The sequence below is a fragment of the Streptomyces sp. NPDC034086 genome, from assembly GCF_055575515.1.
Genome location: NZ_JBVISM010000007.1, coordinates 210879 through 267033, shown reverse-complemented (window position 1 = coordinate 267033; position 56155 = coordinate 210879). Strand labels below are relative to the sequence as shown.

Sequence of the window (56155 nt, the reverse complement as noted above, 5' to 3'; positions counted from 1 at the left end):
CGGGCCGCCCGGGGCGGTCCGGGCGGCGGGCGGCGCACGGGCGCCGCACCGCCCCCGGGCGGCGGGGCCGGCCCGGTAGCATGCCCCGACCGATCAACGTCACGGGAGGCGCAGCAATGGCCGGGGAACCGCAGGCGGACTGCCTGTTCTGCAAGATCGTCGCGGGGTCCGTCCCGGCGACGCTGGTCCGCGAGAGCGAAACGACCGTCGCCTTCCGGGACATCAACCCGCAGGCGCCTACCCACGTGCTCGTGATCCCCAAGGCGCACTACCCCGACGCGGCCTCCCTCGCCGCCGCCGAGCCGGGCGTGATCGCCGACATACTGCGTGAGGCCGGGGAGATCGCCGCCGAGGAGGAGATCGCCGACAGCGGCTACCGGGTGGTGTTCAACACCGGCGCCGGCGCGGGCCAGACCGTCTTCCACGCGCACCTGCACGTCCTCGGGGGCCGCGGCCTCCAGTGGCCGCCCGGATAAGCCGTGTCCGTACGCGAGTTCGTGGTCCTGGGCACCGCCAGCCAGGTCCCCACCCGGCACCGCAACCACAACGGCTACCTGCTGCGCTGGGACGGCGAGGGCATCCTCTTCGACCCGGGCGAGGGCACGCAGCGCCAGATGCTGCGGGCCGGGGTCGCGGCGCACGACATCGACCGGATCTGCGTCACGCACTTCCACGGCGACCACAGCCTCGGCCTGGCCGGGGTGATCCAGCGGATCAACCTCGACCAGGTCCCGCACCCAGTGACGGCGCACTACCCGGCCTCGGGGCAGAAGTTCTTCGACCGGCTGCGGTACGCCACCGCCTACCGGGAGACCGTACGGCTCCTGGAGGAGCCGGTCGCCTCGGACGGGGTGCTCGCGCGCGGGCCCTCGTACGTCCTGGAGGCGCGGCGGCTCTCGCACCCGGTGGAGTCCTTCGGCTACCGGGTGACCGAGCCGGACGGACGCCGGATGGTCCCCGCGCTGCTCGCGCGGCACGGGATCAAGGGCCCCGACGTCGGCCGGATCCAGCGCGAGGGGCGGCTGGAGGGCCCCGAGGGCGAGGTCACGCTGGAGGCCGTCAGCGAGCACCGGGCGGGGCAGCGGTTCGCCTTCGTCATGGACACCCGGCTCTGCGAGGGCGTGGACGCGCTGGCGGAGGGCTGCGACATGCTGGTCATCGAGTCGACCTTCCTCGACGCGGACGTCCGGCTGGCCACCGACCACGGCCACCTCACCGCCGGACAGGCGGCGCGGGTGGCGCGGGACGCGGGCGTACGGCACCTGGTGCTGACGCACTTCTCGCAGCGGTACGCGGATCCGGTGGATTTCGAACGCGAGGCCCGCGCGGCGGGGTTCGAGGGGGAGCTGACGATCGCGGCGGACCTGGGACGGGTGGCCCTGCCCAAGCGGTAGGAGGAACGCCGGGTGGGGGTGTTCCTCCAGTGACGCTGGGGGCGGAGGAGAGCAGGGCTCCGGTGACGTGCGTCACACTGGGTTTCGGTCCTGCCCGGCCCGGGCAGGACCTGCAGTTTTCCAGCCCGCTCGCAGAAACGACACTTCACCGGGGAGCACACCGTGACCAGTCGGGACAGCCGCATCACCCTCGACCCGCTCGGACCGGTGCGCGATCCGCAGGAGCCCGGCTGTGACGTCTTCCTGACCGGCACGGTCTTCCTCGACATCATCTTCACCGGCCTCGACTCGGCGCCCGTGCGCGGTACCGAGTCCTGGGCGCGCGGCATGGGCTCCAGCCCCGGCGGCGTCGCCAACATGGCCACCGCCCTCGCCCGGCTGGGCCTGCGCACCTCGCTGGCCGCCGCCTTCGGCGACGACCACTACGGCGAGTACTGCTGGGACGCCCTCGAGCAGGGCGAGGGCATCGACCTTTCCATGTCGCGCACCATCCCCGGCTGGCACAGCCCCGTCACGGTCTCCATGGCGTACGAGGGCGAGCGCACCATGGTCTCCCACGGCCACGAGGCACCGCCCCCGGCGGGGCCCGGCCCCTTCCCCTGGTGCCCGCCGAAGGCGCGCGCGGCGGTGGCCTCCCTCGGCGCCGGGCGGACGGAGGACTGGATCTCGGAGGCGGCCCGCCGGGGCTCGAGGATCTTCGCGGACGTCGGCTGGGACGAGACCGGGCGGTGGGACCTGGGCGCGCTAGCCGACCTCCGGCACTGCGAGGCGTTCCTGCCGAACGCGGGAGAGGCGATGCGCTACACCCGGACCGAGTGTCCGCGCAGGGCGGCCCGGGCCCTCGCGGAGAAGGTCCCGGTCGCGGTGGTGACCATGGGCTCGGAGGGCTCGTACGCGGTCGACAGCCGCACCGGGGAGACGGCGGAGGCCCCCGCGATCCCGGTGGACGCCCTGGACCCGACCGGCGCGGGCGACGTGTACGTGGCCGGCTTCGTCACGGGCAGCCTGGCGGGGTGGCCGCTCGCCGACCGGCTGGCCTTCGCCGGGCTGACCGCCGCCCTCTCGGTGCAGGAGTTCGGCGGTTCCCTCTCCGCCCCCGGCTGGCCCGAGGTGGCCCACTGGTGGCGCACCGCCCCCGACGCCCTGCGGGACCGCTACGCCTTCCTGGACGCCCTCGTCCCCCCGGGCGCCGCCCCGTGCTCCCGCCGCCGGGCGGTCCCGACCATCGGCTTCCGGCACCCCGTCCAGGGGTGAACGACCCCGCGGGGTCGATACACCCGGGCAGATGTCCCGGCCCGCCCGGAAAACCCCTCGGGCTTGCCCGGGGGTGGACGTACCCTTGGTATTCCGGAGGTCGACGATCGGCGCGGCCCCTCAGCGGGAGGTATGCGCAGGCCACAGTGCCGGCCCATGACTCAGACACCGACAGCCCACACCCCGGCGCAGGGCCAGGCGCGCGCCCACTTCACGGTCCCGGCGACGCACCCGATGGTGACCGTGCTCGGCTCGGGCGACGCCCTGCTGCGCGTGATCGAGAAGGCTTTCCCGAAGGCCGACATCCATGTTCGGGGCAATCAGGTCAGCGCGGTCGGGGCGGCGGCGGAAGTCGCCCTGATCCAGCGCCTGTTCGACGAGATGATGCTGGTGCTCCGCACCGGGCCACCGATGACGGAGGACGCAGTGGAACGCTCGATCGCCATGCTCAAGGCGAACGGCAGCGAGGGCGGTGACCCGGAGACCCCCGCCGAGGTGCTCACGCAGAACATCCTCTCCAACCGCGGCCGGACCATCCGCCCCAAGACCCTCAACCAGAAGCGGTACGTCGACGCGATCGACAAGCACACGATCGTCTTCGGCATCGGGCCCGCCGGTACCGGCAAGACCTACCTCGCGATGGCGAAGGCCGTCCAGGCGCTGCTGTCCAAGCAGGTCAGCCGGATCATCCTGACCCGCCCCGCCGTCGAGGCGGGCGAGCGGCTCGGCTTCCTCCCGGGCACGCTGTTCGACAAGATCGACCCGTACCTGCGCCCGCTCTACGACGCCCTGCACGACATGATCGACCCGGATTCGATCCCCCGGCTGATGGCCGCCGGCACCATCGAGGTCGCGCCCCTGGCCTACATGAGGGGCAGGACCCTCAACGACGCCTTCGTCGTCCTCGACGAGGCGCAGAACACCACCGTCGAGCAGATGAAGATGTTCCTGACCCGCCTCGGCTTCGATTCGAAGATCGTCGTCACCGGTGACATCACCCAGATCGACCTGCCGGGCGGGGCCAGGAGCGGTCTGCGGCAGGTCCAGGACATCCTCGAAGGGGTGCCGGACATCCACTTCTCGCGGCTCACGTCCGAGGATGTCGTCCGGCACAAGCTGGTCGGCCGTATCGTCGACGCGTACGAGAAGTACGACGACAGCCAGGCGGCCCGGGAGACCGGTCCGGCCCGGAACGGCAACCAGCGGAAGTAGAACCCAGCGCACCATGTCGATCGACGTCAACAACGAGTCCGGAACCGAGGTCGACGAGCAGGCGATCCTCGACATCGCCCGCTACGCGCTCACCCGGATGAGGATCCACCCGCTGTCCGAGCTCTCCGTCATCGTCATCGACGAGGACGCCATGGAGCAGCTCCACATCCAGTGGATGGACCTCCCCGGACCGACCGACGTCATGTCCTTCCCGATGGACGAGCTGCGTCCGCCGGCGAAGGACGACGAGGAGCCCCCGCAGGGGCTCCTCGGCGACATCGTGCTCTGCCCCGAGGTGGCCAGGAAGCAGGGCGACGAGGCGCCCACGCGGCACTCCATGGACGAGGAACTCCAGCTCCTGACCGTCCACGGGGTGCTGCACCTGCTCGGGTACGACCACGAGGAGCCGGACGAGAAGGCCGAGATGTTCGGCCTCCAGGCGGCCATCGTCGACGGCTGGCGCGCCGAGCGCGGCCTGACCGGTCCCTCGCCGGCCCCCACCGTCTCGTGACCGGCGCCGCCCAGCTGATCACCGGGGCGGTGCTGCTGACCGTGGTGGCCTGGTTCGCGGCGTGCGCCGAGTCCGGGATCGCCCGCGTCTCCAGCTTCCGCGCCGAGCAGGCCGTACGGGAGGGCCGGCGCGGCAGCGCGAAGCTCGCCCAGGTCGCCGGCGACCCCACCCGGTACGTCAACGTGGCCCTGCTGGTGCGGGTGACCTGCGAGATGGCGGCGGGCGTGCTCGTCACGTACGTCTGCCTCGACGAGTTCGGCGAGAACTGGACGGCGCTGCTCGTCGCCATCGCCGTGATGGTGCTGGTGTCCTTCGTGGCGGTGGGCGTCTCCCCCCGCACCATCGGCCGCCAGCACCCGCTGAACACCGCGACGGCGGCCGCGTACGTCCTCGTGCCGCTGGCGCGGGTCATGGGCCCGGTCCCGCAGCTCCTGATCCTGATCGGCAACGCGCTCACCCCCGGCAAGGGCTTCCGCAAGGGGCCCTTCGCCTCCGAGGCCGAACTGCGCGCCATGGTGGACCTCGCGGAGAAGGAGTCGCTGATCGAGGACGACGAGCGCCGGATGGTGCACCAGGTCTTCGAGCTGGGCGACACCCTCGTGCGCGAGGTGATGGTGCCCCGCACCGACCTGGTGTGCATCGAGCGCTACAAGACGATCCGGCAGGCGACGACGCTCGCGCTGCGCTCCGGCTTCTCGCGGATCCCCGTCACCGGGGAGAACGAGGACGACATCGTCGGCATCGTGTACCTGAAGGACCTCGTCCGCAGGACGCACATCAACCGGGACGCCGAGTCCGACCTGGTCTCCACGGTGATGCGGCCGGCAGTCTTCGTACCCGACACGAAGAACGCGGGGGACCTGCTGCGCGAGATGCAGTCGGTGCGCAACCACGTGGCCGTCGTCATCGACGAGTACGGCGGCACCGCCGGCATCGTCACCATCGAGGACATCCTCGAGGAGATCGTCGGCGAGATCACCGACGAGTACGACCGGGAGATCCCGCCCGTGGAGGAGCTGGGCGAGGACCGCTACCGGGTCACGGCGCGGCTCGACATCACCGACCTCGGAGAGCTGTTCGGGGCCCTGGCCTTCGACGACGAGGACGTGGAGACGGTCGGCGGGCTGCTGGCGAAGGCGCTGGGCCGGGTCCCGATCGCGGGCGCCTCGGCGGTGGTGGACCTGCCGGACGGGCGTCCGCTGAAGCTGACGGCGGAGTCCCCGGCGGGACGCCGGAACAAGATCGTCACGGTGCTGGTGGAGCCGGTGGCCGCGGCGGAGGCCGAAGAGGTGGAGGCGGAGTGACCCCCGCGGAGCTGCGCGCGTTCTGCCTGGGCTTCAACGCGGCCGTGGAGGAGTTCCCCTTCACCCCGGAGACCTCGGTGTTCAAGGTGCTGGGCAAGGTGTTCGCGCTGACCGCGCTGGACGCCGAACCGCTGAAGGTCAACCTCAAGTGCGAGCCGGAGGCGGCCGTGCGGCTCCGGGCCGAGCACGCGGCGATCGTCCCGGGCTGGCACATGAACAAGCGGCACTGGAACACCGTGACGGTGGACGGTCTGCCGGACGCGCTGGTGCGGGAGCTGGTCGAGGACTCGTACGACCTGGTCGTGGCCGGGCTGCCGAAGGCGGAGCGGCTGCGGCTCGACCGGCCGTGACGCGAACCCGCACGGAGGGGCCGCCCCGGCGGGGCCGTCGCGGGGCTCCGCCGGGACGCTCCCTATGCTGTCGCCCATGAGCGAGAGCACCGTGGGCAACGGCATCGACCCCGAGGACAGCAAGATCATCACCCTGGCGCGCAGCGCCCGGGCCCGCAACGGAGTCCCGGAAGGGGCGGCCGTACGGGACGAGACCGGCCGTACGTACGTCGCTGGCACCGTGGAGCTCGACTCCCTCAGGCTGAGCGCCCTCCAGACGGCCGTCGCCATGGCCGTGGCCAGCGGTGCGCGCTCCCTGGAGGCCGCGGCCGTGGTCAGCGCGGCCGACGCCCCCGCCGAAGCCGACCGCGCGGCGGTCCGCGACCTGGGCGGCCCCGCCACCCCGGTCCTGCTGGCCGGCCCGGACGGCACCCTGAAGTCCACCACCCCCGCCGGAGCCTGACCCCCTGCGCCCCCGGCCCGGCCCCCGCCGCCCGGCGGGGTCCGGGCGCGCGGACCGCTCACGCGGCCGCCGCGGCCGGCCCGTCCGCCCGGCGGCGGATGACCACCGCCATCAGCGCGGCCACCGCGCACAGGCCGCCCGCGGCGTACCAGACCAGGTCGTACGAGCCGAGGGCGTCGCGCGCCACCCCGCCGAGGAAGGCCACCAGGGCGGCGCCCACCTGGTGCGAGGCCAGGACCCAGCCGAAGACGACCGCGCCGTCCTGCCCGTAGTGCTCCCGGCACAGGGCGATGGTCGGCGGGACGGTGGCGACCCAGTCCAGGCCGTAGAAGACGATGAAGAACACCATCGGCGGGTGCACGGCCGGCGCCAGCAGCATCGGCAGGAACATCAGGGACACCCCGCGCAGGGCGTAGTAGACGGCGAGCAGCCGGCGCGCCTCGAAGCGGTCGGTGAACCAGCCGGAGGCGATGGTGCCGAGCACGTCGAACACGCCGATCACCGCGAGCAGTCCGGCGGCGGCCGTCACCGGCATGCCGTGGTCGTGGGCGGCCGGAGCGAAGTGCGTCCGCACCAGCCCGTTGGTGGATGCCCCGCAGATCGCGAAGGTGCCCGCCAGCAGCCAGAACGGGCCGGTGCGGGCCGCCCGCCCGAGCACGGCCACGGCCCGGCGGGCCGCCCCCGGCACGGGCGCGGGCCTGGGCTCGTACGTGCCCCCGTACGGGGCGAGTCCCACGTCGGCCGGGTGGTCGCGCAGCAGCAGCCAGACGAAGGGGACGACGGCCAGGGCCGCGAGCGCCACCGTGACCGAGGCCGGGCGCCAGCCGTGGTTCTCCACCAGCCAGGACAGCAGGGGCAGGAAGACCAGCTGCCCCGAGGCGCCCGCCGCGGTCAGGATCCCGGTGACGAGCCCGCGCCGGGCGGTGAACCAGCGGTTGGTCACCGTCGCCGCGAAGGCCAGCGCCATCGAACCGCTGCCCAGGCCCACCAGCACGCCCCAGCACAGCACCAGCTGCCAGGCCGCCGTCATCCACACCGTGGCCAGGGAGCCGCCCGCGATGACGGTCAGGGCCACCGCGACGACCCTGCGGATGCCGAAACGGTCCATCAGCGCGGCGGCGAAGGGGGCCGTGAGCCCGTAGAGGGCCAGGTTGACCGAGACCGCGAAGCCGATCGTGCCGCGCGACCAGTCGAACTCCTCGTGCAAGGGCTCGATGAGCAGTCCGGGGAGGGAGGCGAAGGCGGCCGCGCCGGTGATCGTCACGAAGGCCACGGCCGCGGCGAACCAGGCCCGGTGGATGCGTCCCGGGCGGCGCGGCGCCGGCGCGGCGGCGGTGGAGGAGGAAGGGGCTGTCTGCGTCACGCCGACAGCTTCCGGCCGGGGGAGCGGCGTACGACAGTGGCCTGACTGTCACCCTTCGATACGATCGGGCCATGAACGCCGGGGAAGTCGCCGAGGTGCCGCAGGACCACGACGTACCGGGGGGTGCGGGTCCGTCGGCCGGGGGAGGATCCGGGCCGCACCGTGTCGTCGTGCTCGCGCTCGCCGGGCTGCTGCCCTTCGAGCTCGGCATCCCGCACCGGATCTTCGGGCGGAGCCGTGACGCGGCCGGGCGGCCCCTCTACGAGATCCTCACCTGCGGGCTCGCCCCGGGCCCGGTGGCCACCGACGCCGACTTCGCCGTGTACGTCGAGCACGGCCCGGAGCTGCTCGCCACCGCCGACACGGTGGTGGTGCCCGCCTCCCACGAGCTGGGCCCGGTGTACGACGAGGGCCGGCTGACCCCGGCGCTGTCCGCGGCCCTCGCGCACGTCCGGCCCGGCACCCGGATGGTGTCCATCTGCACGGGCGGCTACGTCCTGGCCGCCGCCGGGTACCTGGACGGCCGCCCGGCCACCACGCACTGGGCCCACGCGGAGCACTTCCAGCGGCTGTTCCCCGCCGTACGGGTCGACGCGGGCGTGCTCTACACCGACGACGGGGACGTGCTGACCTCCGCCGGCGTCGCCGCCGGCATCGACCTGTGCGTGCACATCGTGCGCCGCGACCACGGCGCGGCGATCGCCAACGACACGGCCCGGCGGACCGTCGTACCGCCCCACCGCGAGGGCGGGCAGGCGCAGTTCGTCCAGCGTCCCCTGCCCGGGCCGCAGCAGGCCGGCACCACGGCGGCGCGGGCCTGGGTGCTGGACCGGCTGCACGAGCCGCTGCGGCTGAGCGACCTCGCCCGGCAGGAGGCCGTGTCGGTACGGACCTTCACGCGCCGCTTCCGCGAGGAGTGCGGGATGAGCCCGGGGGAGTGGATCACCGGCCGGCGGGTGGAACGGGCCCGGCAGCTGCTGGAGCGGACCGAGCTGTCGGTCGAGGCGGTGGCGCGGGAGGCGGGCTTCGGGACGGCGCAGTCGCTGCGCAAGCACGTGCAGGCGGCGCTGGGCGTCAGCCCGACGGCCTACCGGCGCACGTTCCGGCAGGCGGGCGCCGCCGGGGCAGGGAGCGGCGGCACCCCCTCCTGACGGGCGCCGGCCGCGCGCGGGAGCCGGATGCGGACCGCGGCCGGGACGGCCCGCCGGACCGCCCCCAGGCCGTACGGACGCGGCCTCGGGCGGCCCGGCGGCCGGCGCCCGCGAGCCCCCCGCCGCCCCCGCGGCAGCGGCCTGGTCGGCGCGGGGGGCCGCATCGGGGAGAATGGCCCGTATGAGCGATCGTTCCCCCGAGCCCAACGCCCCGCACCGCGCGGGCTTCGCCTGCTTCGTCGGCCGTCCCAACGCGGGCAAGTCGACCCTGACCAACGCGCTCGTGGGCACCAAGGTCGCGATCACCTCCAACCGGCCGCAGACCACCCGCCACACCGTCCGCGGCATCGTGCACCGCCCGGACGCGCAGCTGGTGCTCGTCGACACGCCGGGCCTGCACAAGCCGCGCACGCTGCTCGGCGAGCGCCTCAACGACGTGGTGCGCACCACCTGGGCCGAGGTCGACGTGATCGGCTTCTGCCTGCCCGCCGACCAGAAGCTCGGGCCCGGCGACAAGTTCATCGCCAAGGAACTCGCGGGGATCAAGAAGACCCCCAAGATCGCCATCGTCACCAAGACGGACCTGGTCGAGTCCAAGCAGCTGGCCGAGCAGCTCCTCGCCATCCACCAGCTGGGCGCCGAGCTGGGCATCGAGTGGGCCGAGATCGTGCCCGTCTCGGCCGTCGGCGACAAGCAGGTGCAGCTGCTGGCCGATCTCATCGCGCCGCTGCTGCCCGAGAGCCCCCCGCTGTACCCGGAGGGCGACCTCACCGACGAGCCCGAGATGGTGATGGTCGCGGAGCTGATCCGCGAGGCCGCGCTGGAGGGCGTGCGCGACGAGCTGCCGCACTCCATCGCCGTCGTGGTCGAGGAGATGATCCCGCGCGAGAACCGGCCCGCGGACCGGCCGCTGCTGGACATCCACGCCAACGTCTACATCGAGCGCCCCAGCCAGAAGGGCATCATCATCGGCCCGAAGGGCTCGCGCCTGAAGGAGGTCGGCATGAAGTCGCGCAAGCACATCGAGGCGCTGCTCGGCACGCCGGTCTTCCTCGACCTGCACGTGAAGGTCGCCAAGGACTGGCAGCGCGACCCCAAGCAGCTCCGCAAGCTGGGCTTCTAGGACCTTCCAGGGCTTCCAGGACCACCCCGCACCGGACTCCGGCGACAGGCGCCTAGCGGAGCCTGCGCACCTTCAGCGCGTTGTCCTTGCGGCTCCCGGGGCGGCCGTCGGGGGCCGTCATGGCCTGCTCGTGCTCCGCCGCCAGCAGCACCTCCCAGGCGCCCTCCGGCAGCTCCAGCTGGGCGAGGACCTCGTCCGGGGTGGGGAAGTGGAGGTCCGCGTGCGCGTCCGGGTCCCAGGACGGCCCGCCCGCGTGGCCCGCGACCAGCAGGATCCCGCCGGGGGCCACGGCGGTCGCGGCGGTGCGCAGGATCCGCTCGCGCGGGAAGTCCCCGTACGAGTGCAGGAAGCACGCCGAGACCAGGTCGAACTCCCCGTCGGGGAAGGACTCCGCCAGGTCGTGCCGCTGCCAGTCGACGCGGTCGGCGAGCCCCGCCCCGGCGGCGTGCTCGGCCGCCCGCTCCAGCGCGACCCCCGAGATGTCGGTCCCGGTGACCCGCCAGCCCTGACGGGCGAGCCACACCGCGTCGGCGCCCTCGCCGCAGCCGAGGTCGAGGGCGCGCCCGGGGGCGAGGCCGGAGGTCTCGCGGACCAGGACCTCGTTGGGCCTGCCGCTCCAGATGCGGTCGCTCTCGCGGTAGCGGGCGTCCCACCATTCCGCGCCCGCGGGGTGGTCCTGGTGGTGGTGCTGCTGCTCGGACATGGGGCCTCTTCCTGTACGGGTCCGCCGGTGGGGCCGATGCTGCGCCGGGGCCGGGCCCCGGGCAACTTCCGTTGCCGAACCGGCAAACCCGCCGGGCCTCAGGCCGCCGCCGGCTCCGCGATCAGGGCCGTCCCCACCCGGCGGAACCCGGCGCGGGCGTAGATCCGGGCCACGTCCTCGTCCCCGGCCGACAGGAAGACCGTACGGGCGCCGCCGGCGCGGGCCGCGGCGACTAGCGCGGCCGTCACCCCGAGGGCCAGCCCCTGCCGCCGGGCGGCGGGCAGGGTGCCGACGCCGACGATCTCGGCGACGTCGCCGACCGGGTTGTACTGGCCCGAGCACAGCACCAGGCCGTCCCGTACGGCCGCCGCCATCGCGGTGCGCCCGTCCGCGAGCATCGCGGACACCCTGGCCCGGTGCTCCTCGGAGCCCGGGTCCTCCAGCGCCGCCGCGAGCTGGGCCGGTCCCGCCGCGCCCAGGGCCGTGCCCGGCTCGCGGAAGGCCAGCGCGGGGACGGTCACGGCGGCCCGCAGCAGCGGGTCCCCCGCGGCGAGCAGCCGTACCTCGGGATGCGGCGGGAGCGGCTCGGCGTCCTCGTCCAGCGCCATCAGCGGGTGGGCGTGCACGTGCAGCCCGGCCTCCTCCACCGCGGCCCGCAGCGAGGGGGTGGTTTCGGCCACCCACTCGAACGACTCCGGCACCTTCAGCTCCCGCTGCCTCTCCAGCACCGCGCGTACGTCCCCGGCGGTCGCGTCGGCGCCGCCGGGCGCGGGCCGCGCGTAGTACTGCCAGCCCTGCCCCTCCTGCACGAACAGGGTCAGCGGCCCGAAGTCCTCGGCGCGCGCACCGCCCCGGCGGGGAACGGTGTCGTAGTACCGCTCCAGGGCGGGCAAGATCGTTTCGCTCATGCCGCCATCCAAGCAAAACCGCCCCGGCCGGGCACCCGCTTATGCCCGGCCGGGAGTCCTGCCCCGGTTACGCGCCTTCCTTCAGCACCCGCGCGACCAGGTTCCGCTGGGCGTCCGACAGGTGAGGGTCCTGGCAGGACACCGTCCGGCCGTCCACCGTGATCCGGTACGAGAACCCGTCCCGCACGCCGCCCGGCCCCGGCTCGGCGCGGGGGTCCGGCCGCAGGGCCAGCAGGGCCAGTGCCCGCCACTCCTCCTCGTCGGGCCGGCCCGAGGTGTCCACCTCGGCCCGGCGCTCGATCCCCGCGAAACCGCCCGTCCGCACCACTTCGATCCGCATGGTGCCCCTTCTACCCGATGCGGGCCGCCGCGCCCAGCCTCCCTCAGGCCAGCCCCACGGACGACCAGGCCTTCTGGAGCGCCTGGTGCTCCGCGCCGCCCTCGCCGTACCGGGCGACCGCCGCCGCCACCGAGAGCCGGGCGAAGTCCTTGAAGGAGGCCTTCTCGGCCAGCTGCCCGCCGGTCAGCGTGTCGTACCAGATCCGTCCGGCCCGCTCCCAGGCCTTGCCGCCCAGTTCGGTGGCCGCGATGTAGAAGGCGTGGTTGGGGATCCCGGAATTGATGTGGACGCCCCCGTTGTCGCGCGAGGTGTTGACGTAGTCGTCCATGGTCGCGGGCTGCGGGTCCTTGCCGAGCTCGTCGTCGTCGTACGCGGTCCCGGGCGCCTTCATCGAGCGCAGCGCGACCCCGGTGACGTTCGGACCCAGCAGCCCGGCCCCGATCAGCCAGTCCGCCTGGTCGGCGGTCTGGCCGAGGGAGTACTGCTTGATCAGCGAGCCGAAGACGTCCGACATGGACTCGTTGAGCGCCCCGGACTGGCCGTGGTAGTCGAGGTTGGCCGTGTACTGGGTGACGCCGTGGGCCAGCTCGTGCCCGATGACGTCCACCGAGACCGTGAAGTCGAGGAACAGGTCCCCGTCCCCGTCGCCGAAGACCATCTGCCGGCCGTCCCAGAAGGCGTTGTTGTAGTCCTCGCCGTAGTGGACGGTCGCGTCCAGCGGCAGCCCGGAGTCGTCGATGGAGTGGCGCCCGAAGGCCTTCAGGAACAGCTCGTACGTCGCCCCGAGTCCCGCGTAGGCACGGTTGACGGTGGAGTCGCCGACCGGCTCGCTCCCCTCCCCCCGGACCTTCTTCCCGGGCAGCCGGGTGCGGTGCTGGGCGTCGTAGACCGTGCGCGAAGGCCCTTCGGCGGGGGTGTCGACGAGGGAGGGGGCGACGCCCCGGAGGGCGTTGACCTGCCGCCGCTCGCGCAGGCCGCTGTCGTGCTCGAGGGTCCGCAGGGCGGCGGCGGCCCGTGCCCCGTCCGGGGACTGGGCGGCCTTGCGGAGCAGGTGCGGGGGCACCACGGTGCAGAAGACGGGGCGGTGGGGGGTGTGACCAGGGGAAAGGAAGGCATCCATGCACGGCAATGTGGCAGTGGGTGATGCCGCTGTCACTAGCGGCGACCATGATTCATTCGGTTGTCTCAAACGGGGTGCGCCGCGTTGACGGATCGTCCCGACCTGGACGCCCGGAAAGAGTCGTAGCTCACAAAGGGTGCAAATCGGGCACCCGGGTCTTGCATACTGAAACAGGTCCTCGCGACACGGCGCGGCTCGGTTAGGCTCGGCCCATCATGCGTTTCGGGCTGCTTCTCCTTAGCTGCCGCGGCGAGGGTCTGTAGTCGTAGGCCGGCCCCCTCCCCGCGGAGTTTGGTGTTGCGGTTTTCACTACCGCCGTCGGCCGTCCCAGCGAACTACACGCGGACACGCGAGGAGCCCAACGCCATGAGCCAGCAGCCTTTTGTCGGTCGCCCCACGCCCATCACGAACGCGACCCACACCCAGAAGCCCTCCGGGATGCCGATCCACAAGTACGGCGCGTACGAGCAGGTGGACATCCCGGACCGCACCTGGCCCGACGCCCGCGTCACCAAGGCCCCCCGCTGGCTGTCCACCGACCTGCGGGACGGCAACCAGTCGCTGATCGACCCGATGACCCCCGCCCGCAAGCGCGAGATGTTCGACCTGCTGGTGCGCATGGGCTACAAGGAGATCGAGGTCGGCTTCCCCTCCTCCGGCGAGACCGACTTCGCCTTCGTGCGCTCCATCATCGAAGAGGGCGCGATCCCCGACGACGTCACCATCTCCGTACTGACCCAGGCCCGCGAGGACCTGATCGAGCGGACCGTCGAGTCCCTGGTCGGCGCCAAGCGCGCCACCGTGCACCTGTACAACGCGACCGCCCCGACCTTCCGCCGGGTCGTCTTCCGCGGCTCCAAGGAGCAGATCAAGCAGATCGCCGTCGACGGCACCCGCCTGGTCATGGAGTACGCCGAGAAGCTGCTGGGCCCCGAGACCGTCTTCGGCTACCAGTACAGCCCGGAGATCTTCACCGACACCGAGCTGGACTTCGCCCTGGAGGTCTGCGAGGCCGTCTGCGACGTCTGGCAGCCGGCCGAGGGCCGCGAGATCATCCTGAACCTGCCCGCCACCGTGGAGCGTTCGACCCCCTCCACCCACGCGGACCGCTTCGAGTGGATGGCCCGCAACCTGACCCGCCGCGAGCACATCTGCATCTCCGTCCACCCGCACAACGACCGCGGCACCGCCGTCGCCGCCGCCGAGCTGGCGCTGATGGCCGGAGCCGACCGCATCGAGGGCTGCCTGTTCGGGCAGGGCGAGCGCACCGGCAACGTGGACCTGATCACCCTGGGCATGAACCTGTTCTCGCAGGGCATCGACCCGCAGATCGACTTCTCGCAGATCGACGAGATCCGCCGCACCAGCGAGTACTGCAACCAGATGGAGGTCCACCCGCGCCACCCCTACGCGGGCGACCTGGTCTACACCGCCTTCTCCGGCTCCCACCAGGACGCCATCAAGAAGGGCTTCGACGCCATGGAGGCCGACGCGGCCGCCCAGGGCAAGACCGTCGACGACATCGAGTGGGCCGTCCCGTACCTGCCCATCGACCCCAAGGACGTCGGCCGCTCCTACGAGGCGGTCATCCGGGTCAACTCGCAGTCGGGCAAGGGCGGCATCGCGTACGTCCTGAAGAACGACCACAAGCTGGACCTGCCGCGCCGCATGCAGATCGAGTTCTCGCGGATCATCCAGGCCAAGACCGACGCCGAGGGCGGCGAGGTCACGCCGAAGGCGATCTGGGACGTCTTCTCGGACGAGTACCTGCCCAACCCCGAGAACCCGTGGGGCCGCATCCAGCTGCGCTCCGGCTCGACCGCCACCGACAAGGACGGCACCGACACGCTGACCGTCGAAGCGGTCGTGGACGGCGTGGAGACGGTCCTGACCGGCACCGGCAACGGTCCGATCTCGGCCTTCTTCGACGCGCTGGCCGGCATCGGCGTCGACGCCCGTCTGCTGGACTACACCGAGCACACCATGAGCGAGGGCGCCTCCGCCGTGGCCGCCTCGTACATCGAGTGCGCGATCGACGGCCGGGTCCTGTGGGGCATCGGCATCGACGCCAACACCACCCGCGCCTCCCTGAAGGCGGTCATCTCCGCCGTCAACCGCGCGGGCCGCTAGCAGCCCGGCCGGAGCCCCCGTCCCCCGCCGTGGGGGACGGGGGCTCCGGCGTCCCCGGGGCCGTCTCCGGGGCCGTCTCCGGGGCGTTCGCGAGCCGTTCCCGGGGCGCGCGGGCTTTCGTCCGGGGACCCGTGCGCGCTCCGTGCGGATGGTTCCGGGAACCACCGCGTTGACGCGGATCCCGTGTGCCGCCCGGCCCCCGGCCGGGGGCGCACTTCGGCCAACTCCCGTCCCCACGCGATGTTGTCCTGTCGCACGACTGACGCGGCCTCACCGATGTGGCTAACATCACGCCAACCCGGCGGTGCTGCCGGAGGGGTCCCGCCCGCGTCCTGAGCGCCGCGGGGGAGATACGGAGGTGCGACGTGCTGCCAGTTCGGGGTGGGGACGGCCGGAAGCTGACCGTCTGGGGCATCCGCACCACCTGGAGCACCGTGGGGGACGGGGAGTTCTTCTGCCCCGGCTGCGGCGGTGACCGCAATTTCCGCAGGCGCACCGGGCGCAGGCGCTTCACCGTGCTCGGCGTGCCGCTGCTGCCGCGCGGGGAGGCCGGGCCCGTCATCGAGTGCCAGGGCTGCCGGCGCCGCTTCGACACCGACGTGCTGGACCACCTGACCACCACCCGCTTCTCGGCGCTGCTGCGCGACGCCGCGCACACCGTGGCGCTGGCCGTGCTCGCGGCGGGCGGGACCACCTCGCGCAGCGCCCTGGACGCCGCCGTGGCGTCCGTACGGGCCGCCGGGTTCCAGGACTGCACCGCGGAGCAGCTGGAGTCCCTCGTGGACGCGCTGGCCACCGACGAGGGCCGGCTGGGGCTGTACGACGGACCCGAGTGCTGCGGGGCCGCGCTGTCCATCGAGCTCCACGAGGCGCTGGAGCCCCTCGCCCCGCACCTGGCCGCGCCGGGCCGGGAGTCGATCCTGCTCCAGGGGGCGCGGATCGCCCTGGCGGACGGTCCCTACATCCCCGCCGAGCGCGAGGTGCTGGCCACCGTGGGGGCGGCGCTGCGGATGGGCACGGACGAGGTGTCCGGCCTCCTCTCGGCGGTCCGCGCGCCGTAAGCGCTGCCCCGTCATCCGGACCCGGCGGGTTCTCCGCCGGGTCCGGATGCCTTTTTCGGCCACGATCCGGACGGCCGAACCGCCACAAACGGCCGCGAGCGAGGTAACGATCCGGCCTCACGGGGTGAACCGGAGCGCCGCGGGCTCCGTGCGAGAGGCTGCACCCGCCCTTTCCGTACAAGAATTCCGCATTTCGGACGGCCGCGATGGTGCCCTCGGATTTGCGTGGCCGAATCTTTGCTCACCCGGTGGGCCGGGTGTCCAGGTGCGGAACTTCGCAGCCGCGCACCCTGCCGGAGTGCTCTGCGGTCTCCTGCCCATACGCAGTGCGGCGGTGCTGCGCCATTGGAGGAACCGCCAGATCGGGCGTCCTGAAACGCCTTCGGTTCGTCGGAGTCTCCGATATCTGTGAGCGCTTCCACAGGCGTTCAATTCCGGTCACACGAGGAGACGCCGCCGGAAACATCCGGGCGCTTCGATCCGCGTGTTCGAGCTGACAGCCCTGGCGAACCAACGGGTTAGCGACCCACTTCGCCCAGGGACCACCAGATTCCTCTCGTTACCTACCTCATTGAAGGGCAAGGCAGAGATGGCACGTGTCGCCGCCCGGCTTTCCGCCAACGGAGAGCAGAGCACGCACCCGGTCGACGAGGTGCTCCCCCTCCCCAAGCTCGCGCTGTACGGCTTCCAGCACGTACTCGCGTTCTACGCCGGCGCGGTGATCGTCCCGATCATCGTGGGCAGCGCACTGAAGCTGAGCCCTGAACAGCTCGTCTACCTGATCAACGCGGACCTCCTCACCTGCGGTATCGCCTCGATCATCCAGGCCTTCGGCATCGGCAGGATCGGCGCGCGACTGCCCCTGATCCAGGGCGTCACCTTCACGGCCGTGTCCCCGATGATCGCCATAGGCCTCGGCGCAGGCGGCGGCACAGCCGCGCTGCTGGTCATCTACGGCGCGGTCATCACCGCCGGTATCGCCACCTTCGCCTTCGCCTGGCTGCCCGCCAACGCGTTCCGGGCGGTCATGCGGCTCTTCCCGCCGGTGGTCACCGGCACGGTCATCACGGTGCTCGGCATCGTCCTGATCCCCGTCGGCCTCAACGACGCGGCCGGCGGCCTCGGCAGCCCGGACTTCGGGGATCCGAAGAACTTCGCCTACGCCGGCGGCACGATGCTCTTCATCCTCGTCCTGATGAAGCTCGGCAGGCCGTTCCTGTCCAGCATCGCCATCCTGCTCGGCCTGGTCGCCGGCACCGCCGTCGCGTTCCTCCTCGGGGACGCCCGGTTCGGCGACGTCGGCGACGCGGGCTGGATCGGGGTCAGCACCCCCTTCCACTTCGGCGTCCCGAAGTTCGAATGGTTCCCGATCGTCCTGATGCTGATCGTCATGCTGATCACCATGGTCGAGACGACCGGTGACACCTACGCGGTGGGCGACATCGTCGGCAAGGAAGTCGACAGCGAGACCGTGGCCCGTGCCCTGCGTGCCGACGGCGCCGCCACCGCCCTCGGCGGCGTCCTGAACTCCTTCCCGTACGTCGCCTTCGCCGAGAACGTCGGCCTGGTGCGCATGACGAAGGTCAAGAGCCGCTTCGTGGTCGTCGCCGCGGGCGTGTTCATGATCATCCTGGGTCTGCTGCCCAAGGCCGCCGCGATCGTCGCCGCCGTCCCGCACGGGGTGCTGGGCGGCGCCGCGACCGTCATGTTCGCCATGGTCGCCCTGGCCGGCATCCAGACGCTGGCCAAGGTGGACCTCAGGGAGGAGAAGAACGCGCTGGTCGTCGGCGTCTCCCTCGCCTTCGCCCTGCTCCCGGCCACCGTCCCGGTGCTGTTCTCCAAGCACATGGACCCCGACCTGTCCTCGCTCCTCAACAGCGGCGTGACCCTCGGTGCCACGGCCGCCATCGTGCTCAACCTGATCTTCAACGGCCCGGCCGCGGACGACGCGCGGACCGCCGCCCTCGTGCCGGCCTCCGCCCTCGCCGAGACCGCGGCCCACGTCGAGCTGCCCGCCCAGCCGGCGGGCGCTCCGGCCGACGCGGAGAAGGCCGGAGCGGCGGAGAAGGACGCCGCCGAGAAGGCCGGGGCGGCGGAGACCGCCCCCGAGAAGGCCGAAGCGGCGGAGGACGCCCCCGATAAGGACGCCCCCGACAAGGACGCCCCCGAGAAGGACGCCGCCGGGGCCCCCGTGGCCGGCAAGGTCGCCGCCGGCCGGGCCGGAGCCGCAGCGGCCGGCTCCGACGAGGCCGTCGAGAAGGCCGGCGACGCGGACGCGCCCGCCTCCTGACCCTCCCAAGGGGTGCCGACCCCCGTCCGGACCCTCCCCGCCACCGCCGGGCGGGGCTCCGGCCCGGACGGGGGCCGGCGCCGTCCGCGCGCAGGGGACAATGGGGCCATGAGCCTGTTCCGCGACGACGGCATCGTGCTGCGCACCCAGAAGCTGGGTGAGGCGGACCGCATCATCACGCTCCTCACCCGCGGCCACGGCCGCGTCCGGGCGGTCGCCCGCGGGGTGCGGCGCACCAAGTCCAAGTTCGGCGCCCGGCTGGAACCTTTCTCCCACGCCGACGTGCAGTTCTTCGCACGCGGCAGCGACCTCGTCGGCCGCAGCCTGCCGCTGTGCACCCAGACCGAGATCATCGCCCCCTACGGCAACGGCATCGCGAGCGACTACGCCCGCTACACCGCCGGCACCGCCATGCTGGAGACCGCCGAGCGCTTCACCGAGAACGAGGGCGAGCCCGCCGTACAGCAGTACCTCCTGCTGGTCGGGGCCCTGCGCACCCTCGCGCGCGGCGAGCACGAACCGCACCTCATCCTCGACGCCTTCCTGCTGCGCTCCCTCGCCGTCAACGGCTACGCCCCCAGCTTCGAGGACTGCGCGAAGTGCGGGATCCACGGCCCCAACCGGCACTTCTCCGTCGCCGCGGGCGGGGTCATATGCGGGGACTGCCGGGTGCCGGGGTCCGTCGTACCCTCGTCGGAGGCCATCGCCCTGCTCAGCGCGCTGCTGACGGGCGACTGGAAGCACGCGGACGCCTGCGAGGCCCGCCACGCGCGGGAGGGCAGCGGGCTGGTCTCGGCCTATTTGCACTGGCATCTGGAGCGCGGGCTACGCTCCCTCCGATACGTCGAGAAATAGGAGCTGGGCACATGGCACGACGCGGGATTCTGGGACGTTCTCGCCGCGAGTACAAGGTTCCCGAGCCGCACCCGTCCGGTGCGCGCCCGCCGAAGATCCCCGGTGAGCTGGTCCCGAACCACGTCGCCGTCGTCATGGACGGCAACGGCCGCTGGGCCAAGGAGCGCGGCCTGCCGCGCACCGAGGGGCACAAGGTCGGCGAGGGCGTCGTCCTGGACGTGCTCAAGGGCTGCCTGGAGATGGGCGTCAAGAACCTCTCCCTCTACGCCTTCTCGACGGAGAACTGGAAGCGCTCGCCCGACGAGGTCCGCTTCCTGATGAACTTCAACCGCGACGTCATCCGCCGCCGCCGCGACGAGATGAACGAGCTGGGCATCCGGATCCGCTGGGTCGGCCGCATGCCGAAGATGTGGAAGTCCGTCGTCCAGGAGCTCCAGATCGCGCAGGAGCAGACCGTCGACAACGACGCCATGACCCTGTACTTCTGCGTCAACTACGGCGGCCGCGCGGAGATCGCGGACGCGGCGCAGGCGATCGCCCGGGACGTGGCGGCCGGCCGGCTGGACCCGTCGAAGGTGAACGAGAAGACCTTCGCCAAGTACATCTACTACCCGGACATGCCGGACGTGGACCTGTTCCTGCGTCCCAGCGGCGAGCAGCGCACCTCCAACTACCTGCTGTGGCAGAGCGCGTACGCCGAGATGGTCTTCCAGGACGTGCTGTGGCCGGACTTCGACCGCCGCAACCTCTGGGCGGCCTGCCTGGAGTACGCCCAGCGCGACCGCCGCTTCGGCGGCGCCGTCCCGAACCAGCCCGAGGGCTCCGGCAGCTGAGGCCTCCGCTAGGCTCCGCCGTCATGGACATGACCGACATGGCGGTGGAGCTGCACTACGGCGCGGCCCGCCGCGACGCGGGGGAGGTGCTGCGCTGGCGCGCCCTGAGGACCCCCGCGGGCCGCAAGGAGCTGCTGCTGTGGCTGGTGGTGCTCCCCGCGGTGCCGGTCGGGCTGATCGTGCTCCAGCGCGGCCGGGCCGCGGACCTGGCCGGCCTGGCCCTCGCGGGCGGGGTGGGACTGGCCCTGGGTGCCGTCTGGCACTGCCTGGACCTGCGGCGTCGGGCACGGCGGATGTACCGCTGGGCGGCGGAGCACCCCGAGTACGAGCTGGTCGTCACGGGGCTCGGTACGCGGAACCGCCGCCCCGACGGGACGGCGGTGGCCTACAGGTGGGACGCGTACCGGGGCTGGGCGGAGACCCGGGGCCTGTTCGTCCTCGTGTTCCTCAACGGGGACCTGGGCTGGGTGCCGAAGCGGGCGGCCCGGACCCCCGAGGACCTCGACCGGATCCGATCGCTCTTCGACCGGAATCTGACCAGGATCGGCTAGCCGGCGGCCGCGCAGTCCGCGCAGGTGCCGAAGATCTCGACGGTGTGGGCCACGTTCACGTAGCCGTGCTCGGCCGCGATCGACTCGGCCCACTTCTCCACCGCCGGGCCCTCCACCTCGACCGCCTTGCCGCACGTGCGGCACACCAGGTGGTGGTGGTGGTCCCCGGTGGAGCAGCGCCGGTACACGGACTCGCCGTCGCTGGTGCGCAGCACGTCGACCTCGCCGGCGTCCGCGAGGGACTGGAGGGTGCGGTACACGGTGGTCAGGCCCACGGAGTCACCGCGGTGCTTGAGCATGTCGTGCAGCTCCTGGGCGCTGCGGAACTCGTCCACCTCGTCCAGCGCCGCCGCCACGGCGGCCCGCTGCCGGGTGGATCGCCCTCGTACTGGCGCGGTACTCGTCTCGCCAGGCGCAGTCGCCACCGGTTCCTCCTCGTCTCGGCCTGCCGCCATTGTGCCAGGCGGCCGCCGCTGCTAGACCTTCACGTCGTCCTGGACGCAGACCTCCCCGGCGGCCCGGGAAGCCTTCGCGCGGCGCCTGGCCAGGGGTGCGGACAGGGCCGTCATCACCATGAAGACACCGATGGCGAGCAGCACGATCGTGGCGCCCGACGGCGCGTCGATGTAGTACGTGGCGGCCGTGCCGGTCAGCGACACGGTGAGGCTGATCGCGACCGCCAGGCCCAGCGTCGCCGCGAAACCCCTGGTGACCCGCTGGGCGGCCGCCACCGGGATCACCATCATGGCGCTGACCAGCAGCAGTCCGACGATGCGCATCGCGACGGTGACCGTGACGGCGGCGGTGACGGCGAGCAGCAGGTTCAGCGCGCGCACCGGCAGGCCGGTGACCCGGGCGAACTCCTCGTCCTGGCACACGGCGAAGAGCTGGCGGCGCATGCCGACGGTCACGACGAGGACGAAGGCGGCGAGGACCGCCATGGCGGTGACGTCCTCGGGGGCGACGGTGGTGATCGAGCCGAACATGGCGCTGAGCAGGCTGGTCGTGGAGCCGCCGCCGACGTTGATGATCATCACGCCGCCGGCCAGGCCGCCGTAGAAGAGCATGGACAGGGCCACGTCCCCGCTGGTCCTGCCGCGGGAGCGGATCAGCTCCATCCCGATGGCGCCGAGGACCGCGACGAGGGTGGCCATCCAGACGGGACTGGTCTGGAGGACGAAGCCGAGCGCGACCCCGGTCATGGCGACGTGACCGAGGCCGTCGCCCATGACCGCCTGGCGGCGCTGTACGAGGTACGTGCCGATCGCGGGCGCGGTGATGCCCACCAGCGCGGCGGCGATCAGGGCCCGCTGCATGAAGGCGTAGTTCAGGAGGTCCATCAGCTCAGCAGTCCCGTCCGCAGGGGCTCGGCGTCGTGCGCCGCGTGGGGGTGTACGTGGTCGTGGCCGGGCAGGGCGTGCTGGCCCACGGCCTCGGGGGGCGGGCCGTCGTGCGTGACGCAGCCGTCGCGCAGGACGACGGCCCGGTCGATCAGGGGCTCCAGCGGGCCCAGCTCGTGCAGGACGAGCAGCACGGTGGTGCCGAGGGCCACCTGCTGCCGTACGGCGCCCGCGAGGACCTCCTGGTTGCCCAGGTCGACGCCCGCCATCGGCTCGTCCATGATCAGCAGTTCGGGTTCGACGGCGAGCGCCCGGGCGATGAGCACGCGCTGGTGCTGGCCGCCGGAGAGCGCGTTGACCGAGGCGTCGGCGTGGTCCTCCATGCCGACCATGGCCAGGGCGGCCTCGACGGCGGTCCTGTCGGCCTTGCGCAGGACCCCGAAGCGGGTACGGGCCAGGCGGCCGGAGGAGACGACCTCCCGGACGGTGGCGGGGACGCCGCTGGCGGCGGTGGTGCGCTGGGGGACGTAGCCGATCCGCGACCACGCGCGGAAGCGCTTGAAGTCGGTGCCGAAGAGGGAGAGGGTGCCGCCGCTGAGCGGGACCTGTCCGACGACGGCGCGGACGGCCGTGGACTTGCCGGAGCCGTTGGCGCCGAGCAGCGCGACGACCTCACCGCGGCGGACGGTGAGGTCGACCCCGCGCAGCACGGGGCGCGCGCCGAGCGAGGCGGTGGCCCCGCGCAGGGATATGACGGGCTGGTCCTCGGCCCCTCGTGGCGTGGACTGCATGGCGCGCACCTCCGTAACTGCTGTCATCACTTGGCTCCGAGTGCCTTCTGGAGGTTCTTCAGGTTGGAGCGCATGACCTCGAAGTAGTCAGCGCCCTGGGACTTGTCCGTGATTCCCTCGAGGGGGTCGAGGACGTCGGTGGTCAGTCCCGTGTCCCGGGCGAGGCTCTTGGCGGTCTTGTCGCTGGCCAGGGTCTCGAAGAAGACGGTGGTGACATTGTCCTTCTTCGCGACGGCCTGGAGCTCCTTCATCCGGGCCGGGCTGGGTTCGGCCTCGGGGTCGACGCCGGAGATGCCCTCCTGGTCGAGGCCGTAGCGCTCCGCGAGGTAGCCGAAGGCGGAGTGGGTGGTGATGAAGGTCCGGGAGGCCGTGTTCTTCAGGCCGTCCTTGAACTCGGTGTCCAGGGCGCCCAGTTTGGCGGTGAGCTCGGCGGTGTTCTTCCGGTAGTCCGCCGCGTGGTCGGGGTCGGCCTTCTCCAGGGCGGCGCCGAAGCCCTTGGCGATCTCCGCGTACTTGGCCGGGTCGAGCCAGACGTGCGGGTCCTCGCCGGCCTCGCCGTGGGCGTGGTCGTGGCCGGCGCCCTCGCCCTCGGCGGTGTGGCCGGCGCCTTCGCCCTCGGCGGCGTGGTCGTGGCCTTCGTGCTCTTCGTGGCCCTCGGCGGAGTGGACCTCCAGCTTGGTGAGGGTCGCCGCGTCGACGACGTTCTTCACGCCGGACTGCTCAACGGCCTTGTCCACGGCGGGCTGGAGGGTCTTGAGATACAGGACCACGTCCGACTCGGCGAGCCGGCCGGTCTGCTTCGGCGTGATCTCCAGGTCGTGCGGCTCGACGCCCGGCTTGGTCAGGGTGTCGACCGTGACGTGGTCGCCGCCTATCTGCTCGGCGAGGTACTGCAGCGGGTAGAACGACGCCGTGACGTGCAGCTTCCCGCCCCCGGCACCCGCCGGGCCGGTGGCGGCGCCGCAGGCGGTGAGGGCCGTCGCGCCGAGGGCTGCGGCGGCGGTGAGGGCGGCGGTGGGTATCAGGCGTCGTACGTTCATGACATCCATTTTCATCAAAGATGGAAACCGTTGTCAAAAACCCAGGTGAGAGGCGTGCCGGGGGCCGTGGAAGGGCATACCCGATTTGAAAGGGGGGGTGCGGGCGCCGGTAACCTGAGGCATTCGCGTTCGTCCTCGTAATGAAGAGAGCACCGTGGCCGCCGACAAGATCGAAACCATCGTCAGCCTGAGCAAGCGCCGTGGCTTCGTTTTCCCGTGCAGTGACATCTACGGCGGCTCCAGGGCTGCCTGGGACTACGGTCCGCTGGGTGTCGAGCTCAAGGAGAACATCAAGCGCCAGTGGTGGAAGGCCATGGTCACCGGGCGTGAGGACATCGTCGGCCTCGACTCCTCCGTGATCCTCGCCCCCGAGGTGTGGGTCGCCTCCGGTCACGTCGCGACCTTCTCCGACCCGCTCACCGAGTGCACCGCCTGCCACAAGCGCCACCGCGCCGACCACCTGGAAGAGGCGTACGAGGCCAAGCACGGCCGCCTGCCCGCGAACGGCCTCGCCGACATCAACTGCCCGCACTGCGGTGTGAAGGGCCAGTTCACCGAGCCGAAGCAGTTCTCCGGCATGCTCGAGACCCACCTCGGCCCGACCCAGGACACCGGCTCGAAGGCGTACCTGCGCCCCGAGACCGCCCAGGGCATCTTCACCAACTTCGCCATGGTGCAGACGACTTCGCGCAAGAAGCCCCCGTTCGGCATCGCGCAGATGGGCAAGTCCTTCCGCAACGAGATCACGCCCGGCAACTTCATCTTCCGCACCCGCGAGTTCGAGCAGATGGAGATGGAGTTCTTCGTCAAGCCGGGCGAGGACGAGCAGTGGCAGGAGTACTGGATGCAGGAGCGGTGGAACTGGTACCGCGGCCTGGGCATGCGCGAGGAGAACATGCGCTGGTACGAGCACCCGGCGGAGAAGCTCTCCCACTACTCGAAGCGCACCGCCGACATCGAGTACCGCTTCAACTTCGGCGGCAGCGAGTTCTCCGAGCTCGAGGGCGTGGCCAACCGCACCGACTACGACCTGAAGGCGCACTCGGCGGCCTCGGGCCAGGACCTGGTCTACTTCGACCAGGAGGCCAAGGAGCGCTACACGCCGTACGTCATCGAGCCGGCGGCCGGCGTCAACCGCGCCATGCTCGCCTTCATGCTCGACGCGTACGTCGAGGACGAGGCCCCCAACGCCAAGGGCGCCATGGAGAAGCGCACGGTCATGCGCTTCGACCCGCGCCTGGCGCCCATCAAGGTCGCCGTCCTGCCGCTGTCCCGCAACGCGGACCTGTCGCCGAAGGCCAAGGGCCTGGCCGCCGACCTGCGCAAGAACTGGAACATCGAGTTCGACGACGCGGGCGCCATCGGCCGCCGCTACCGCCGCCAGGACGAGATCGGTACGCCGTTCTGCGTCACCGTCGACTTCGACACGCTCGAGGACAACGCGGTGACCGTGCGCGAGCGCGACACCATGAAGCAGGAGCGCGTGTCCCTGGACCAGATCCAGAGCTACCTCGGCAGCCGTCTGCTCGGCTGCTAGGTTCCCGCCCGTAAGACCGGTGGCCCGGTGCGCGATCCGCGCACCGGGCCACCGGTCTTACGGGCGTGTGGCGCCGTCGGCGGGGGCGGGCCGAGGGCGGTGGCCGCGCCGGATCAGGGGCGCAGGCCCCGGATGAGCAGCGCGGTGACCGCCTCGAACTCCGTGAGGATCGTGGGCGAGAGCCAGTCCGCCACGTACTGCGGATCATGGAAGCGCCCCGTGGCGTCGAAGACGGCGCGCGCGGCCGCCGCGACGTCGGGCGCGACCAGGGTGCCGGCCGAGACCCCCTCGGCGATGATCCGGGTCAACTGGTCGATCAGCTCGCCCAGGTGTGCGTCGACCACCCCGCTGTTCTCGCCGAGCAGCACCGTGTACGTCGCGAACAGCTCCGGGTCGTCGCCCGCCTTGTGGCGCTTGGCCTCGAAGAGGGCCTCCAGCCAGGCCTCCAGCTTGGAGGGCGCCGGCTCGTCCGGGGCCGAGGCGATCTTCTCCAGCATGACCACGCTCTTGGCGAGCCAGCGGTCCGTGACCGCCTCGCGCAGCGCCGCCTTCGAGGGGAAGTGCCGGTAGACGCTGCCGTGGCTCACCCCGAGGGCGCGTGCGACGTCCACCACGGTGGCCTTGGTGGGGCCGAAGCGGCGCAGCACCTCCTCGGTGGTCTCGAGGATGCGCTCGGGAGTCAGGGGTTCGGTCGCAGCGGAGGGCATGGGTACGACCGTACCGCCGTCTCAGTGCTCGCTGTCGAGGTGGGCCATCTGCGCCGCGGGGTAGCGCTCGCCGGCCGCCGCCCCCGCCGGGACCGCCTCCTCGATGGCGGCCAGGTCGGCCGGGGTGAGCTCCACCGATATGGCACCCAGTGCCTCGGCCAGCCGGTCCCGGCGGCGTGCGCCGACCAGCGGCACGATGTCCCCTCCCCGGGAGAGCACCCAGGCGATGGCGGCCTGGGCGACCGTGACCCCCTTCTCCGCGGCGACCTCGCGCAGGGCGTCGACCAGGTCGAGGTTCCGGTGCAGGTTGTCGCCCTGGAAGCGGGGGCTCATGCCGCGGAAGTCGCCGGGGTCCAGGGCCCGGTCGCGGGTGAAGTGACCGCTGATCAGGCCCCGGGACAGCACCCCGTACGCCGTGACGCCGATGCCGAGCTCACGGGCCGTCCCCAGGATCTCCTGCTCGATGCCGCGCGAGATAAGGGAGTACTCGATCTGGAGGTCCGATATCGGCGCGACGGCCGCGGCCCGGCGCAGGGTGTCCGCGCCGACCTCCGAGAGGCCGATGTGCCGTACGTGCCCCGCCTGGACGGCCTCGGCGATGGCGCCCACCGTCTCCTCGATCGGGACGGCCGGGTCCACGCGGGCGATCCGGTAGATGTCGACGTGGTCGCGGCCGAGCCGCTGGAGCGAGTAGGCGAGGAAGTTCCTCACGGCCTCGGGCCGGCCGTCGTATCCGGTGAACCCGCCCTCGACGGTGCGCAGCGCACCGAACTTGACGCTGGTCAGCGCCCGCTCGCGGGCCGCGGCCGGGGCCGTGCGCAGGGCTTCGTTGATCAGCAGTTCGTTGTGCCCCATGCCGTAGAAGTCACCGGTGTCGAGCAGTGCGCCCATGCCCTCCGGCACGGCTTCGAGATAGGCGTGGACGGTCGCGAGGGACTCGGTCCGGTCGGCCTCGCCGTAGAGCGCGGACATGCCCATGCAGCCCAGTCCCAGGGGGAAGACGGCCGGGCCGGTGGCGCCCAGCCGGCGGCTCGCGGGGGCGAGGAGGGTGGCGGTGGTGGCGTTCTCGTTCGTCGTCATGCAACGAGAATGGCATGACGGATGACAGATTTCAATATCTGTCATCCGTAAGGGTGCGGTTCCGTCCGTGCGTGGCCCGGCCGCCGGGCCCGGACATGCCGGTGCGGCCGGCCCCCTGCCGGGGGCCGGCCGCACCGGCACAGCTCGTGAGGACGCCTCCAGGCGCGTCGGCACGGGCGGGTCAGCCCGCCGGCGCCGGACCCGGGGCCGGCGGGAGCCCCCCGTCCCTGCGCGGTCCGTGCCCGGGCACCTGCCCCGGCGGGGGAGCGGCGGGGGCGGCGGAGGACGGTTCGAGGGACCGCGCCGTGCGCACCGCCGTGGCGTGGGCCCACGGGCCGGTCGTGATGGCCCCGACCACCAGCACCAGGAACGCGCAGCCGGTGATGATCCACCAGGCGGGCCGGGCCGCCGTGGCGAAGTCGGCGCCCCCGGCGGTGCCGGCCGCCAGCACCGCCCCGATCACGGCCACCCCCAGCGCCCCGCCCGTCTGCCGGCTCGTGGAGGCCACGGCGGCCGCCACCCCCGCCTGCGCGCGCGGCATCCCCGAAACCGCCGTGTTGGTGATCGGCGCGTTGACCAGGCCGAAGCCGATGCCGAAGAGCACGTACCCGGTGAACATCAGCGGGGTCGAGGCCTCCGCCGAGAACGCCGCGAACAGCAGCCCGCTCGCCCCCATGGCCACCCCGGACACCAGCAGCGACGGCCGCGGCCCGTGGCTGGCGACCAGCCGGCCGGACACCGGCGCGCACAGGAAGGCGAAGGCGGCCATCGGCAGCATGTGCAGCCCGGCGTCCAGCGCGCCGAGCCCCCGTTCCTCCTGGAGGTAGAGGGTGGTGAGGAAGAGGAAGCCGGAGAGCGAGGCGAAGGTGCTCACCGCGATCACCGTGGCCCCGCTGAAGGGGGCGCTGCGGAAGAACCTCGGGTCGATCAGCGGGTCCGACCGCCGGGACTCGTAGAGCACCAGCGCGGCCAGTGCGGCGGCGGCACCCAGCGCGCACCCGAGGATCGGCGGCGATTTCCAGCCTTCCGCGGGAGCCTCGATGATCGCGTACGTCACCCCGCCCAGCACCGCCATCACCAGCAGCTGCCCCACCGGGTCCGGCCGCCGCGGCCGCTCGGACCGGGACTCCGGGACGTGGCGCAGGGTGAGGACGAGGGCGAGCACCCCGACGGGCACGTTGACCCAGAAGATGGACCGCCAGCCCACCGAGTCCACCAGCAGACCCCCGACCAGCGGGCCGGCCGCCATCGAGATGCCGACGACCGCGCCCCAGACGCCGATGGCGCGGGCGCGCTCCTTCGGATCGGTGAAGGTGTTGGTGATGATGGACATGGCGACCGGGTTGAGCATCGCCCCGCCCACGGCCTGGAGCATCCGGAAGGCGATGAGCCATTCCAGGCCGGGCGCCAGCGAGCACAGCACCGACCCGGCCGTGAAGAGGACCAGCCCCCAGACGAAGACCTTGCGCCGTCCGATCCGGTCCGCGGTCGATCCGGCCAGTATCAGCAGCGAGGCGATCACCAGGGTGTAGGCGTCGATGGTCCACTGCATCCCCGAGACCGAGGCGTGGAACTCGCGCCGCATCGCGGGCAGGGCCACGTTCAGGACGGTGTTGTCCAGGCTGACGATCAGCAGGCTCGTGCAGCAGATCGCCAGCACGAGCAGGCGACGCCGGCGGCTCATGTGATCCGCGCCACTCATGTGATGCATACCGCCGATAGTACGGATAACTAACGAACGCCGCGTGCGCGAGAATGGGGGGATGACCACGCTCCCTCCGCCCCTCGCGATCGGCCCGCACACCGTGCAGCCCCCCGTGGTGCTCGCGCCCATGGCCGGCATCACCAATGCCCCGTTCCGTACGCTCTGCCGCGAGTTCTCGGGCGGCAAGGGGCTCTTCGTGAGCGAGATGATCACGACCCGCGCCCTGGTCGAGCGCAACGAGAAGACCATGCAGCTGATCCACTTCGACGCGACGGAAAAGCCGCGCTCGATTCAGCTGTACGGGGTGGACCCCGTGACCGTCGGCAAGGCCGTCCGCATGATCGTCGAAGAGGACCGCGCCGACCACATCGACCTCAACTTCGGCTGCCCCGTCCCCAAGGTCACCCGCAAGGGCGGCGGCTCCGCCCTCCCGTACAAGCGGCACCTGCTGCGCGCGATCCTGCGCGAGGCCGTCGAGGGTGCCGGGGACCTGCCGGTGACGATGAAGATGCGCAAGGGCATCGACGACGACCACCTGACCTACCTCGACGCAGGCCGGATCGCCGTCGAAGAGGGGGTCACCGCCATCGCCCTGCACGGCCGCACCACGGCCCAGCACTACGGGGGCACCGCCGACTGGGAGGCGATCGCCCGGCTCAAGGAGCACGTGCCGGAGATCCCGGTGCTCGGCAACGGCGACATCTGGTGCGCCGAGGACGCCCTGCGCATGGTCCGCGAGACCGGCTGCGACGGCGTGGTCGTGGGGCGCGGCTGCCTGGGGCGGCCGTGGCTGTTCAACGACCTCGTCGCCGCCTTCGAGGGCCGCCCCGAGGACTTCCACGAGCCGACGCTGCGGGAGGTGGCGCGGACGATGCTGCGGCACGCGCAGCTGCTGGGGGAGTGGATCGGCGACGAGGCCCGCGGTGTGATCGATTTCCGTAAGCACGTGGCCTGGTACCTCAAGGGTTTCGCCGTGGGGTCCGAGATGCGGGGCAAGCTCGCGGTGACCTCCTCCCTGGCCGAGCTGGACGCTCATCTGAGCGAGCTCGACCTGGACCAGCCGTGGCCCGACGGCGCGGACGGCCCGCGGGGCAGGACGTCCGGAAACAACCGGGTTGTCCTGCCGGATGGCTGGCTGAAGGATCCGTACGACTGCGCCGGTGTGAGCGAGGACGCCGAGCTGGACACGTCCGGAGGCTGAGAAATCGCCGTGCGTGCCGCGTGATATACGCCACGCATGGGAGAGGTTTCGCTCAGATGAGCGCGTAAGTCACGGGTAAGACTTCCAAAGGGTGGCACTGGGTGCCACCCTTTGTTCGTTCAAGAGTTGAACGCAAATGTATCGATGATCGCTCATCCGAGCGCCTTCAGGCCTCAGAGGCCCCTCCATGCTTCGGGTTCTGAAGGCTCTTCGTGCGTTTTCATTACTCAGTGGTTACTTTCGATCCACTGGCGCACGGGTGGTTACGCCCTCATGACGGCCAAGTGGACGTACCGGGAAGCCTTCGATCTGGGTATGTTCCTGGCCGTCAGGGCAGCCACCCGAGTCCTCGAGGAGTCGAGACCCGTGTCGGAAAACAAAGATCAGAAGTTCGTCTACGACTTCACCGAGGGCAACCGGGACCTCAAGGACCTTCTCGGCGGCAAGGGGGCCAACCTCGCCGAGATGACCAACCTGGGTCTTCCCGTGCCTCCCGGCTTCACCATCACCACCGAGGCCTGCAAGGTCTACCTCGAGAGCGGCACGGCCCCGGCCGAGCTCCGCGACGAGGTCAGCGCGCACCTCGCCGCCCTCGAGGCGAAGATGGGCAAGAAGCTCGGCCAGTCGGACGACCCGCTGCTGGTCTCCGTCCGTTCCGGCGCCAAGTTCTCCATGCCGGGCATGATGGACACCGTCCTCAACATCGGCCTCTCCGACGAGTCCGTCACCGGCCTCGCGACCCAGGCCGGCAACGAGCGCTTCGCGTGGGACTCGTACCGCCGCCTCATCCAGATGTTCGGCAAGACCGTCCTCGGCGTCGAGGGCGAGCTCTTCGAGGACGCCCTGGAGGAGGCCAAGACCGCCAAGAAGGTCACCGTCGACACCGACCTCGACGCCGCCGACCTCAAGAAGCTGGTCAAGGTCTTCAAGAAGATCGTCGCGAAGGAGGCCGGCCGGGAGTTCCCGCAGGACGCCCGCGAGCAGCTCGACCTCGCCGTCGAGGCGGTCTTCAACTCCTGGAACACCGACCGCGCCAAGCTCTACCGCCGCCAGGAGCGCATCCCCGGCGACCTGGGCACCGCCGTCAACGTCTGTTCCATGGTCTTCGGCAACCTGGGCCCGGACTCGGGCACCGGCGTCGCCTTCACCCGCGACCCCGCCAGCGGCCACCAGGGCGTCTACGGCGACTACCTCCAGAACGCCCAGGGCGAGGACGTGGTGGCGGGCATCCGCAACACCGTCCCGCTGGCGGACCTGGAGACCATCGACAAGACCTCCTACGACCAGCTCATGACGATCATGGAGACGCTGGAGACCCACTACAAGGACCTCTGCGACATCGAGTTCACGATCGAGCGCGGCCAGCTGTGGATGCTCCAGACCCGCGTCGGCAAGCGCACCGCGGGCGCGGCCTTCCGCATCGCCACCCAGCTCGTGGACCAGGGCCTGATCGACGAGGCCGAGGCCCTCCAGCGGGTCACCGGCGCCCAGCTCGCCCAGCTGATGTTCCCGCGCTTCGACGAGAACGCGAAGACCGCCCTCCTGGGCCGCGGCATCGCCGCCTCCCCGGGCGCGGCGGTCGGCAAGGCCGTCTTCGACTCGTACACGGCCGTCAAGTGGTCCCGTTCCGGCGAGAAGGTCATCCTGATCCGCCGCGAGACCAACCCGGACGACCTCGACGGCATGATCGCGTCCGAGGGCATCCTGACCTCGCGCGGCGGCAAGACCTCGCACGCCGCCGTCGTCGCCCGCGGCATGGGCAAGACCTGCGTCTGCGGCGCCGAGGAACTCGACGTCGACACCAAGCGCCGCCGGATGACGGTCGGCGAGACGGTCATCGAAGAGGGCGACGTCGTCTCCATCGACGGCTCCACCGGCAAGGTGTACCTGGGCGAGGTACCCGTCGTACCGTCCCCGGTCGTCGAGTACTTCGAGGGCCGCATGCACGCCGGCGCCGACGACGCCGACGAGCTGGTCGCCGCCGTGCACCGGATCATGGCGTACGCGGACCGCGTCCGGCGCCTGCGGGTGCGCGCCAACGCCGACAACGCCGAGGACGCGCTGCGCGCCCGCCGCTTCGGCGCCCAGGGCATCGGCCTGTGCCGCACCGAGCACATGTTCCTCGGCGAGCGCCGCGAGATGGTCGAGCGCCTGATCCTCGCGGACACCGACGGCGAGCGGGAGGCGGCACTCAGTGCCCTCCTGCCGCTCCAGAAGAAGGACTTCGTCGAGCTCTTCGAGGCCATGGACGGCCTGCCCGTCACCGTCCGCCTCCTCGACCCTCCGCTCCACGAGTTCCTGCCCGACATCACCGAGCTGTCGGTGCGCGTCGCCCTCGCCGAGTCCCGCAAGGACGCCAACGAGAACGACCTGCGCCTGCTCCAGGCGGTGCACAAGCTGCACGAGCAGAACCCGATGCTGGGTCTGCGCGGCGTCCGCCTCGGTCTGGTCATCCCCGGCCTGTTCGCCATGCAGGTCCGGGCGATCGCCGAGGCCGCCGCCGAGCGCAAGAACGCCAAGGGCGACCCGCGCGCCGAGATCATGGTCCCGCTCGTGGGCACCGTCCAGGAGCTGGAGATCGTCCGCGAGGAGGCCGACGCGATCATCGCCGAGGTCGAGGCCGCCACCGGCACCAGCCTCAAGCTCTCCATCGGCACCATGATCGAGCTGCCGCGCGCCGCGCTGACCGCCGCACAGATCGCCGAGGCCGCGCAGTTCTTCTCCTTCGGCACGAACGACCTGACCCAGACGGTGTGGGGCTTCTCCCGCGACGACGTCGAGGCCAGCTTCTTCACGGCCTACCTGGAGAAGGGCATCTTCGGGGTCTCGCCCTTCGAGACCATCGACAAGGACGGCGTCGGCTCCCTCGTGCGCCACGCGGTCGAGCAGGGCAGGGCCACCCGCCCCGACCTCAAGCTCGGCGTCTGCGGCGAGCACGGCGGCGACCCGGAGTCGGTGCACTTCTTCCACGAGGTCGGCCTCGACTACGTCTCCTGCTCGCCGTTCCGGATCCCGGTGGCGCGCCTGGAGGCGGGCCGGGCGGCCGCCGAGTCGAAGGGCTCCGACAGCCGCTGAGCCCCCGCGGGCCCCTCAGGGGGCCCGTGAGAGGCCCTCTGAGGGCCTCCGGGGCCCGCAGCCCCTCCTGACCGCGCCCTCCCCCGGTTCCCTGACTGCCGGGGGAGGGCGCTACCCATTTCGCGGCGCGGTCCACGAGACGGTGCGTGTCGCAAAATTTTCAACAATGTCATTACGGCGCCAGGCGGTGGACGGATCCCCACCCGTCCACCGCCTGCCGCCTATCCGCCAGGCACGTCGGCGCTTCCCAGTGCGACCGACCGCCAGGCCCCGCAAAGCCCCCCACGGCCTTCACGGAGCGTTTCGGTCGCACCGGAGTGTGCCTGGCGGAGTACAGGATTTCGCTTGTCACGCCTTCGCCGAAAGGGGTTTCAACTGTGGCTGAAAGGGCGTGGTGACCACGTGTGACGGCATGCATACTCGTGGGGCGGGGGGATTGCGGTTGCACAGGTGGGGGTTCGGTGCTTCGTATCCATTTCACTGGAGTGGACCTGGCACGCGTACGGATGGCAGGGCGTCCCGATGCGTTGTGGGAAACGATTCTTAGTTTTCATCGCTTAAGAGACCGGCGTGACGCCCGGTTCTTCGGCGAATGGCGTACGGAAACCCGTAGCCGGTTGAATGGTGAAACAAGGCTGCTGGGTGCGCTCATACCGGCGCGCGGCTATTTCCCCGATTTCCTGACCCCGGCCGAGGGCCAGTACGGGTGGGACCTCGGGCTCGACGCCCTGCGCGGGCTGCGCCCCGAGCGGCTGCGCCGGGAGCTGTCCCTCGTGGGCTCCGGCGCCGGGACGGGCTTCGGGGCGGCCTTCGGGACCCCGCCGCCGGCCCGGCTGCGGGAGTTCATGGACGGCGGCACCAAGCACCTGCCCCGGCTGCTGGGCGAGCTGCGCGCGTACCACCGGGCGGCCGTGGAGCCGTACTGGAGCCACATCCAGGCGCAGATCGAGGCCGAGCGGGCGGCACGCGGCCGCGCCCTCCTGGACGGGGGCGCGGACGAGCTGCTCTCCTCGCTGCCGCCGATGCTGCGCTGGCGGGCCCCGGTGCTGGAGTGCGAGTACCCGGTGGACCGGGACGTACGGCTGCGCGGACGCGGGCTGCTGCTCCAGCCGTCCTTCTTCTGCCGCCGGACGGCGGTGACCCTGCACGACCCGGAGCTGCCGCCCGTGCTGGTCTATCCGGCCGCCGCCCAGCTGGCCTCCGCGGCGGCGGGCGGGGAGGCCGCCCGGCCCGCCGAGGAGCAGCGCCAGCGCACCCTGGGCAAGCTGGTGGGCCACACCCGCTCGGTGGTGCTGCGGGCCATCGGCGACGGGGCCACCACCAGCGAACTGGCCCGCCGGGCCGGGGTCTCCCTGGCCTCCGCGAGCCAGCACGCCTGCGTGATGCGCGAGGCGGGTCTGGTGACGACCCTGCGCCACGGGAACGCGGTCCTGCACACGGTGACCCCGCTGGGCGCGGCCCTGCTCAAGGGCGGCGCGGTGGTGTCCTGAAGGAGCGGTGGTCTCCTGAAGGACCGGTTCGCCTGGCGCGCGCGCCACGGCCCGGCGGAGGGGCGGCCGCCCCTCCGCCGGGCCGTGGGCCGCCCGGGCGGGTGTCAGACGCGGAACGGCCCGGTCACCTCGTAGGTGATGCCGCCGCTCGACGAGCCGCTCGTACCGCGCTGGCTGCTGAAGTACAGCCGGCTGCCGTTCGGGGAGAGGGCCGGGCCGGTGATCTCGGAGGAGGACTGGCCGGTGACCCGCAGGAAGGGCGCCACCACGTCGTCCGGGGTGATCACGCAGATCTCCATGTTGCCGCCGTCCTCGGCGACGTACAGGTCGCCGTAGGACGACCCGGTGACGTTGTCGACGCCGGTCAGCGGCGCGGCTCCGCCCGGGACCAGGGAGTCGTCGTAGGCCAGCTCGTAGGTGCCGCTCGCGAGGTTGAGCTGCCAGACCCGGTTGTCGCCCTTGGTGGTGAACCAGACGGTGTCGTTCGCGTAGTGGCAGCCCTCGCCGCCGGTGAAGTGCTTGGCGCCGGAGACCTGGGTGCGGGTCGTGGTCGGGGAGCCGTCGGGGTCCGGCACGTTCTGCCAGCTGAAGGATCCGGAGGTCCCGCTTCCGGCGACCATGACCTGGAGCGTGCCGGACGAGAGGTTGCCCCACGTGGTGGGCACGAACCGGTAGAAGCAGCCGTCCGTCTCGTCCTCCGTCATGTAGACCACCTGGCGCACCGGGTCGGCGGCCGCCGCCTCGTGCTTGAAGCGGCCCATCGCGGGCCGCTGCACGGCCGCGTTCACCCCGTACGGGTCGGTCTCGTAGACGTAGCCGAGGCTGACCTCCTCGCACGACAGCCAGGTGTTCCACGGGGTCCTGCCGCCCGCGCAGTTCTGCCGGGTGTTCGAGAGGATCCGGTACGCCCCGGTGACCGTGCCCGAGGAGTTGAACCTCACCGCGCTCGCGCCGCCGCCCGGATTGATCTCCGAGTTCGACACGTAGATCCAGCCGGTCCCGTCCGCGAAACACGCCCCGCCGTCGGGGGCGCTGTGCCAGGTGTACGCGGTGCCGGCCACCTTCTGGGAGGAGCGGGCGATGACCCGGCTGCTGAAACCGGCGGGCAGCATGAGCCCGTTGGCGTCCGCCGCGCCGAGGGCGCCGTAGGGCCCGGCCCCCGGCTGGGCGGGGGCGGCGTACGCGGCCCCGTGGCTGAGGGTGCCGGCGAAGGCGGCGGCGGAGGTGCCGATCACGGCACCGCGCAGGAAGGTACGACGTTCCACGGTCACTCCTGGGGGAGGAGGGCCCGCGCCCGGTCGGGCGCGGGGGTCGCATGCGTCGAGGAACCTAAGGGCGCCGCATGGACGCGGCGCCAACTCCTCATGACGCGCGAGCGACCGGCTCGGGGTCAATGCCCGTGCGGCGCCCGCTGCCCTCCGGGCCGCCCGTGATCCCCCGCCCGGGGCCCTGACCTGCGGAAACGAAATTCCGAAAAAACTTCTCCGGACGGCGATGAGTTCGGGCGGCGGCCCCCGTCTACCCCTTCGACCGCACACGGCGCACGGCACACCGCACACCACGCCGCACGCCCCGCCAGAGAAGAGGAACCGAGATGGCTCAGATGATCTTCGTCAACCTGCCGGTGAAGGATCTGGACGCCGCGAAGGCCTTCTGGGAGAAGCTCGGCTACTCCTTCAACCCGCAGTTCAGCGACGAGACCGCGGCCTGTCTGGTGATCAGCGACACCATCTTCGCGATGCTGCTGACGGAGGCGAAGTTCAAGGAGTTCGCCACCAAGCCCGTGGCCGACGCCTCCAAGGCCACCGAGGTCATGGTCGCGCTCAGCGCCGACAGCCGAGAGAAGGTCGACGGGGTCGTCGACGCCGCCCTCGCGGCCGGCGCCGTCGAGCCCCGCCCCGCGATGGACCTCGGCTTCATGTACGGCCGGGCCTTCGAGGACCTGGACCACCACGTGTGGGAGTACGTCTGGATGGACCCGGCCGCCGTCGAGGGCTGAGCGCCCCTCACGGAGCGGAGGCGGTCCGCACCGGGTACGTCCGGACCGCCACCTCCTCGTCGTCCAGGCAGCGCCCCGACTCCAGGTCGAAGCGCTGCTTCAGCAGCGGCGACGCCACGAAGGGCCGGCCCGCCGCGGCCCCCAGCAGCCCGCGCGACAGGACCTGCGCCCCGGTGAAGGGGTCCTGGTTGCCGATGGCGTACGGGCGCCCCGAACGGTCGAGGAAGACCGCGGCCTGGCTCCCGTCGGGCAGCAGGGCCGCGACCCCCCGCCCGGGGACGAGCACCGACAGCGGGCACACCGTCAGCCAGCCTTCGGCCACCTTCAGTTCGACGGTCATCGGACCGGTCCTCCAATGGTCAGGACGGCCAGGTCGGGCTTGACCTGGTCGCGCTCGGGAACGAACTTCACGGTCGGGTCGGGGGCGCCGGGCGCGTTGACGAAGGACACGAAACGGCGCAGCCGGTCCGGGTCCGACAGGGTCTCGGCCCACTCGTCGCGGTAGTGCGCCACGTGGTCGGCCATCAGGGCCTCCAGCTCCGCGCACAGCCCCAGCGAGTCGTGCACCACCACGTCCCGCAGGTGGTCCAGGCCGCCCTCCAGGCGGTCCAGCCAGGTGGACGTGCGCTCCAGCCGGTCGGCGGTGCGGATGTAGAACATCAGGAACCGGTCGATGAGCCGGACCAGCTCGGCGTCCGAGAGGTCCTGGGCGAGCAGGTCCGCGTGCCGGGGGGTCGCCCCGCCGTTCCCGCCGACGTACAGGTTCCAGCCGCTCGCCGTCGCGATGACGCCGAAGTCCTTGCTCTGCGCCTCCGCGCATTCGCGGGCGCAGCCGGACACCGCCGACTTCAGCTTGTGCGGGGCGCGCAGGCCCCGGTAGCGCAGCTCCAGGTCGATGGCCATCCGTACGCTGTCCTGCACCCCGTAGCGGCACCAGGTCTGCCCCACACAGGACTTCACCGTCCGCAGGGCCTTGCCGTACGCGTGCCCGGACTCGAAACCGGCCTCGACGAGACGGGCCCAGATCTTCGGGAGCTGGTCCACGCTCGCACCGAACAGGTCGATGCGCTGGCCGCCGGTGATCTTCGTGTAGAGGCCGAAGTCGCGGGCCACCTCCCCGATCACGATCAGCTTGTCGGGGGTGATCTCACCGCCCGGGATGCGCGGCACGACCGAGTACGAGCCGTTGCGCTGGAGGTTGGCGAGGAAGTGGTCGTTGGTGTCCTGCAGGGCGGCCTGCTCCCCGTCCAGGACGTAACCGCTGGCGCCCAGGGTCGGGGCCAGGGAGGCGATGATCGAGCCGATGGCGGGCTTGCAGACCTCGCAGCCGTCGCCGCCGCGCGCCTCGGCCCTGCCGTGCCCGTCCAGGATCTCCCGGTAGGACACCAGCCGCCGGGTGCGGACGATCTCGTACAGCTCGGCCCGGGTGTACGGGAAGCAGCCGCACAGCCCCTTGTCGGCGGCGGCGGGCAGCAGCTGCCCGATCACCTTCAGGCAGCTGCCGCAGCCGGTGCCCGCCTTGGTGCACTTCTTGACCTCGGGCAGGGTGGCGCAGGCGGTGATGGCCTTCTTGGTGACGTTGTGGCAGGAGCAGATCACCGCCGTGTCCGGCAGCGCGGACGGACCGAGCGCGACGGGCGCCCCGACCCCGGCGGGCAGCACCAGCTGCTCGGGGGCGACCGGCGGGACGCTGCCGGTGAGCGGGCGCAGCAGCCCGTACGAGTCGGCGTCGCCGACCAGCACCCCGCCGAGCAGTACCCCGTCGGGGGAGACCACCAGCTTCTTGTAGACGCCGGACCGGGAGTCGGACCACACCACGTCCAGGCTGCCCTCGGCGGTGCCGTGCGCGTCGCCGAAGGAGGCCACGTCCACGCCGAGCAGCTTGAGCTTGGTGGAGAGGTCGGCGCCGGTGAACTCCTTCTCCCGGCCCAGGAGGTCCTCGGCGGCGGTCTCGGCCATCTCGTAGCCGGGCGCGACCAGCCCGTAGACGCGGCCGTCGACGGCCTGCGCGCACTCGCCGATGGCGTACACGTGCGGGTCGGAGGTGCGGCAGCGGGCGTCGACGGTGATGCCGCCGCGCTCGCCGACGGCGAGCCCAGCGGCGCGCGCCAGCTGGTCGCGGGGGCGCACCCCGGCCGAGAAGACCACCAGGTCGGTGTCGACCGTGGAGCCGTCCGAGAGGCTCATCCCGCGGACGGAGCCGTCCTCGCCGGTCAGCACCTCCTGCGTGCCGACCCCGGTGTGGACCGTCAGGCCCATGGACTCGATGGTGCGCAGCAGGGCCGCGCCGCCGCCCTCGTCGACCTGGACGGGCATCAGGCGCGGCGCGAACTCCACGATGCGGGTGGCGAGCCCGAGCCCCTGGAGGGCGCCCGCCGCCTCCAGGCCGAGCAGCCCGCCGCCGACGACGGCTCCGCTGGACCGGGTCTTGGCGTACTCCTCGATCGCGAGGAGGTCCTCGATGGTGCGGTACACGAAGCAGCCGGGTGCGTCCCTGCCCGGGACGGGCGGCACGAAGGGGTAGCTGCCGGTCGCCAGGACGAGGACGTCGTACCGGAAGACCCGACCGGAGCGGGAGGTGACCGTACGGGCGCCGGTGTCGACGTGCTCGGCGGGGTCGTCGAGGCGCAGCTCGATCCCGTGCTCCTCGATGAAGCCGGCCGGGGTGAGGGAGAGGTCCTCGGGGGTGCTCCCGGAGAAGTACGAGGTGAGGTGGACCCGGTCGTAGGCGGGCCGGGGCTCCTCGCACAGCACGGTGATCCGGTGCGTCCGGGTGGCCCCGCGCTCGGCGAGGGCCTCCAGGTAGCGCTGGCCGACCATGCCGTGTCCGATGAGCACGATCGCGGGCAGGGGCTCGGGCACGGTCATCAGTGGCCTCCGTCGTCGGTGAGCAGGTGGAACGGGTCGTGCGGGGCGGTCAGGAACTCGTCGCCCTCCCAGGTGCGGGCGAGGGCGCCCACCGTGGAGAGCTCTCCGAGGAGCACTCCGCCGACCAGCCGGTCGCCGCGCAGGACGACCTTGCGGTAGGTGCGGCGGGTGGCGTCGGCGAGGCGGAGCACGTCGTCGCCGGGGAGCGGGGTGGGGTCCCCGAACGCGGCGAGGTCGAAGGGGCCGGGGCCGTCGGCGGTGGGGAGGGTGAGGCGGGTGAGGGCGCGGGTGCCGCCGTACTCGGCGTCGCCCCCCAGCAGGACCGCGGCGAGCGCGTCGGCCTGCTCCAGGGCGGGTCCCGCCAGGCCGTACACCCGGCCGTCGTGTTCGGCGCAGTCGCCGATGGCGTGGACGCGCGGGTCGCCGGTGCGCAGCCGGCCGTCGACCACGACCCCCTTGCGGACCTCCAGCCCGGCCGCCTGGGCCAGCCCGACGCGTGGCCGGACCCCGCAGGCCAGGACGACGACGTCGGCGTCGAGCCGGTAGCCGTCGGCGAGTTCCACCCCGGTGACCCGGCGGGGGCCCGCGCCGGGCGTCCGTCCGGGCAGCCTGCGGGCCGGCGGGCGGGCGGGGCCCGCGCTCGCGGAGAGCGGGGAGGAACCGTTTCGCGGCGGCGCCGCCGGTCCGCCCGCCACGGGCGTCGTGATCAGGCCGCGCACCCGGCATTCCGTGTGTATCTCCACGCCGAGCGCCGTCAGGTGGTCCCGCAGCAGAGCGGAGGCGTCGGCGTCCAGCTGGCGCTCCATCAGGCGCTCCGCCTGCTGGGCGAGGACCACCTGCGCCCCCCTGGCGGCCAGCGCACGCGTCGCCGAGACGCCCAGCAGCCCGCCGCCGATCACCACCGCCCGCACGCCGGGGCGTACGGCCGCCGCGAGGGCCAGGCAGTCGTCCATGGTGCGGAACGCGTGGACTCCCTCGGGGAGTTCCCGCCCGTCCGGGGCGAACAGCCCGCGCAGCGGCGGCAGCACCGGGTTGGAGCCGGTGGCCAGCACCAGCGTGTCGTACCGCTCCACGGTGCCGTCGTCGCAGTGCACGGTGCGGTCCGCGCGGTCGATCCGCACCGCCCGCACCCCCCGGCGCAGGGCCGGACCGGGTTCCGGGAGCGCGGTGACCTCGGGTGCGTACCGGCCGGCCAGCACCTCGGCCAGCAGGACCCGGTTGTAGGGGGCGCGGGTCTCCTCCCCGAGCACGGTCACCGCCGCACCGGGGCCCAGCCGCGCAGCGAGCCGCAGGCCCGCCAGGCCGCCGCCGATCACCACCACACGCTGTTCCGAGGTCATGGCACGAGCGTGCGGGCAGGCTGTTTCCCCGCCGCATCGCCCCTGTTACCCGGACGGAACACCGACCTCAGCGCCCCGGCCGGGGGCCGGTGAGGCGCTCCCGCCCCGGTCAGGGGCGCGTGGGGGCGCTCCGGGCGCCCGGAGGCGCCGCCCGGGACGCCGTCCGCCGGGGCCGGAGCCCGGGCGAAGCTCAACCTTTGCGCAAGTTTCCGATGATCAATGGTTCTTGCATCGATCCGGTCCCTAGGGTCGGGTCCGTGCCTGACATATCGACAACCATGATCATCGTGCTGTGCGCGGCCGCCGCTGCGGCCGGCTGGATCGACGCGGTCGTCGGCGGCGGCGGCCTGCTGCTCCTGCCGGCCCTGCTGCTCGGCCTCCCGCACGCCCAGCCCGCCGCGGTCCTCGGGACGAACAAGGCGGTGGCCATCGTCGGCACCGCCGGGGCGGCCGTCACCTACGCCCGCAGGACCCCGATCGACGTGAAGCTCGCCGTCCGGATCGGGCTCGCCGCGCTCGCCGGATCGATGGGCGGGGCCGCGCTCGCCGGCGGCATCAGCAAGGACACCATGCGCCCGCTGATCATGGGGGTGCTGGTGGTCGTCGCCGCCGTGGTCATCTTCAAGCCCGGCTTCGGCGCCGCACCCTCCGCCTCGCCCGTCTCCCGGGGCCGGGTGCTCCTCGCCATCGCCCTCGCCGGCCTGGGCATCGGCTTCTACGACGGCCTCATCGGGCCCGGCACCGGCACCTTCCTGGTGCTGGCCCTGACCGCCCTGCTCCACCTGGACCTGGTCACCGCCTCCGCCACCGCTAAGATCGTCAACTGCTGCACCAACGCGGGGGCGCTCGCGATGTTCGCGTACCAGGGCATGGTGTTCTGGCAGCTGGCCGCGCTGATGGCGGTCTTCAACCTGGCCGGCGGCATGGCCGGGGCCCGGATGGCGCTGAAGAAGGGCAGCGGCTTCGTCCGCGGCGTCCTGCTCACCGTGGTGGGCGCCCTCGTGGTCAAGCTCGGGCTCGAGCAGTGGGGATAGCCGGTCAGGCCGTCCCCGTCAGGTGGGCGAAGACGACCACGTTGCCCTGGTAGCCCGTGCGCGGCGAGAAGGAGCCGCCGCAGGTGATGACCCGCAGCTCGGCGCGCGGCGAGGGCCCGTACACCCGCCGGTCCGGGAAGTCCCCGGCGTCGTACACCTCCACGGCGTGGACGGTGAACAGGGCCGTACGCCCGTCCGCGCGGGCGACCTCGATCACCGCCCCCCGGCGCAGCGCGCCCAGGTGGTAGAAGACGGCCGGGCCGCTGGCGTGGTCGACGTGGCCCGCGATCACGGCCGTCCCCGTCGCCCCGGGGGTGGTCCCGTCCCGGTACCAGCCGGCGAGGTCGCGGCGGGCCGGCGGGGGCACCTCGAGGCTGCCGTCGCGGTCCAGGCCCAGCCCGGTGAGCGGGGCGTCCACCCGGATCGCCGGGATCCTGATCCGCACCGGAGGCGACCCCGGGAGCGGGGCGATGCTCCCGGGATAGAGCACCTGCCCGCTCAGCGCCTCGGCGGGGGAGGGCAGCGGGGGCCGCACGGTCACGGCGGAGCCGCTGCCGATGAGCCAGACGCCGACGCACAGGGCGGTCGCCACCAGCCCGGCCCGCACCGGGAGCCCGCCGGCGCGCGGCGGCCCGCCCCGCCGGGTGGCGGTGCCGCGGTCGGCCGGACGGCCGGTCGGGCCGCCGCGTGCGCCGGTGCCGCCGTGGAGTGCGCCGCCCCGCCGGGCGGCGCCGTCCGGTACGCGGTCGCGCCCGCAGGGGAAGCCGCCACACATGCGCCGTACCCCCTCGTCTCGCGTTCTCCTGCAAGTGGCCGTCGCCCGTCCCCGCGAACGGGGGGACCTCGCGGGGCGGGCGACGGGGGGCGGTACCGGTCGGACCGCGGCCGCGGCCGCGGTGGGCGCCCGTCAGCTCCGCGTGCCGCTCGCCCGGCGACGCAGGAGCCAGGTACCGCCGACGGCGGCCGCGGCCAGCACGGCCGCTCCCGCCGCGATCTTGGCGGGGTCGGTGGCGGTGGTCGTGCCACCACCCACCCCGGTCCGGACGCGGCCCTGCGGGCCGCGTTCGGTGACGACCAGGTCGCCGGTGGCGAACCTGCCGTTCGTACAGGTGGCGCCGATGCCGTAGGTGCCCGGCCGCAGCCCCGCGCCGACCCGGAACTGGCCCGTCACCACGTCCGCGCGGTGGCCCGGCGCCAGGTCGAAACGGCCGCCGTCCACCGTGCTGGCGTCGCCCTCGGCCCGGCCGCCCCGGCCGCAGGCCTTGGTGTGCACGGTGACGGTGGCCCCCGGTGCGGCCGACCTCGGCCAGACCTCCAGCACGGCGAAGTCCCCGGGCGCGAAAGCCGTCGTGCCGGGCTCCGCGGCCGCCACCGCTCCGGCGACCGGCCCGGCGAAGGCGACGGCGGTCAGCGCGGAGGCGGTGAGCACGTGGGCGGTGCTGCGGCGCATGGGTACTCCAGGGGGACACGGGGTCGTGCTTCGAGATAAACCGGCCCGCCCGGCCCGCGCCTGCCGAACCGGTGCCCGACGCTGCCCGCAGTACCCTGGCGGCCGGACATCCGTGCAGGTCAGGGCCATGAAGGGGCATCCGTGTCCGGCCACGCCGTCCGGGTGATGCCGGGCCGCCGGCACGGCCACGACGGCCGCCGGGTCCGGGACCGAACCGGTCGTCAGGGTGCCCGCCCCGGGCGGCCGGAGACCGCGCGCGAGCGGTGCGTACGGTGGGGGTGTGCGCGGCGGACGCGGCCCCCGGGGCCGGCATCGCCGCACCGTCCAGCCATCGTCGGGGGAGGGCCCTGTGGCATCGGTCGACCGGCCGGGATCCGTAGCGGGCGCGCTGCCGTTCTTCGTGTACGGAACGCTGCGGCCGGGGGAGGTCAACCACGACCTGTTCCTGAGGGGCCGTACGTCAGCCGAGGAGCCCGCCCGGCTGCCGGACGCGGCGCTGTACGACGGCCCCGGCTACCCGTACGCCGTGGACCGCCCCGGCTCCGCCGTGGCCGGCGAGCTGATCACGGCCGCGCCGGGGGCGTACGCGGAACTGCTGACCGCGCTGGACCTGCTGGAGGAGTACGCCGGCCCGGGACACCCCCGGAACGTCTACGACCGGGTCGCCCGGGAGGCCGTCCGCCCGGACGGCAGCCGCGTCCGGGCCTGGGTCTACCTGGCGGCACCCCCGCTGGCCCGCCGCCTCGCGGACTCGGGCACCGAGCTCCCCGGCGGGGACTGGCTCCTGCGCTAGTGACCTGAGTCGGAGATCCACCAGCAGATCTCCGACTCAGGTCACTAGCACCCAGCCGCGTGGCGCGTCCGCGGGTGCGGCGGCTACAGCCCTTCGGCGCCGCGGTTGCGCAGGCGCTGGCCGTACTGCTGGAGCACCCACAGCTCCTGCTGGATCGCCGCGTGCTGCTCCGGCGGGGCCTGCGGGCTCAGCCGGGTCAGGGCGCCCTGGATCTCCAGGACCCGCCGGTCCACGGCGCGCAGGCGGACCTGGACCAGCTGGACGCCGGCGTAGACCTCGTCCACCGTCTTGGCGTGGATGGCTTCCACCGCCAGTTCCGTCACCATCGCGCGGACGGTGTCGTTCGGAGCCGCGTCGCGGACCCGGGCCAGATAGTCGTCGGTGGCCTGCGAGGCCCCGCCGGCGTCCTGGATGGCCTGGCGGACGGCCGCGTAGGGCGGCGCGGTGAACTCGTCGGTCCCGTACGCGTCGAAGGCGGGCGAGACCAGGGCCGGCCGCTGGAGCGCCAGCTTGAGCAGCTCGCGCTCCGTGCGGTGGGCGGGGCTGCGCAGGTTCAGCGCCGGTCCGCCGGCGCCGGCCGCCGGCGGCGCGGGAGCCGGTTCCTGGTGACGGCCGCGGCCCTGCTGCTGCGGCTGGCCGCCGCGTTCGCGGGCCCAGCGGGCCAGCTGCGCCACGCGCTTGACCACGAACTGCTCGTCGAGGATGCCCAGCATTCCGGCCAGCTGGACCGCCGACTCGTGCTGGATCGAGAGGTCCTTGATGCTCGCGACGACCGGCGCCGCCTCGGCCAGGGCGGCCGCCCGCCCCGCCGGGTTCTCCAGGTTGTGCCGGCTCACGATGTGCCGCAGCGCGAACTCGAACAGCGGGGTGCGCGCGTCCACGAGCCCGGCCACCGCCGCGTCGCCGTGCGCGAGGCGCAGGTCGCAGGGGTCCATGCCGTCGGGGGCGATGGTGATGGAGGTCTCCGCGGCGAACTTCTGGTCGTCCTCGAAGGCGCGCAGCGCCGCCTTCTGCCCGGCCGCGTCCCCGTCGAAGGTGAAGATCACCTCGGCGGTCGCGTTGTCCATCAGCAGCCGGCGCAGGATCTTGATGTGGTCCCCGCCGAAGGCCGTGCCACAGGTGGCGATGGCGGTGGTGACCCCGGCCAGGTGGCAGGCCATGACGTCGGTGTAACCCTCGACGACCACGGCCCGCGAGGTCTTCGCGATCTCCTTCTTCGCCAGGTCGATGCCGTACAGGACCTGGGACTTCTTGTAGATCGCCGTCTCGGGGGTGTTCAGGTACTTGGGCCCGTTGTCGTCGTCGCGCAGCTTGCGCGCGCCGAAGCCGACCACCTCGCCGCTGATGTCCCGGATCGGCCACATCAGCCGGCCCCGGAAACGGTCGATGGGCTTGCCGCTGCGGCTGTCCTGGGCCAGGCCGGAGAGGATCAGTTCCTTGTCGGTGAAGCCCTTGCCGCGCAGGAACCGGGTCAGGTGGTCCCAGCCGGCCGGGCTGTAGCCCACCCCGAAGTGTTCGGCCGCGGCCTGGTCGAAGCCCCGTTCGGCCAGGAAGCGGCGGGCGATCTCCGCCTCGGCGCCGCCGAGCTGCTCCGCGTAGAAGACGGCGGCGGCCTTGTGCGCCTCGACGAGGCGGATCCGCTCGCCGCGGCCGCTGGTGCCGGCGGTGTAGCCGCCCTCCTCGTACCGCAGGGTGATGCCGGCCTGGCCGGCCAGCCGCTCGACCGCCTCCGAGAAGGAGAGGTGGTCGATCTTCATGATGAAGTCGAGGGTGTCCCCGCCCGCCTGGCAGCCGAAGCAGTGGTAGAAGCCCTTGCTGGGGCTGACCTGGAAGGACGGGGACTTCTCGTCGTGGAAGGGGCACAGCCCCTTGAGGTTGCCGCCGCCGGCGTTGCGCAGCTGGAGGTACTCCGAGACCACGGCGTCGATCGGGACCGCGTCCCGTACCGCCTTCACGTCGTCGTCGTTGATCCGTCCTGCCACCCGTGAATTCTACGGCCGGGCGCCGGTAAACCCGTCAGGCCCCCTCCGCCGGCACCAGGGACTCAATCGGAACGGAAGGGTCCGCCAGTTTTTCGCGGTCCACCGGCGCCTTCGACCTGATCAGGGCCTGGATGGGCTCGACGACGTCCCACACGTTCACGTTCATCCCGGCCAGCACCCGCCCGTCCGAGAGCCAGAACGCGACGAACTCCCGCTTGCCCGCGTCCCCGCGCACCAGCACCTCGTCGTAGCCGCCCACCGGGGCGTACCCGGAGTACTCCAGACCGACGTCGTACTGGTCGGAGAAGAAGTACGGGACCCGCTCGTACGAGACCTCCTGCCCCAGCATCGCCCGCGCGGCGGCCGGGCCGCCGTTGAGCGCGTTCGCCCAGTGCTCGACCCGCAGCCGGGTGCCCAGCGCCGGGTGGTGGGCGGCGGCCACGTCCCCGACGGCGAACACGTCCGGGTCCGAGGTGCGCAGCGAGGCGTCCACGGCGATGCCGCCGCCGTGCTCCCGGTCCACCAGGGCCAGCCCGGAGGTCTCGGCGAGCGCCGTGCGCGGCGCCGCCCCGATCGCGGCGAGCACCGCGTGCGCCGGGTGCTCCTCGCCGTCGTCCGTGCGGGCGGCCATCACCATGCCGTCCTGGCCGACGATCTCCGTCAGCCGCGCGCCGAAGTGGAAGCGCACCCCGTGCTCGGCGTGCAGGTCGGTGAAGAGCCGGCCGATCTCGGGGCCGAGCACCGCGTGCAGCGGGGTGGGCAGCGGCTCGATCACGGTCACCTCCGCCCCGTAGCCGCGGGCCGCCGCCGCCACCTCCAGGCCGATCCAGCCCGCGCCCGCGATCAGCAGGTGGCCGTTGTCCCGGCCCAGGGAGGCCAGCGCCTTGCGCAGCAGATCGGCGTGGGCCAGCCGGCGCAGGTGGTGCACCCCGGCCAGCCCCGTCCCGGGGATGTCCAGGCGACGCGGCTCGGCCCCCGTGGCCAGCAGCAGCTTGTCGTAGTGGAGCAGGGTGCCGTCGCCCAGGCGCACCGTCTTGGCGTCCCGGTCCAGGTGCACCGCGGGCTGGCCCAGGTGCAGCTCGATGTCCGCGCCCGCGTACCAGGACGGCTTGTGCACGAAGACGCTGTCGCGCTCCTCCTTGCCCAGCAGGTAGCCCTTGGACAGGGGGGGCCGTTCGTACGGATGGTCGCGTTCGTCGCCGATCAGGATCACCCGGCCCGTGAACCCCTCCGCCCTCAGCGTTTCGGCGGCCTTGGCCCCGGCCAGCCCTGCGCCAACGATGATGAACGTCTGGTGTGCGTCGACCACCTGATGCCTCCTCATAACCCATCGGCCACGTGCGGCCACCTTGCGAGCGTCCCGCACCCAGCCTGCCGCGTGAAGGGGGAGTGGCCCGATCGGCTCACCCTTCGGCGCGCCGCCCGCGCCGGGTGAGGCGCGCGTGCAGGGAGCGGGCGGAGGCGTCGGTCAGGCAGGCGATCTGGTCGATGACCGCCCGTTTGCGGGCCCTGTCGTCGGGCGCCTCGTCGAAGATCGCCCGGAACTGGGGGTCCAGGCCGTCGGGCGCGCGGGCGCTGAGCGCCTCGGCGAGTTCGGCCAGGACGATGCGCTGGTCGGCCCGCAGCCGCTCCTGCTCGTCGCGCTGCATCACGTACAGGTCGGCGACCGCCTTGAGGACCGCGCACTCGTTGCGCGCCTCGCGCGGCACGACCAGCTCGGCCGCGTACCGGGTGAGCCGCCCGGCGCCGTAGGCCTCGCGCGTGGCACCCTCGGCGGCCAGGCAGAAACGGCCGATCAGCTGGCTGGTGGCGTCCTTCAGGCGGGCCTGCGCCACCGCCGACCCGTCGTAGCCGTGCGGCCACCAGTCCTGCTCCATCAGCCGGTCCAGCGCCTCGCGCAGCTCCTCCGGTGAGGTGTCGGCGGGCACGTACCGGCCGATCGCGACCCGCCAGATGGCGGCCCGCTCCGGCTCGGCGAAGAGGAGGTTGGGGTCGAGGTGGCCGGCGTGCAGCCCGTCCTCGAAGTCGTGGACGGAGTACGCGACGTCGTCCGCCCAGTCCATCACCTGGGCCTCGAAGCACTTGCGGTCGGCGGGCGCGCCGCGCCGCAGCCACTCGAAGACCGGCAGGTCGTCCTCGTACGCCCCGAACTTCACCGAGGCGGGATCGGTGGGGTGGTCCCCGCGGGCCCAGGGGTACTTGGTGGCGGCGTCCAGGCAGGCGCGGGTCAGGTTCAGGCCGACGCTGGACAGCTCGCCGTCCGGGCCGGTGACGAACCGTTTGGGCTCCAGCCGGGTCAGCAGGCGCAGGGACTGGGCGTTGCCCTCGAAGCCGCCGCAGTCCTTGGCGAACTCGTTGAGCGCCTCCTCGCCGTTGTGGCCGAACGGCGGATGGCCCATGTCGTGGGAGAGGCAGGCCGCTTCGACCAGGTCCGGGTCGCAGCCGAGGGCCGCGCCGAGCTCCCGGCCGACCTGCGCGCACTCCAGGGAGTGCGTCAGCCGGGTCCGGGGACTGGCGTCCCAGTCGAACGAACGGGTGCCCGGGGTGACCACCTGGGTCTTCCCGGCGAGGCGGCGCAGCGCGGCCGAGTGCAGCACCCGGGCGCGGTCGCGCTGGAAGGCGGTGCGGCCGGGCCGTTTGTCGGGCTCGGCGGCCCAGCGCTCGGTGGCGGCCGGATCGTAGGACTCGTGGGCGGGAGCGTGCGGCGTGCCTTCCATGCTCAGACGTTAACCGGAGCCACCGACAATCCGGGCGGTACAGAGCCGGTGCGGCCGTCAGGCGGTGGCCAGTTCCCGTTGGCCGGCGCTGCGGGCCAGCGCCTCGTCGTAGCGGCGCAGCACCAGCCGGGCCAGGGCCGGGTGCGCGCCGAGCGGGGCGGCCGCCGGGCCGGTGGCGGCGGCGGCGCTCGCCGAGGCGAACCGGCCCGGGGCGGCGAAGTACGAGGCCACCGCGGCCCGGTGGTGCCCCCGGGCGGCCAGTGCCCGGACGGCGTCCGCCACGCTCGGGGCGGCCGCGGAGGCGTACGCCGGGACCACGGGCACCCCGCCGAGCCGCTCGGAGAGCAGGTCGGCGGCGCGCCGGGTGTCGGCGGCGGAGTCCGGGTCGAGGGATCCGGCCGAGGCCAGTACGACGGCCGTACCCGGCGTCCAGCCGGCCTCCAGGAGCCGCTCGAACAGGGCTTCGACGAGCAGCGGGTGGGGGCCGAGGGGGGCGGCGGTCCGGATCCGCAGGTGCCCGGCGCGGGCCGCGGCGGCGGGGAGGTCCCGCTTGACGTGGGTCCCCCGCCCGAGCAGCAGCGGTACGAGGACGGCCGATCCGGTGGCGTCCCGGAGGGTGTCGGACAGCAGCGGCCGGTTCAGCTCGATGTGCCCGAGCCGGACGTCGAGGGCGGGGCGGAGTTCGCGGACCCGCTCGAGCAGGGCGAGGACGGTGCGCGGGGCGCGCGGATCGCGGCTGCCGTGGGCCACGGCGACGAGGGTGGGGTGCATGGGAGGACTCCGTGGTGCCGGGCGCGGGGCGGGCGCAGGCCGCTGAGCTGGGTGCCGAGCTGGTCGGTGATCCGGGTCAGCAGCTCGGCCGCGCTGCCGAGGGGGAGGGAGGGCGGGAGGGCGGAGGAGGGGAGGGGCTGGGTGGCGGGAGGGTGCACCGGCTCCGTCATGAACCGATCCTGCGGGGTCCAGATTGCGGGGGCGTTGCGCGGGGGTGACGGGTGTTTTCCTGCGGCTCACTCGGTCATTCGTACGAGTGAAAGGCGGGGCGGGTGGAACTGGGGGCGGGGGCGGTTCGTCAATCCGTGCGAAGGGCGTGCGGCACGAGGGGGACGGTCATGGACGAGCGGGACCACGAGCGGGACCAGGAGCGGGACCAGGAGAGAGATCGGGAGAGGGGCCGGAAGCGGGACCAGGAGGGGGGCCGGGAGAGGGAGCGGCGGCGGGTGGCCGCGCCGGGGTCCGGGTGGGCGGGGAGGCTCGGGGCGGCTCGGCCGAGGGCGGGGCGGTGGCGGGCCGGGCGGCGGCAGCGGGCCGGGCGGTCGCCGGCCGGCGGGCTGCGGACGGTGCGGGTGCGCCGCAGGGCCGTGCAGACGGTCATGGCGCTGTGCGTGCTGGCCCTGCTCCCCTCGGCGTGGACGCGCGCCACGGCCGCCGACCGGCTGCGGACCACCGCCGACGCGCCCGACGCCGGGGTGGCGGTGGTCTTCGGGGCGGGTCTGTGGAAGGGCCGGCCGACCCCGTACCTGGCGTACCGGCTCGACGCGGCCGTGGAGCTGTACCGCGCGGGCAAGGTGAAGGTGGTCCTGGTGACCGGGGACAACAGCCGCACCGAGTACGACGAGCCGGGCGCGATGCGCGCCTACCTCAGGGGCCGGGGGATACCGGACGACCGGATCGTCAGCGACTACGCCGGATTCGACACCTGGGACTCGTGCGTGCGGGTCCGGGAGATATTCGGGGTGCGCCGCGCGGTGCTGGTCAGCCAGCACTTCCACATCCACCGCGCGGTGGCGCTGTGCCGGGCGGCGGGCGTGGACTCCTACGGCGTCGGCGTCGACGACGAGCACGACTCCACCTGGTACTACGGCGGTGCCCGCGAGGTCTTCGCGGCCGGCAAGGCGGCCCTCGACGCGGCCTTCCAGCCGCGGCCGAGGTTCCTCGGCCCGAAGGAGGAGGGGGTGTCGCGGGTCCTGGCCGCTCTGGCAGACTGACGCCACGGTCGGCGTATGCCGATTAGTCACATGCGGAGGTGTCCGCGGCGGGGGTGTGGGGCATGGGGGCTGCGGCGGACCTGAGCGGCAAGGCCGTCGTCATCACCGGTGGCGCGCGGGGTCTGGGCGCGGCGGCCGCGCAGGCGGTCGTCGACGGGGGCGGCCGGGTGCTGATCACCGACCTGCTGGAGGACGAGGGCGCCGAGACCGCCGCCGGACTCGGCGACGCGGCCCGCTTCCTGCGGCACGACGTGACGAGCGAGACCGACTGGCGGGCGGCGCTGGACTACGCGGTGGCCGAGTTCGGCCGGATCGACGGACTGGTGAACAACGCCGGCATCCCCACCGGCCAGTTCCTGGAACACGAGAGCGTCGAGCACTTCCGCCAGGTCGTCGAGGTCAACCTGGTCGGTGTGTTCATCGGGATCAAGACCGCGATACCCCTGCTCCGGGAGAACGGCGGCGGTTCCATCGTCAACATCTCCTCCGCCGCCGGCCTCACCGGACTCGCCCTCACCGCCGGTTACGGGGCCTCCAAGTGGGGCGTGCGGGGGCTGTCGAAGATCGGTGCCGTCGAGCTCGCCGAGGCGAGGATCCGCGTCAACTCCGTCCACCCCGGCATGACGCTCACCCCGATGACCGCTCCCGTCGGCATCCGGGCCGGCGAGGGCAACTACCCCGGGGCCCCACTGGGCCGCGTCGGCGTCCCCGAGGAGATCGCGGCCTCGGTCGCCTTCCTCCTCTCCGACGCCGCCGGGTACGTGACGGGCGCCGAACTCGCCGTGGACGGCGGCTGGACGGCAGGCCTGACGGTGAGGTACCTGACCGGACGGTAGGCCGGTCTCACCGCGCGAGGCCTGCAAGATCGATGTCGATGCCGAAGGGCACGCTCGTCTTGAGGTGCTCCCGGTGGATACCGGTGGGGACGTAGGTGCGGGTCGTGTCGTCAAGCTCGTAGGCGTGCACCACCGGGAGGCCGTGTTCCTCCTCGATGCGCCAGAAGTGCCGGATCCCGGCCCGGGCGTACTTGAAGGGCTTCGTCTCCCGGTCCCGCTCCTGCGACTCGTCGGAGACCACCTCGACGACCAGCGCGACGTCCTCCGGCAGGAAGCAGGTCCGGTCCGGGTCGTAGGTGACGGTCGCTGCGATGACATCGGGCTCGGCGCGGCTCTTCACGCTCAGGCGCACGGTCATCTGCGCCGCGACCGTGCTCTCCTCTGATGCCTGGTCCTCCAATGCGCCGGCCAGACGGCGGACGACACGGTCGTGCCAGGCCCGCTGGGGCGACATCATGAAGATCAGTGCTCCGTCGATCAGTTCGGTGTGGCGGGGCAGGTTCGGGATGCGGTCGAGGTCGTCGGCCTCCCAGCCGCTGGGGCGCGGCGGGTAGAGCCACTCGGGAAGCGTGGCGGTCATGGTGTCCTCCAGTCCTGGCCCCGCCAGCCTAGCCACGCCCGGCCGCCGACGGGCCTCCTCGGGTGCGGCTCACCGCGCGGGGCCGGGCACCGGGAGACCGGCGTACCCCACGTGTAACGCGAGGTGAGGCCCCCGCGTAACACCCCGCCCGCACCCTGGACCGTATGCACAGCTCCCCGGAAGCCACCGCCACCCACTGCCCCTACTGCGCCCTGCAGTGCGGCATGAACCTGCGCCCCGCCCCCGACGGCGACACGGTGACGGTCGAGGAGCGCACCGACTTCCCCGTCAACCGGGGCGCGCTGTGCGGCAAGGGCCGCACCGCCCCCGCCGTGCTCTCCTCCCGGGTGCGCCTGACCGAGCCGCTCGTCCGCGCCCACGCCGGCGGCCCGCTCGTCCCGGCCACCTGGGAGGAGGCGCTCGACGCCGTCGCCGGCGGCCTCGCCCGCACGCGCCGCGCCCATGGCCCGGACGCCGTCGGCGTCTTCGGCGGCGGCGGCCTGACCAACGAGAAGGCCTACGCCCTCGGCAAGTTCGCCCGCGTCGCCCTCGGCACCTCCCAGATCGACTACAACGGCCGCTTCTGCATGTCCTCGGCCGCCGCCGCGCACCAGCGGGCCTTCGGCCTCGACCGCGGGCTGCCCTTCCCGCTGGAGGACGTCCCGCGCACCGGCTGCGTCATCCTCGTCGGCTCCAACCTGGCCGAGACCATGCCGCCCGCCCTGCGCTACCTCACCGAGCTCAAGGCCAACGGCGGCACCCTGATCGTCGTCGATCCCCGCCGCACCCGCACCGCCGAACAGGCCGACCTGCACCTCGCGCCCCGCCCCGGCACCGACCTCGCCCTCGCCCTCGGACTGCTGCACCTCGTGGTCGCCGAGGGCCGCACCGACGAGGAGTTCATCGCCGCCCGCACCACCGGGTGGGAGGACGCCCGGGCCGCCGCCATGGCCCACTGGCCCGAACTGGTCGAGCGCATCACGGGCGTCCCGGTGCCGGAACTGCGCCGCGCCGTCGAGCTGTTCTGCGCGCCCTCCTCCGCCATGGTCCTCACCGCCCGCGGACCGGAGCAGCAGTCCAAGGGCACCGACACCGTCGGCGCCTGGATCAACCTCTGCCTCGCCACCGGCCGCGCCGGCCGCCCGTACTCCGGCTACGGCTGCCTCACCGGCCAGGGCAACGGCCAGGGCGGCCGCGAGCACGGCCAGAAGGCCGACCAGCTCCCCGGCTACCGCAAGCTCACCGATCCGGCGGCCCGCGCACACGTGGCCCGCGTCTGGGGCGTCGACCCGCAGAGCCTGCCGGGCCCCGGCCGCAGCGCCTACGAACTCCTCGACGCCCTCGGCGGCGACGTCAAGGCCCTCCTCCTCATGGGGTCCAACCCGGTGGTCTCCGCGCCCCGGGCCGCCCACGTCGAGGAACGCATCCGCTCCCTGGACTTCCTCGCCGTGGCCGACGTCGTCCTCTCCGAGACGGCCGCGCTCGCCGACGTGGTCCTGCCCGTCACCCAGTGGGCGGAGGAGACCGGAACGACCACCAACCTGGAGGGCCGCGTCCTGCTGCGCCGCCGCGCCCTGACCCCGCCGCCCGGGGTCCGCAGCGACCTCGAGGTCCTGCACGGGCTCGCCGCCCGCCTCGGCGTGGAGAAGGGCTTCCCCACCGACCCCGAGGAGGTCTTCGGCGAACTGCGCCGCGCCTCCGAAGGCGGCCCCGCCGACTACTCGGGCATCTCCTACGCCCGCATCGAAGCCGAGCAGGGCGTCTTCTGGCCCTGCCCCGAGGGCTCCCCGGGACAGCCCCGGCTCTTCCTGGACCGCTTCGCCACCGACGACGGCCGGGCCCGCTTCACGGCGGTCTCGCACCGCGACGCCGCCGAGGTCCCCGACGCCGAGTACCCGCTGCTGCTCACCACCGGCCGGGTCGTCGCCCAGTACCAGTCCGGGGCGCAGACCCGCCGCGTGCCGGAACTCAACGCCGCCGCGCCCGGCCCCTTCGTCGAGCTCCACCCGCGCCTCGCGGCCCGCCTCGGCGTCACCGACGGCACCCCGCTCGCGGTGACCTCCCGCCGCGGCCGTGCCGTCGCCCCGGCCCGCGTCACGGACGCCGTCCGCGCGGACACCGTGTTCATGCCGTTCCACTGGCCCGGCGAGGGCCGTGCCAACACCCTCACCAACCCGGCCCTGGACCCCGTCTCGCGCATGCCGGAGTTCAAGGTCTGCGCGGTCCGGGTGGAGCCGGCGTAACCCGGGGCCCGGACGCGGTACGGCCGCGGACGACGGCCGTCCCTCACCGGACGGGCCGAGCACGGCCCGAGTCCAGCCCGAGCACGGCCGGAGGCCGCCGCCGGCTCGGACATGCGTCCGGTCCGCATCGGGGTTCCCGCCAGGGGGTAACCATCCGTCACGCGGCGGGCTCAGAAAGTGCCCGCACGCCCCTCGTGGCAGCGATGTGCCGTACCCCACACTGAGGTGCGGTGCCACCGTCCTCGGAGCCCTGGAGGTCGCCCCCGTGCAGACCCAGACCCTGACCGTGAACGCGAGCCGCCCCGCGGACGACGCCTCCGATCCGGATCCGGAGGCCGAGACCGTGGAAGACGCCGGGGAAGAGGAGCCCGAGGTCCTCGAACTCATCGCACCGGTGCCCCCGCAGCGCTCGCGCGGCCGGGACGGCGGCACCGGGGCCGGGCCCTCAGCGGACCTCTTCCGCCAGTACCTGCGCGAGATAGGCAGGATCCCGCTGCTCACCGCCGCCGAAGAGGTCGAACTCGCGCGGCGGGTGGAAGCGGGCCTCTTCGCCGAGGAGAAACTGGCCGGCGCCGCCGACCTCGACTCCCAGCTCGCCGTCGACCTCGACACACTCGTCGTCATGGGCCGGATGGCCAAACGCCGCCTCATCGAGTCGAACCTGCGGCTCGTCGTCTCCGTGGCCAAGCGCTACGTCGGACGCGGACTGACCATGCTCGACCTGGTCCAGGAGGGGAACCTCGGACTCATCAGGGCCGTCGAGAAGTTCGACTACGCCCGCGGCTACAAGTTCTCCACCTACGCCACCTGGTGGATCCGGCAGGCGATGTCACGGGCCCTCGCCGACCAGGCCCGCACCATCCGCGTCCCCGTCCACGTCGTCGAGCTCATCAACCGCGTCGTCCGCGTCCAGCGCCGCATGCTCCAGGAACGCGGCTACGAACCCACCGCCGAAGAGGTCGCCGTCCACCTGGAACTGACGCCCGAGCGGGTCCTGGAGGTGCTCCGCCTCGCCCAGGAGCCCGTCTCCCTGCACGCCCCGGTCGGGGAGGAGGACGACGTCGCCCTCGGCGACCTGATCGAGGACGGCGACGCCACCTCCCCGATGGAATCCGCCGCGTTCTTCCTGCTGCGCGAACACCTCGAAGCCGTGCTCTCCACCCTCGGCGAGCGCGAGCGCAAGGTGGTCCAGCTCCGGTACGGGCTCGCCGACGGCCGGCCCCGCACCCTGGAGGAGATCGGCCGCATCTTCGGCGTGACCCGCGAACGGATCCGCCAGATCGAGTCGAAGACCCTCAACAAGCTGCGCGACCACGCCTTCGCCGACCAGCTGCGCGGCTACCTCGACTGAAAGAACGGGAAAACGGGAAGGGGGCGCCCCGAAGGACGCCCCCACCCCTGCGGCCTGCGCCGCGGTCCGTGCTCCCGGTCAGTCGACCTCGGCCACCGCCTGCGCGAACTGCGCCG

51 protein-coding genes (1 of these 51 running past the window's edge) are annotated in these 56155 nt (G+C 72.8%); 27 read left to right on the top strand and 24 right to left on the bottom strand.

The window, feature by feature from the left end:
• The first annotated feature begins 116 nt into the window (after window positions 1-116).
• The 8 genes from ACZ514_RS19130 (at window position 117) to ACZ514_RS19095 (ending at window position 6467) form a co-directional block, all read left to right on the top strand.
• Window positions 117-476 carry a histidine triad nucleotide-binding protein gene (locus ACZ514_RS19130; protein ID WP_468172254.1) on the top strand — a complete coding sequence of 120 codons (360 nt, stop codon included), beginning with the start codon at window positions 117-119 and terminating at the stop codon, window positions 474-476.
• Window positions 477-479: 3 nt separating this feature from the next.
• The gene (locus ACZ514_RS19125; protein WP_469125209.1) at window positions 480-1394 is read left to right on the top strand and encodes a ribonuclease Z; all 915 of its coding nucleotides are present in this window, start codon (window positions 480-482) and stop codon (window positions 1392-1394) included.
• 162 nt (window positions 1395-1556) lie between these two features.
• Entirely contained in the window at window positions 1557-2648 is a 1092-nt protein-coding gene (locus ACZ514_RS19120; RefSeq protein ID WP_468700423.1) for a carbohydrate kinase family protein, read from the top strand.
• A gap of 156 nt (window positions 2649-2804) precedes the next feature.
• Window positions 2805-3860 carry a PhoH family protein gene (locus ACZ514_RS19115; protein ID WP_469125208.1) on the top strand — a complete coding sequence of 352 codons (1056 nt, stop codon included), beginning with the start codon at window positions 2805-2807 and terminating at the stop codon, window positions 3858-3860.
• 13 nt (window positions 3861-3873) lie between these two features.
• A complete protein-coding gene (gene ybeY, locus ACZ514_RS19110; RefSeq protein WP_468172242.1) occupies window positions 3874-4371 on the top strand; it encodes an rRNA maturation RNase YbeY in 498 nt (165 codons plus the stop codon).
• Window positions 4368-5675 carry a hemolysin family protein gene (locus tag ACZ514_RS19105; RefSeq protein WP_468172239.1) on the top strand — a complete coding sequence of 436 codons (1308 nt, stop codon included), beginning with the start codon at window positions 4368-4370 and terminating at the stop codon, window positions 5673-5675. Before ybeY ends, ACZ514_RS19105 begins: the two co-directional genes overlap by 4 nt.
• Window positions 5672-6025, top strand: coding sequence for an MmcQ/YjbR family DNA-binding protein (locus ACZ514_RS19100; protein WP_468172236.1), 354 nt, complete (start codon window positions 5672-5674; stop codon window positions 6023-6025). The genes ACZ514_RS19105 and ACZ514_RS19100 overlap by 4 nt, the downstream gene beginning before the upstream one ends.
• Before the next feature lie 64 nt (window positions 6026-6089).
• Window positions 6090-6467, top strand: a complete 378-nt coding sequence (locus ACZ514_RS19095; protein WP_468172233.1) for a cytidine deaminase — start codon at window positions 6090-6092, stop codon at window positions 6465-6467.
• A 58-nt stretch (window positions 6468-6525) separates the two neighbouring features.
• On the opposite strand, the gene ACZ514_RS19090 is transcribed toward ACZ514_RS19095, so the two are convergent.
• Window positions 6526-7830 carry an MFS transporter gene (locus ACZ514_RS19090; RefSeq protein WP_469125207.1) on the bottom strand — a complete coding sequence of 435 codons (1305 nt, stop codon included), beginning with the start codon at window positions 7828-7830 and terminating at the stop codon, window positions 6526-6528.
• A 71-nt stretch (window positions 7831-7901) separates the two neighbouring features.
• Between ACZ514_RS19090 and ACZ514_RS19085 the strand changes: the two genes are divergently transcribed.
• Both ACZ514_RS19085 and era read left to right on the top strand, forming a co-directional pair.
• Window positions 7902-8981 carry a GlxA family transcriptional regulator gene (locus ACZ514_RS19085; RefSeq protein ID WP_469125206.1) on the top strand — a complete coding sequence of 360 codons (1080 nt, stop codon included), beginning with the start codon at window positions 7902-7904 and terminating at the stop codon, window positions 8979-8981.
• A gap of 172 nt (window positions 8982-9153) precedes the next feature.
• On the top strand, window positions 9154-10104 hold the full coding sequence (gene era / locus ACZ514_RS19080; protein WP_388939010.1) for a GTPase Era: 951 nt from the start codon (window positions 9154-9156) through the stop codon (window positions 10102-10104).
• A 52-nt stretch (window positions 10105-10156) separates the two neighbouring features.
• Here era and ACZ514_RS19075 read toward each other — a convergent pair whose 3' ends face one another.
• The 4 genes from ACZ514_RS19075 to ACZ514_RS19060 form a co-directional block, all read right to left on the bottom strand.
• The gene (locus ACZ514_RS19075) at window positions 10157-10807 is read right to left on the bottom strand and encodes a class I SAM-dependent methyltransferase (protein WP_468700435.1); all 651 of its coding nucleotides are present in this window, start codon (window positions 10805-10807) and stop codon (window positions 10157-10159) included.
• 98 nt (window positions 10808-10905) lie between these two features.
• Window positions 10906-11715 (bottom strand): GNAT family N-acetyltransferase, encoded by an 810-nt coding sequence (locus ACZ514_RS19070; RefSeq protein ID WP_469125205.1) that lies wholly within the window; start codon window positions 11713-11715, stop codon window positions 10906-10908.
• Window positions 11716-11782: 67 nt separating this feature from the next.
• Window positions 11783-12055 (bottom strand): protealysin inhibitor emfourin, encoded by a 273-nt coding sequence (locus ACZ514_RS19065; RefSeq protein WP_468172220.1) that lies wholly within the window; start codon window positions 12053-12055, stop codon window positions 11783-11785.
• A 43-nt stretch (window positions 12056-12098) separates the two neighbouring features.
• Window positions 12099-13175: a M4 family metallopeptidase gene (locus ACZ514_RS19060; RefSeq protein WP_468172217.1), complete on the bottom strand. Its 1077-nt coding sequence runs from the start codon at window positions 13173-13175 to the stop codon at window positions 12099-12101.
• A gap of 366 nt (window positions 13176-13541) precedes the next feature.
• On the opposite strand from ACZ514_RS19060, the gene leuA reads away from it, so the two are divergent.
• From leuA to ACZ514_RS19030, 6 genes are all read left to right on the top strand, one after another.
• Window positions 13542-15305, top strand: a complete 1764-nt coding sequence (gene leuA / locus ACZ514_RS19055) for a 2-isopropylmalate synthase (protein ID WP_468172214.1) — start codon at window positions 13542-13544, stop codon at window positions 15303-15305.
• A 365-nt stretch (window positions 15306-15670) separates the two neighbouring features.
• Window positions 15671-16366: a TerB family tellurite resistance protein gene (locus tag ACZ514_RS19050; RefSeq protein ID WP_468172211.1), complete on the top strand. Its 696-nt coding sequence runs from the start codon at window positions 15671-15673 to the stop codon at window positions 16364-16366.
• Window positions 16367-16955: 589 nt separating this feature from the next.
• Window positions 16956-18656, top strand: coding sequence for a nucleobase:cation symporter-2 family protein (locus ACZ514_RS19045; protein ID WP_469125204.1), 1701 nt, complete (start codon window positions 16956-16958; stop codon window positions 18654-18656).
• Window positions 18657-18764: 108 nt separating this feature from the next.
• Window positions 18765-19511 (top strand): DNA repair protein RecO, encoded by a 747-nt coding sequence (recO, locus tag ACZ514_RS19040; RefSeq protein WP_468172205.1) that lies wholly within the window; start codon window positions 18765-18767, stop codon window positions 19509-19511.
• A gap of 11 nt (window positions 19512-19522) precedes the next feature.
• Window positions 19523-20344 carry an isoprenyl transferase gene (locus tag ACZ514_RS19035; RefSeq protein ID WP_030227016.1) on the top strand — a complete coding sequence of 274 codons (822 nt, stop codon included), beginning with the start codon at window positions 19523-19525 and terminating at the stop codon, window positions 20342-20344.
• Window positions 20345-20367: 23 nt separating this feature from the next.
• Window positions 20368-20895 (top strand): YcxB family protein, encoded by a 528-nt coding sequence (locus tag ACZ514_RS19030; RefSeq protein ID WP_468172202.1) that lies wholly within the window; start codon window positions 20368-20370, stop codon window positions 20893-20895.
• On the opposite strand, the gene ACZ514_RS19025 is transcribed toward ACZ514_RS19030, so the two are convergent.
• The 4 genes from ACZ514_RS19025 to ACZ514_RS19010 are packed head-to-tail and all read right to left on the bottom strand — an operon-like array spanning window position 20892 to window position 24066.
• Window positions 20892-21320 carry a Fur family transcriptional regulator gene (locus tag ACZ514_RS19025; protein ID WP_468172199.1) on the bottom strand — a complete coding sequence of 143 codons (429 nt, stop codon included), beginning with the start codon at window positions 21318-21320 and terminating at the stop codon, window positions 20892-20894. The genes ACZ514_RS19030 and ACZ514_RS19025 overlap by 4 nt on opposite strands.
• A 51-nt stretch (window positions 21321-21371) precedes the next feature.
• On the bottom strand, window positions 21372-22235 hold the full coding sequence (locus ACZ514_RS19020) for a metal ABC transporter permease (RefSeq protein ID WP_468172196.1): 864 nt from the start codon (window positions 22233-22235) through the stop codon (window positions 21372-21374).
• Window positions 22235-23026, bottom strand: a complete 792-nt coding sequence (locus tag ACZ514_RS19015) for a metal ABC transporter ATP-binding protein (RefSeq protein WP_468172445.1) — start codon at window positions 23024-23026, stop codon at window positions 22235-22237. The genes ACZ514_RS19020 and ACZ514_RS19015 overlap by 1 nt, the downstream gene beginning before the upstream one ends.
• 26 nt (window positions 23027-23052) lie before the next feature.
• The gene (locus ACZ514_RS19010; RefSeq protein ID WP_469125203.1) at window positions 23053-24066 is read right to left on the bottom strand and encodes a metal ABC transporter substrate-binding protein; all 1014 of its coding nucleotides are present in this window, start codon (window positions 24064-24066) and stop codon (window positions 23053-23055) included.
• 154 nt (window positions 24067-24220) lie between these two features.
• Between ACZ514_RS19010 and ACZ514_RS19005 the strand changes: the two genes are divergently transcribed.
• Window positions 24221-25603, top strand: coding sequence for a glycine--tRNA ligase (locus ACZ514_RS19005; RefSeq protein ID WP_468172189.1), 1383 nt, complete (start codon window positions 24221-24223; stop codon window positions 25601-25603).
• Between the two features lie 113 nt (window positions 25604-25716).
• On the opposite strand, the gene ACZ514_RS19000 is transcribed toward ACZ514_RS19005, so the two are convergent.
• The 3 genes from ACZ514_RS19000 to ACZ514_RS18990 form a co-directional block, all read right to left on the bottom strand.
• Window positions 25717-26310, bottom strand: coding sequence for a TetR/AcrR family transcriptional regulator (locus tag ACZ514_RS19000; protein WP_468172186.1), 594 nt, complete (start codon window positions 26308-26310; stop codon window positions 25717-25719).
• 21 nt (window positions 26311-26331) lie between these two features.
• Window positions 26332-27390 (bottom strand): aldo/keto reductase, encoded by a 1059-nt coding sequence (locus tag ACZ514_RS18995; RefSeq protein ID WP_468700452.1) that lies wholly within the window; start codon window positions 27388-27390, stop codon window positions 26332-26334.
• A gap of 181 nt (window positions 27391-27571) precedes the next feature.
• Window positions 27572-29101, bottom strand: coding sequence for an MFS transporter (locus tag ACZ514_RS18990; protein WP_469125202.1), 1530 nt, complete (start codon window positions 29099-29101; stop codon window positions 27572-27574).
• Between the two features lie 52 nt (window positions 29102-29153).
• Between ACZ514_RS18990 and dusB the strand changes: the two genes are divergently transcribed.
• The 3 genes from dusB (at window position 29154) to ACZ514_RS18975 (ending at window position 34861) form a co-directional block, all read left to right on the top strand.
• Complete coding sequence (gene dusB / locus ACZ514_RS18985) at window positions 29154-30296, top strand: tRNA dihydrouridine synthase DusB (RefSeq protein WP_469125201.1); 1143 nt, start codon at window positions 29154-29156, stop codon at window positions 30294-30296.
• A gap of 366 nt (window positions 30297-30662) precedes the next feature.
• Window positions 30663-33371 (top strand): pyruvate, phosphate dikinase, encoded by a 2709-nt coding sequence (gene ppdK, locus ACZ514_RS18980; protein ID WP_468172174.1) that lies wholly within the window; start codon window positions 30663-30665, stop codon window positions 33369-33371.
• 461 nt (window positions 33372-33832) lie between these two features.
• Window positions 33833-34861 carry an ArsR/SmtB family transcription factor gene (locus tag ACZ514_RS18975; protein WP_468172171.1) on the top strand — a complete coding sequence of 343 codons (1029 nt, stop codon included), beginning with the start codon at window positions 33833-33835 and terminating at the stop codon, window positions 34859-34861.
• A gap of 104 nt (window positions 34862-34965) precedes the next feature.
• Here the strand turns inward: ACZ514_RS18975 and ACZ514_RS18970 are convergent, their stop codons facing one another.
• Window positions 34966-36126, bottom strand: a complete 1161-nt coding sequence (locus ACZ514_RS18970; RefSeq protein ID WP_469125200.1) for an alkaline phosphatase PhoX — start codon at window positions 36124-36126, stop codon at window positions 34966-34968.
• Window positions 36127-36455: 329 nt separating this feature from the next.
• Here ACZ514_RS18970 and ACZ514_RS18965 point away from each other — a divergent pair, with 329 nt between their 5' ends.
• A complete protein-coding gene (locus ACZ514_RS18965) occupies window positions 36456-36860 on the top strand; it encodes a VOC family protein (RefSeq protein WP_469125199.1) in 405 nt (134 codons plus the stop codon).
• A 7-nt stretch (window positions 36861-36867) separates the two neighbouring features.
• On the opposite strand, the gene nirD is transcribed toward ACZ514_RS18965, so the two are convergent.
• Genes nirD through ACZ514_RS18950 form a run of 3 tightly spaced genes read right to left on the bottom strand, consistent with a single transcriptional unit; the run spans window position 36868 to window position 41068 of the window.
• Window positions 36868-37200, bottom strand: coding sequence for a nitrite reductase small subunit NirD (gene nirD, locus ACZ514_RS18960; RefSeq protein ID WP_468172162.1), 333 nt, complete (start codon window positions 37198-37200; stop codon window positions 36868-36870).
• Window positions 37197-39728 (bottom strand): nitrite reductase large subunit NirB, encoded by a 2532-nt coding sequence (nirB, locus tag ACZ514_RS18955; protein ID WP_469125198.1) that lies wholly within the window; start codon window positions 39726-39728, stop codon window positions 37197-37199. Before nirB ends, nirD begins: the two co-directional genes overlap by 4 nt.
• On the bottom strand, window positions 39728-41068 hold the full coding sequence (locus tag ACZ514_RS18950) for an NAD(P)/FAD-dependent oxidoreductase (RefSeq protein ID WP_469125197.1): 1341 nt from the start codon (window positions 41066-41068) through the stop codon (window positions 39728-39730). The genes nirB and ACZ514_RS18950 overlap by 1 nt, the downstream gene beginning before the upstream one ends.
• A 257-nt stretch (window positions 41069-41325) precedes the next feature.
• Between ACZ514_RS18950 and ACZ514_RS18945 the strand changes: the two genes are divergently transcribed.
• Entirely contained in the window at window positions 41326-42102 is a 777-nt protein-coding gene (locus ACZ514_RS18945; RefSeq protein ID WP_468700466.1) for a sulfite exporter TauE/SafE family protein, read from the top strand.
• Between the two features lie 4 nt (window positions 42103-42106).
• On the opposite strand, the gene ACZ514_RS18940 is transcribed toward ACZ514_RS18945, so the two are convergent.
• Window positions 42107-42877 carry a class F sortase gene (locus tag ACZ514_RS18940; protein WP_468172150.1) on the bottom strand — a complete coding sequence of 257 codons (771 nt, stop codon included), beginning with the start codon at window positions 42875-42877 and terminating at the stop codon, window positions 42107-42109.
• Window positions 42878-43009: 132 nt separating this feature from the next.
• Window positions 43010-43552: a hypothetical protein gene (locus tag ACZ514_RS18935; RefSeq protein WP_468172147.1), complete on the bottom strand. Its 543-nt coding sequence runs from the start codon at window positions 43550-43552 to the stop codon at window positions 43010-43012.
• 349 nt (window positions 43553-43901) lie between these two features.
• Between ACZ514_RS18935 and ACZ514_RS18930 the strand changes: the two genes are divergently transcribed.
• Complete coding sequence (locus ACZ514_RS18930; protein ID WP_469125196.1) at window positions 43902-44345, top strand: gamma-glutamylcyclotransferase family protein; 444 nt, start codon at window positions 43902-43904, stop codon at window positions 44343-44345.
• 83 nt (window positions 44346-44428) lie between these two features.
• Here ACZ514_RS18930 and dnaG read toward each other — a convergent pair whose 3' ends face one another.
• The 4 genes from dnaG to ACZ514_RS18910 all read right to left on the bottom strand — a co-directional run bounded on the left by dnaG (window position 44429) and on the right by ACZ514_RS18910 (window position 49815).
• Window positions 44429-46327 (bottom strand): DNA primase, encoded by a 1899-nt coding sequence (dnaG, locus tag ACZ514_RS18925; protein ID WP_468172141.1) that lies wholly within the window; start codon window positions 46325-46327, stop codon window positions 44429-44431.
• A gap of 34 nt (window positions 46328-46361) precedes the next feature.
• The gene (locus tag ACZ514_RS18920; RefSeq protein ID WP_469125195.1) at window positions 46362-47636 is read right to left on the bottom strand and encodes an NAD(P)/FAD-dependent oxidoreductase; all 1275 of its coding nucleotides are present in this window, start codon (window positions 47634-47636) and stop codon (window positions 46362-46364) included.
• A 94-nt stretch (window positions 47637-47730) separates the two neighbouring features.
• Window positions 47731-49044 (bottom strand): deoxyguanosinetriphosphate triphosphohydrolase, encoded by a 1314-nt coding sequence (locus ACZ514_RS18915; RefSeq protein WP_469125194.1) that lies wholly within the window; start codon window positions 49042-49044, stop codon window positions 47731-47733.
• A gap of 57 nt (window positions 49045-49101) precedes the next feature.
• Window positions 49102-49815, bottom strand: a complete 714-nt coding sequence (locus tag ACZ514_RS18910; RefSeq protein ID WP_469125193.1) for a sirohydrochlorin chelatase — start codon at window positions 49813-49815, stop codon at window positions 49102-49104.
• Between the two features lie 599 nt (window positions 49816-50414).
• Here ACZ514_RS18910 and ACZ514_RS18905 point away from each other — a divergent pair.
• Both ACZ514_RS18905 and ACZ514_RS18900 read left to right on the top strand, forming a co-directional pair.
• The gene (locus ACZ514_RS18905) at window positions 50415-51029 is read left to right on the top strand and encodes a SanA/YdcF family protein (protein ID WP_469125223.1); all 615 of its coding nucleotides are present in this window, start codon (window positions 50415-50417) and stop codon (window positions 51027-51029) included.
• Between the two features lie 62 nt (window positions 51030-51091).
• The gene (locus ACZ514_RS18900; RefSeq protein WP_468700484.1) at window positions 51092-51865 is read left to right on the top strand and encodes a glucose 1-dehydrogenase; all 774 of its coding nucleotides are present in this window, start codon (window positions 51092-51094) and stop codon (window positions 51863-51865) included.
• A gap of 7 nt (window positions 51866-51872) precedes the next feature.
• On the opposite strand, the gene ACZ514_RS18895 is transcribed toward ACZ514_RS18900, so the two are convergent.
• Window positions 51873-52445 carry a Uma2 family endonuclease gene (locus tag ACZ514_RS18895; protein WP_468700487.1) on the bottom strand — a complete coding sequence of 191 codons (573 nt, stop codon included), beginning with the start codon at window positions 52443-52445 and terminating at the stop codon, window positions 51873-51875.
• A 164-nt stretch (window positions 52446-52609) separates the two neighbouring features.
• On the opposite strand from ACZ514_RS18895, the gene ACZ514_RS18890 reads away from it, so the two are divergent.
• Both ACZ514_RS18890 and ACZ514_RS18885 read left to right on the top strand, forming a co-directional pair.
• Window positions 52610-54688, top strand: coding sequence for a molybdopterin oxidoreductase family protein (locus tag ACZ514_RS18890; protein ID WP_468172120.1), 2079 nt, complete (start codon window positions 52610-52612; stop codon window positions 54686-54688).
• Window positions 54689-54893: 205 nt separating this feature from the next.
• A complete protein-coding gene (locus ACZ514_RS18885) occupies window positions 54894-56039 on the top strand; it encodes an RNA polymerase sigma factor (RefSeq protein ID WP_468172117.1) in 1146 nt (381 codons plus the stop codon).
• A gap of 78 nt (window positions 56040-56117) precedes the next feature.
• Here ACZ514_RS18885 and ACZ514_RS18880 read toward each other — a convergent pair whose 3' ends face one another.
• A protein-coding gene (locus ACZ514_RS18880) for an ABC transporter ATP-binding protein (protein WP_468172114.1) crosses the window boundary here: on the bottom strand, window positions 56118-56155 show its end. It continues 1885 nt past the right edge of the window; only the last 38 of its 1923 coding nucleotides appear in the window; its start codon lies beyond the right edge, outside the window — the gene reads right to left on this strand; its stop codon occupies window positions 56118-56120.

What these genes read in the sequence shown, in the direction of transcription:
- ACZ514_RS19130 (WP_468172254.1), top strand. Translation starts at nt 117, where the DNA reads ATGGCCGGGGAACCGCAGGCGGACTGCCTGTTCTGCAAGATCGTCGCG.
- ACZ514_RS19115 (WP_469125208.1), top strand. Translation starts at nt 2,805, where the DNA reads ATGACTCAGACACCGACAGCCCACACCCCGGCGCAGGGCCAGGCGCGC.
- ybeY (WP_468172242.1), top strand. Translation starts at nt 3,874, where the DNA reads ATGTCGATCGACGTCAACAACGAGTCCGGAACCGAGGTCGACGAGCAG.
- ACZ514_RS19095 (WP_468172233.1), top strand. Translation starts at nt 6,090, where the DNA reads ATGCTGTCGCCCATGAGCGAGAGCACCGTGGGCAACGGCATCGACCCC.
- ACZ514_RS19085 (WP_469125206.1), top strand. Translation starts at nt 7,902, where the DNA reads ATGAACGCCGGGGAAGTCGCCGAGGTGCCGCAGGACCACGACGTACCG.
- era (WP_388939010.1), top strand. Translation starts at nt 9,154, where the DNA reads ATGGCCCGTATGAGCGATCGTTCCCCCGAGCCCAACGCCCCGCACCGC.
- ACZ514_RS19075 (WP_468700435.1), bottom strand. Translation starts at nt 10,807, where the DNA reads ATGTCCGAGCAGCAGCACCACCACCAGGACCACCCCGCGGGCGCGGAA.
- ACZ514_RS19070 (WP_469125205.1), bottom strand. Translation starts at nt 11,715, where the DNA reads ATGAGCGAAACGATCTTGCCCGCCCTGGAGCGGTACTACGACACCGTT.
- ACZ514_RS19065 (WP_468172220.1), bottom strand. Translation starts at nt 12,055, where the DNA reads ATGCGGATCGAAGTGGTGCGGACGGGCGGTTTCGCGGGGATCGAGCGC.
- ACZ514_RS19060 (WP_468172217.1), bottom strand. Translation starts at nt 13,175, where the DNA reads ATGGATGCCTTCCTTTCCCCTGGTCACACCCCCCACCGCCCCGTCTTC.
- leuA (WP_468172214.1), top strand. Translation starts at nt 13,542, where the DNA reads ATGAGCCAGCAGCCTTTTGTCGGTCGCCCCACGCCCATCACGAACGCG.
- ACZ514_RS19045 (WP_469125204.1), top strand. Translation starts at nt 16,956, where the DNA reads ATGGCACGTGTCGCCGCCCGGCTTTCCGCCAACGGAGAGCAGAGCACG.
- recO (WP_468172205.1), top strand. Translation starts at nt 18,765, where the DNA reads ATGAGCCTGTTCCGCGACGACGGCATCGTGCTGCGCACCCAGAAGCTG.
- ACZ514_RS19035 (WP_030227016.1), top strand. Translation starts at nt 19,523, where the DNA reads ATGGCACGACGCGGGATTCTGGGACGTTCTCGCCGCGAGTACAAGGTT.
- ACZ514_RS19030 (WP_468172202.1), top strand. Translation starts at nt 20,368, where the DNA reads ATGGACATGACCGACATGGCGGTGGAGCTGCACTACGGCGCGGCCCGC.
- ACZ514_RS19020 (WP_468172196.1), bottom strand. Translation starts at nt 22,235, where the DNA reads ATGGACCTCCTGAACTACGCCTTCATGCAGCGGGCCCTGATCGCCGCC.
- ACZ514_RS19015 (WP_468172445.1), bottom strand. Translation starts at nt 23,026, where the DNA reads ATGCAGTCCACGCCACGAGGGGCCGAGGACCAGCCCGTCATATCCCTG.
- ACZ514_RS19010 (WP_469125203.1), bottom strand. Translation starts at nt 24,066, where the DNA reads ATGAACGTACGACGCCTGATACCCACCGCCGCCCTCACCGCCGCCGCA.
- ACZ514_RS19000 (WP_468172186.1), bottom strand. Translation starts at nt 26,310, where the DNA reads ATGCCCTCCGCTGCGACCGAACCCCTGACTCCCGAGCGCATCCTCGAG.
- ACZ514_RS18995 (WP_468700452.1), bottom strand. Translation starts at nt 27,390, where the DNA reads ATGACGACGAACGAGAACGCCACCACCGCCACCCTCCTCGCCCCCGCG.
- ACZ514_RS18990 (WP_469125202.1), bottom strand. Translation starts at nt 29,101, where the DNA reads ATGCATCACATGAGTGGCGCGGATCACATGAGCCGCCGGCGTCGCCTG.
- dusB (WP_469125201.1), top strand. Translation starts at nt 29,154, where the DNA reads ATGACCACGCTCCCTCCGCCCCTCGCGATCGGCCCGCACACCGTGCAG.
- ACZ514_RS18965 (WP_469125199.1), top strand. Translation starts at nt 36,456, where the DNA reads ATGGCTCAGATGATCTTCGTCAACCTGCCGGTGAAGGATCTGGACGCC.
- nirD (WP_468172162.1), bottom strand. Translation starts at nt 37,200, where the DNA reads ATGACCGTCGAACTGAAGGTGGCCGAAGGCTGGCTGACGGTGTGCCCG.
- nirB (WP_469125198.1), bottom strand. Translation starts at nt 39,728, where the DNA reads ATGACCGTGCCCGAGCCCCTGCCCGCGATCGTGCTCATCGGACACGGC.
- ACZ514_RS18950 (WP_469125197.1), bottom strand. Translation starts at nt 41,068, where the DNA reads ATGACCTCGGAACAGCGTGTGGTGGTGATCGGCGGCGGCCTGGCGGGC.
- ACZ514_RS18940 (WP_468172150.1), bottom strand. Translation starts at nt 42,877, where the DNA reads ATGTGTGGCGGCTTCCCCTGCGGGCGCGACCGCGTACCGGACGGCGCC.
- ACZ514_RS18935 (WP_468172147.1), bottom strand. Translation starts at nt 43,552, where the DNA reads ATGCGCCGCAGCACCGCCCACGTGCTCACCGCCTCCGCGCTGACCGCC.
- ACZ514_RS18915 (WP_469125194.1), bottom strand. Translation starts at nt 49,044, where the DNA reads ATGGAAGGCACGCCGCACGCTCCCGCCCACGAGTCCTACGATCCGGCC.
- ACZ514_RS18910 (WP_469125193.1), bottom strand. Translation starts at nt 49,815, where the DNA reads ATGCACCCCACCCTCGTCGCCGTGGCCCACGGCAGCCGCGATCCGCGC.
- ACZ514_RS18905 (WP_469125223.1), top strand. Translation starts at nt 50,415, where the DNA reads ATGGCGCTGTGCGTGCTGGCCCTGCTCCCCTCGGCGTGGACGCGCGCC.
- ACZ514_RS18900 (WP_468700484.1), top strand. Translation starts at nt 51,092, where the DNA reads ATGGGGGCTGCGGCGGACCTGAGCGGCAAGGCCGTCGTCATCACCGGT.
- ACZ514_RS18895 (WP_468700487.1), bottom strand. Translation starts at nt 52,445, where the DNA reads ATGACCGCCACGCTTCCCGAGTGGCTCTACCCGCCGCGCCCCAGCGGC.
- ACZ514_RS18890 (WP_468172120.1), top strand. Translation starts at nt 52,610, where the DNA reads ATGCACAGCTCCCCGGAAGCCACCGCCACCCACTGCCCCTACTGCGCC.